This is a genomic window from Mycolicibacterium arcueilense, assembly GCF_058536225.1.
The window spans coordinates 1-56,063 of record NZ_JBZTYL010000025.1 but is presented as its reverse complement, the minus strand read 5'-3'; the positions used below and the strand labels follow the sequence as shown (position 1 = coordinate 56,063).

At 66.9% G+C, this 56,063-nt stretch carries 57 protein-coding genes, 1 tRNA gene and 1 pseudogene (1 of these 59 running past the window's edge); 17 read left to right on the top strand and 42 right to left on the bottom strand.

Annotation, left to right across the window (positions count from 1 at the left end):
- Positions 1-691: the 5' portion of a DUF7159 family protein gene (locus AC4LGL_RS23330; RefSeq protein ID WP_491840841.1), read on the bottom strand. It extends 239 nt beyond the left edge of the window; only the first 691 of its 930 coding nucleotides appear in the window; its start codon is at positions 689-691; its stop codon lies off the left edge, out of view.
- Positions 692-865: 174 nt separating this feature from the next.
- Between AC4LGL_RS23330 and AC4LGL_RS23325 the strand changes: the two genes are divergently transcribed.
- On the top strand, positions 866-1,720 hold the full coding sequence (locus AC4LGL_RS23325; protein ID WP_491840979.1) for an SDR family oxidoreductase: 855 nt from the start codon (positions 866-868) through the stop codon (positions 1,718-1,720).
- A pseudogene (locus AC4LGL_RS23320) lies at positions 1,713-2,977 on the top strand (spinster family MFS transporter). The gene AC4LGL_RS23325 and the pseudogene AC4LGL_RS23320 overlap by 8 nt, the downstream one beginning before the upstream one ends.
- On the opposite strand, the gene AC4LGL_RS23315 reads toward AC4LGL_RS23320, so the two are convergent.
- Positions 2,974-3,369: a DUF4267 domain-containing protein gene (locus tag AC4LGL_RS23315; RefSeq protein WP_463793772.1), complete on the bottom strand. Its 396-nt coding sequence runs from the start codon at positions 3,367-3,369 to the stop codon at positions 2,974-2,976. The pseudogene AC4LGL_RS23320 and the gene AC4LGL_RS23315 sit on opposite strands and share 4 nt — an antisense overlap.
- A complete protein-coding gene (locus AC4LGL_RS23310) occupies positions 3,366-3,521 on the bottom strand; it encodes a hypothetical protein (RefSeq protein ID WP_463793627.1) in 156 nt (51 codons plus the stop codon). Before AC4LGL_RS23310 ends, AC4LGL_RS23315 begins: the two co-directional genes overlap by 4 nt.
- A gap of 207 nt (positions 3,522-3,728) precedes the next feature.
- Here AC4LGL_RS23310 and aceA point away from each other — a divergent pair, with 207 nt between their 5' ends.
- The gene (gene aceA / locus AC4LGL_RS23305; protein WP_491840840.1) at positions 3,729-6,008 is read left to right on the top strand and encodes an isocitrate lyase ICL2; all 2,280 of its coding nucleotides are present in this window, start codon (positions 3,729-3,731) and stop codon (positions 6,006-6,008) included.
- A 17-nt stretch (positions 6,009-6,025) separates the two neighbouring features.
- On the opposite strand, the gene AC4LGL_RS23300 is transcribed toward aceA, so the two are convergent.
- From AC4LGL_RS23300 to AC4LGL_RS23285, 4 genes are read right to left on the bottom strand one after another with little or no spacing between them, the layout of a single operon-like run.
- On the bottom strand, positions 6,026-6,796 hold the full coding sequence (locus tag AC4LGL_RS23300; RefSeq protein WP_491840839.1) for an SDR family NAD(P)-dependent oxidoreductase: 771 nt from the start codon (positions 6,794-6,796) through the stop codon (positions 6,026-6,028).
- A complete protein-coding gene (locus AC4LGL_RS23295; RefSeq protein ID WP_491840838.1) occupies positions 6,783-7,856 on the bottom strand; it encodes a DUF7064 domain-containing protein in 1,074 nt (357 codons plus the stop codon). Before AC4LGL_RS23295 ends, AC4LGL_RS23300 begins: the two co-directional genes overlap by 14 nt.
- A complete protein-coding gene (locus AC4LGL_RS23290; RefSeq protein ID WP_491840837.1) occupies positions 7,846-8,997 on the bottom strand; it encodes a sulfotransferase family protein in 1,152 nt (383 codons plus the stop codon). The genes AC4LGL_RS23295 and AC4LGL_RS23290 overlap by 11 nt, the downstream gene beginning before the upstream one ends.
- A 1-nt stretch (position 8,998) precedes the next feature.
- Positions 8,999-9,874 carry an SDR family NAD(P)-dependent oxidoreductase gene (locus AC4LGL_RS23285; protein WP_491840836.1) on the bottom strand — a complete coding sequence of 292 codons (876 nt, stop codon included), beginning with the start codon at positions 9,872-9,874 and terminating at the stop codon, positions 8,999-9,001.
- Positions 9,875-9,996: 122 nt separating this feature from the next.
- Here AC4LGL_RS23285 and AC4LGL_RS23280 point away from each other — a divergent pair, with 122 nt between their 5' ends.
- Positions 9,997-10,950, top strand: a complete 954-nt coding sequence (locus AC4LGL_RS23280) for a LysR family transcriptional regulator (protein ID WP_491840978.1) — start codon at positions 9,997-9,999, stop codon at positions 10,948-10,950.
- A gap of 23 nt (positions 10,951-10,973) precedes the next feature.
- Here the strand turns inward: AC4LGL_RS23280 and AC4LGL_RS23275 are convergent, their stop codons facing one another.
- The 3 genes from AC4LGL_RS23275 to AC4LGL_RS23265 all read right to left on the bottom strand — a co-directional run bounded on the left by AC4LGL_RS23275 (position 10,974) and on the right by AC4LGL_RS23265 (position 15,007).
- The gene (locus AC4LGL_RS23275; protein ID WP_491840835.1) at positions 10,974-12,371 is read right to left on the bottom strand and encodes an HNH endonuclease signature motif containing protein; all 1,398 of its coding nucleotides are present in this window, start codon (positions 12,369-12,371) and stop codon (positions 10,974-10,976) included.
- A gap of 85 nt (positions 12,372-12,456) precedes the next feature.
- On the bottom strand, positions 12,457-13,758 hold the full coding sequence (locus AC4LGL_RS23270; protein WP_491840834.1) for an acyltransferase family protein: 1,302 nt from the start codon (positions 13,756-13,758) through the stop codon (positions 12,457-12,459).
- 64 nt (positions 13,759-13,822) lie between these two features.
- On the bottom strand, positions 13,823-15,007 hold the full coding sequence (locus AC4LGL_RS23265) for a hypothetical protein (protein ID WP_491840833.1): 1,185 nt from the start codon (positions 15,005-15,007) through the stop codon (positions 13,823-13,825).
- Between the two features lie 169 nt (positions 15,008-15,176).
- Between AC4LGL_RS23265 and AC4LGL_RS23260 the strand changes: the two genes are divergently transcribed.
- Positions 15,177-15,824: a VldE C-terminal domain-containing protein gene (locus AC4LGL_RS23260; protein ID WP_463793770.1), complete on the top strand. Its 648-nt coding sequence runs from the start codon at positions 15,177-15,179 to the stop codon at positions 15,822-15,824.
- Positions 15,825-15,888: 64 nt separating this feature from the next.
- Complete coding sequence (locus tag AC4LGL_RS23255) at positions 15,889-16,527, top strand: TetR/AcrR family transcriptional regulator (protein WP_463793618.1); 639 nt, start codon at positions 15,889-15,891, stop codon at positions 16,525-16,527.
- Between the two features lies 1 nt (position 16,528).
- Here the strand turns inward: AC4LGL_RS23255 and AC4LGL_RS23250 are convergent, their stop codons facing one another.
- The 5 genes from AC4LGL_RS23250 to AC4LGL_RS23230 form a co-directional block, all read right to left on the bottom strand.
- Positions 16,529-16,849, bottom strand: a complete 321-nt coding sequence (locus AC4LGL_RS23250) for a DUF732 domain-containing protein (RefSeq protein ID WP_491840832.1) — start codon at positions 16,847-16,849, stop codon at positions 16,529-16,531.
- Between the two features lie 65 nt (positions 16,850-16,914).
- Positions 16,915-18,915 (bottom strand): serine/threonine-protein kinase, encoded by a 2,001-nt coding sequence (locus AC4LGL_RS23245; RefSeq protein ID WP_491840831.1) that lies wholly within the window; start codon positions 18,913-18,915, stop codon positions 16,915-16,917.
- A gap of 1 nt (position 18,916) precedes the next feature.
- Positions 18,917-19,858, bottom strand: coding sequence for a glutamate ABC transporter substrate-binding protein (locus tag AC4LGL_RS23240; RefSeq protein WP_491840830.1), 942 nt, complete (start codon positions 19,856-19,858; stop codon positions 18,917-18,919).
- Entirely contained in the window at positions 19,858-21,165 is a 1,308-nt protein-coding gene (locus AC4LGL_RS23235) for a GlnX family signal transduction membrane protein (RefSeq protein WP_491840829.1), read from the bottom strand. The genes AC4LGL_RS23240 and AC4LGL_RS23235 overlap by 1 nt, the downstream gene beginning before the upstream one ends.
- A gap of 69 nt (positions 21,166-21,234) precedes the next feature.
- A complete protein-coding gene (locus tag AC4LGL_RS23230; protein WP_491840828.1) occupies positions 21,235-22,599 on the bottom strand; it encodes a flavin monoamine oxidase family protein in 1,365 nt (454 codons plus the stop codon).
- 429 nt (positions 22,600-23,028) lie between these two features.
- Between AC4LGL_RS23230 and AC4LGL_RS23225 the strand changes: the two genes are divergently transcribed.
- From AC4LGL_RS23225 to AC4LGL_RS23215, 3 genes are all read left to right on the top strand, one after another.
- Positions 23,029-23,601 carry a VldE C-terminal domain-containing protein gene (locus AC4LGL_RS23225; RefSeq protein WP_491840827.1) on the top strand — a complete coding sequence of 191 codons (573 nt, stop codon included), beginning with the start codon at positions 23,029-23,031 and terminating at the stop codon, positions 23,599-23,601.
- 167 nt (positions 23,602-23,768) lie between these two features.
- Entirely contained in the window at positions 23,769-24,215 is a 447-nt protein-coding gene (locus tag AC4LGL_RS23220) for an MmpS family transport accessory protein (RefSeq protein ID WP_491840826.1), read from the top strand.
- Positions 24,212-27,091: an MMPL/RND family transporter gene (locus AC4LGL_RS23215; protein ID WP_491840825.1), complete on the top strand. Its 2,880-nt coding sequence runs from the start codon at positions 24,212-24,214 to the stop codon at positions 27,089-27,091. Before AC4LGL_RS23220 ends, AC4LGL_RS23215 begins: the two co-directional genes overlap by 4 nt.
- Positions 27,092-27,097: 6 nt before the next feature.
- Here AC4LGL_RS23215 and AC4LGL_RS23210 read toward each other — a convergent pair whose 3' ends face one another.
- On the bottom strand, positions 27,098-27,574 hold the full coding sequence (locus AC4LGL_RS23210) for a hypothetical protein (RefSeq protein ID WP_491840824.1): 477 nt from the start codon (positions 27,572-27,574) through the stop codon (positions 27,098-27,100).
- Positions 27,575-27,696: 122 nt separating this feature from the next.
- On the bottom strand, positions 27,697-27,999 hold the full coding sequence (locus AC4LGL_RS23205) for a hypothetical protein (protein WP_491840823.1): 303 nt from the start codon (positions 27,997-27,999) through the stop codon (positions 27,697-27,699).
- Between the two features lie 57 nt (positions 28,000-28,056).
- On the opposite strand from AC4LGL_RS23205, the gene AC4LGL_RS23200 reads away from it, so the two are divergent.
- Entirely contained in the window at positions 28,057-28,920 is an 864-nt protein-coding gene (locus AC4LGL_RS23200; protein ID WP_491840822.1) for a hypothetical protein, read from the top strand.
- The gene (locus tag AC4LGL_RS23195; RefSeq protein WP_491840821.1) at positions 28,917-29,273 is read left to right on the top strand and encodes a hypothetical protein; all 357 of its coding nucleotides are present in this window, start codon (positions 28,917-28,919) and stop codon (positions 29,271-29,273) included. Before AC4LGL_RS23200 ends, AC4LGL_RS23195 begins: the two co-directional genes overlap by 4 nt.
- 10 nt (positions 29,274-29,283) lie before the next feature.
- On the opposite strand, the gene AC4LGL_RS23190 is transcribed toward AC4LGL_RS23195, so the two are convergent.
- Both AC4LGL_RS23190 and AC4LGL_RS23185 read right to left on the bottom strand, forming a co-directional pair.
- A complete protein-coding gene (locus AC4LGL_RS23190) occupies positions 29,284-29,796 on the bottom strand; it encodes a UCP032817 domain-containing protein (protein ID WP_491840820.1) in 513 nt (170 codons plus the stop codon).
- Entirely contained in the window at positions 29,796-30,107 is a 312-nt protein-coding gene (locus AC4LGL_RS23185; protein ID WP_491840819.1) for a hypothetical protein, read from the bottom strand. The genes AC4LGL_RS23190 and AC4LGL_RS23185 overlap by 1 nt, the downstream gene beginning before the upstream one ends.
- 122 nt (positions 30,108-30,229) lie before the next feature.
- Here AC4LGL_RS23185 and AC4LGL_RS23180 point away from each other — a divergent pair, with 122 nt between their 5' ends.
- Together AC4LGL_RS23180 and AC4LGL_RS23175 are read left to right on the top strand one after the other, a co-directional pair.
- Entirely contained in the window at positions 30,230-30,631 is a 402-nt protein-coding gene (locus tag AC4LGL_RS23180; protein WP_491840818.1) for an ester cyclase, read from the top strand.
- A 6-nt stretch (positions 30,632-30,637) separates the two neighbouring features.
- Positions 30,638-30,865 carry a hypothetical protein gene (locus tag AC4LGL_RS23175; protein WP_491840817.1) on the top strand — a complete coding sequence of 76 codons (228 nt, stop codon included), beginning with the start codon at positions 30,638-30,640 and terminating at the stop codon, positions 30,863-30,865.
- 107 nt (positions 30,866-30,972) lie between these two features.
- Here AC4LGL_RS23175 and AC4LGL_RS23170 read toward each other — a convergent pair.
- The 3 genes from AC4LGL_RS23170 to AC4LGL_RS23160 all read right to left on the bottom strand — a co-directional run bounded on the left by AC4LGL_RS23170 (position 30,973) and on the right by AC4LGL_RS23160 (position 33,416).
- A tRNA-Pro gene (locus AC4LGL_RS23170) sits at positions 30,973-31,046 on the bottom strand.
- A 91-nt stretch (positions 31,047-31,137) separates the two neighbouring features.
- Positions 31,138-32,514 carry an APC family permease gene (locus AC4LGL_RS23165; RefSeq protein ID WP_491840816.1) on the bottom strand — a complete coding sequence of 459 codons (1,377 nt, stop codon included), beginning with the start codon at positions 32,512-32,514 and terminating at the stop codon, positions 31,138-31,140.
- An 11-nt stretch (positions 32,515-32,525) separates the two neighbouring features.
- Entirely contained in the window at positions 32,526-33,416 is an 891-nt protein-coding gene (locus AC4LGL_RS23160) for a carbon-nitrogen hydrolase family protein (RefSeq protein WP_491840815.1), read from the bottom strand.
- Between the two features lie 99 nt (positions 33,417-33,515).
- On the opposite strand from AC4LGL_RS23160, the gene AC4LGL_RS23155 reads away from it, so the two are divergent.
- The gene (locus AC4LGL_RS23155) at positions 33,516-34,277 is read left to right on the top strand and encodes a FadR/GntR family transcriptional regulator (RefSeq protein WP_491840814.1); all 762 of its coding nucleotides are present in this window, start codon (positions 33,516-33,518) and stop codon (positions 34,275-34,277) included.
- Here the strand turns inward: AC4LGL_RS23155 and AC4LGL_RS23150 are convergent.
- From AC4LGL_RS23150 to AC4LGL_RS23115, 8 genes are all read right to left on the bottom strand, one after another.
- On the bottom strand, positions 34,274-35,191 hold the full coding sequence (locus AC4LGL_RS23150) for a sulfite exporter TauE/SafE family protein (protein ID WP_491840813.1): 918 nt from the start codon (positions 35,189-35,191) through the stop codon (positions 34,274-34,276). The genes AC4LGL_RS23155 and AC4LGL_RS23150 overlap by 4 nt on opposite strands.
- Before the next feature lie 245 nt (positions 35,192-35,436).
- Complete coding sequence (locus AC4LGL_RS23145; RefSeq protein WP_491840977.1) at positions 35,437-36,204, bottom strand: sulfite exporter TauE/SafE family protein; 768 nt, start codon at positions 36,202-36,204, stop codon at positions 35,437-35,439.
- A gap of 38 nt (positions 36,205-36,242) precedes the next feature.
- The gene (gene der, locus AC4LGL_RS23140; RefSeq protein WP_491840812.1) at positions 36,243-37,664 is read right to left on the bottom strand and encodes a ribosome biogenesis GTPase Der; all 1,422 of its coding nucleotides are present in this window, start codon (positions 37,662-37,664) and stop codon (positions 36,243-36,245) included.
- Positions 37,661-38,347, bottom strand: coding sequence for a (d)CMP kinase (gene cmk, locus AC4LGL_RS23135; RefSeq protein WP_491840811.1), 687 nt, complete (start codon positions 38,345-38,347; stop codon positions 37,661-37,663). The genes der and cmk overlap by 4 nt, the downstream gene beginning before the upstream one ends.
- Positions 38,344-39,084 (bottom strand): pseudouridine synthase, encoded by a 741-nt coding sequence (locus AC4LGL_RS23130; RefSeq protein WP_064957705.1) that lies wholly within the window; start codon positions 39,082-39,084, stop codon positions 38,344-38,346. The genes cmk and AC4LGL_RS23130 overlap by 4 nt, the downstream gene beginning before the upstream one ends.
- 1 nt (position 39,085) lies before the next feature.
- Positions 39,086-39,823: an SMC-Scp complex subunit ScpB gene (scpB, locus tag AC4LGL_RS23125; RefSeq protein WP_491840810.1), complete on the bottom strand. Its 738-nt coding sequence runs from the start codon at positions 39,821-39,823 to the stop codon at positions 39,086-39,088.
- 8 nt (positions 39,824-39,831) lie between these two features.
- Positions 39,832-40,710 (bottom strand): segregation/condensation protein A, encoded by an 879-nt coding sequence (locus AC4LGL_RS23120; protein ID WP_491840809.1) that lies wholly within the window; start codon positions 40,708-40,710, stop codon positions 39,832-39,834.
- Positions 40,707-41,591 (bottom strand): AAA family ATPase, encoded by an 885-nt coding sequence (locus AC4LGL_RS23115; RefSeq protein ID WP_448446997.1) that lies wholly within the window; start codon positions 41,589-41,591, stop codon positions 40,707-40,709. Before AC4LGL_RS23115 ends, AC4LGL_RS23120 begins: the two co-directional genes overlap by 4 nt.
- 120 nt (positions 41,592-41,711) lie before the next feature.
- Here AC4LGL_RS23115 and AC4LGL_RS23110 point away from each other — a divergent pair, with 120 nt between their 5' ends.
- Positions 41,712-42,464: an O-methyltransferase gene (locus tag AC4LGL_RS23110; RefSeq protein ID WP_491840808.1), complete on the top strand. Its 753-nt coding sequence runs from the start codon at positions 41,712-41,714 to the stop codon at positions 42,462-42,464.
- Here the strand turns inward: AC4LGL_RS23110 and xerD are convergent.
- The 6 genes from xerD to AC4LGL_RS23080 all read right to left on the bottom strand — a co-directional run bounded on the left by xerD (position 42,461) and on the right by AC4LGL_RS23080 (position 48,694).
- On the bottom strand, positions 42,461-43,417 hold the full coding sequence (gene xerD / locus AC4LGL_RS23105; RefSeq protein ID WP_491840807.1) for a site-specific tyrosine recombinase XerD: 957 nt from the start codon (positions 43,415-43,417) through the stop codon (positions 42,461-42,463). The genes AC4LGL_RS23110 and xerD overlap by 4 nt on opposite strands.
- On the bottom strand, positions 43,414-44,034 hold the full coding sequence (locus AC4LGL_RS23100; protein WP_491840806.1) for an NUDIX domain-containing protein: 621 nt from the start codon (positions 44,032-44,034) through the stop codon (positions 43,414-43,416). Before AC4LGL_RS23100 ends, xerD begins: the two co-directional genes overlap by 4 nt.
- On the bottom strand, positions 44,027-45,790 hold the full coding sequence (gene pyrG, locus AC4LGL_RS23095; protein ID WP_491840805.1) for a CTP synthase: 1,764 nt from the start codon (positions 45,788-45,790) through the stop codon (positions 44,027-44,029). Before pyrG ends, AC4LGL_RS23100 begins: the two co-directional genes overlap by 8 nt.
- 141 nt (positions 45,791-45,931) lie before the next feature.
- Positions 45,932-46,873, bottom strand: a complete 942-nt coding sequence (locus AC4LGL_RS23090) for a copper transporter (RefSeq protein ID WP_491840804.1) — start codon at positions 46,871-46,873, stop codon at positions 45,932-45,934.
- 14 nt (positions 46,874-46,887) lie between these two features.
- Complete coding sequence (gene steA / locus AC4LGL_RS23085) at positions 46,888-48,072, bottom strand: putative cytokinetic ring protein SteA (protein WP_491840803.1); 1,185 nt, start codon at positions 48,070-48,072, stop codon at positions 46,888-46,890.
- Between the two features lie 100 nt (positions 48,073-48,172).
- A complete protein-coding gene (locus AC4LGL_RS23080; protein WP_491840802.1) occupies positions 48,173-48,694 on the bottom strand; it encodes a CGNR zinc finger domain-containing protein in 522 nt (173 codons plus the stop codon).
- A gap of 139 nt (positions 48,695-48,833) precedes the next feature.
- On the opposite strand from AC4LGL_RS23080, the gene AC4LGL_RS23075 reads away from it, so the two are divergent.
- On the top strand, positions 48,834-49,295 hold the full coding sequence (locus AC4LGL_RS23075; RefSeq protein ID WP_491840801.1) for a VOC family protein: 462 nt from the start codon (positions 48,834-48,836) through the stop codon (positions 49,293-49,295).
- A 15-nt stretch (positions 49,296-49,310) separates the two neighbouring features.
- On the top strand, positions 49,311-50,213 hold the full coding sequence (locus tag AC4LGL_RS23070; protein ID WP_491840976.1) for a pyridoxamine 5'-phosphate oxidase family protein: 903 nt from the start codon (positions 49,311-49,313) through the stop codon (positions 50,211-50,213).
- Here AC4LGL_RS23070 and recN read toward each other — a convergent pair.
- The 6 genes from recN to AC4LGL_RS23040 are packed head-to-tail and all read right to left on the bottom strand — an operon-like array spanning position 50,210 to position 55,823.
- A complete protein-coding gene (recN, locus tag AC4LGL_RS23065; RefSeq protein ID WP_491840800.1) occupies positions 50,210-51,973 on the bottom strand; it encodes a DNA repair protein RecN in 1,764 nt (587 codons plus the stop codon). The two genes, AC4LGL_RS23070 and recN, sit on opposite strands and share 4 nt — an antisense overlap.
- A gap of 6 nt (positions 51,974-51,979) precedes the next feature.
- The gene (locus tag AC4LGL_RS23060) at positions 51,980-52,903 is read right to left on the bottom strand and encodes an NAD kinase (RefSeq protein WP_055114685.1); all 924 of its coding nucleotides are present in this window, start codon (positions 52,901-52,903) and stop codon (positions 51,980-51,982) included.
- On the bottom strand, positions 52,900-53,709 hold the full coding sequence (locus AC4LGL_RS23055) for a TlyA family RNA methyltransferase (protein ID WP_491840799.1): 810 nt from the start codon (positions 53,707-53,709) through the stop codon (positions 52,900-52,902). The genes AC4LGL_RS23060 and AC4LGL_RS23055 overlap by 4 nt, the downstream gene beginning before the upstream one ends.
- Before the next feature lie 6 nt (positions 53,710-53,715).
- On the bottom strand, positions 53,716-53,922 hold the full coding sequence (locus AC4LGL_RS23050) for a hypothetical protein (protein WP_491840798.1): 207 nt from the start codon (positions 53,920-53,922) through the stop codon (positions 53,716-53,718).
- Between the two features lie 28 nt (positions 53,923-53,950).
- The gene (locus AC4LGL_RS23045) at positions 53,951-54,967 is read right to left on the bottom strand and encodes an HAD-IIA family hydrolase (protein WP_491840797.1); all 1,017 of its coding nucleotides are present in this window, start codon (positions 54,965-54,967) and stop codon (positions 53,951-53,953) included.
- 1 nt (position 54,968) lies between these two features.
- Positions 54,969-55,823, bottom strand: a complete 855-nt coding sequence (locus AC4LGL_RS23040) for a tetratricopeptide repeat protein (RefSeq protein WP_491840796.1) — start codon at positions 55,821-55,823, stop codon at positions 54,969-54,971.
- Positions 55,824-56,063: the final 240 nt, after the last annotated feature.

Sequence of the window (56,063 nt, the reverse complement as noted above, 5' to 3'; positions counted from 1 at the left end):
TTTCGACCACTGAGACCGGTTCGGCGATCGGCGCCCGCTCGGCGCGTTCGGCCGCTTGGATCGAGACGTCCGGCTCGGCAGGCGACTCCGCCACCGACCGGGGAACGTCCCGCGGGGTGATGACGGTGACGAGTTGCGGCTCCGCAGCCGCGGTGACGCCGGAGTCAGCGGCGGCCGGATCCGGCACCGGTTCGACGAATTGCGAGCCGACGGTGAGTAGTCCCACCGCGACCGCCGCGGCAGTCGCGGCCATCGCCCGCACCGCGTTGTGCCTGCGTGGCGACACGGTCCGGGGCGCGGCGAGCCTCGGCGTCCTGGCGACCGCGTCGGTCACGACCGCCAGCGCGGCAGCCCGGGCGGCGGTGCCGGATTGTCCCGGGACCATCCGCACGTCGTCGAACCCGGCGGCGGCGAGCAGCTCGAAGAGCTCGGCCACCGGGTCGTCCTCGCCGTGATCGGAGACGACGCCGGCCGCACATACGCCGATCGCCACCACCTTCTGACCACTGGCAGCCGCGATGGCCTGTGCACTGCGGGCAGCGGCCGCCGCTCGGCCGGCCAGGTCACCGGCGACCTCGACGTCGAAGGCATCGGCATCGAGCGGGGTGAGGTCTGCGGTGGGGCTGTCGCCGTCGACGAGTGCCCAGGCGATGCCGTGTGAAGTCACCGACAGCCCCAGCACTGTCTTCACCCTGCGCCCTCGATTCTTCTCGTATGACCGGCACCCGGCCGCGACGAGCGTATGACGGGTCGCAGGCATCGGCATCCGGGAGAAGGGGTCGGTAACCGGCTGGGCACCGAGAATTCACCCGGATGCTATTTTGGCCGCCGAACCAGCCCGAATCCGGGCGGCAAGGAGGCGATCATCGGCACATACGCGGTCACCGGATCCGCATCCGGCATGGGCTTGCAGGCGGCCCGACGGCTCCAGGATCTCGGGCACACCGTGATCGGTGTGGACCTCAAAGAAGGCGATGTGGTTGCCGACCTGTCCACGCCGCAGGGACGGCGGGCGGCTGCCGACGGCGTCCTGGCGGCGTGCGGCGGAGTGCTCGACGGGGCGGTGCTGGCCGCCGGGCTCGGCCCGGGCCCAGGCGCTGACCGCAACCGGTTGATCGCCGAGGTCAACTTCCTGGGCGTGGTCGAACTCCTCGAGGGCTGGCAGCCCGCGCTGGCCAATGCGGACCGCGCCAAAGTCGTGGTGATTTCCAGCAATTCGACGACAACGGTGCCGGTGGTTCCCCGCCGGACCATCCGGGCATTGTCGGCGCGCGACACCGACCGGGCGGTCCGCTCGCTGCGTCTGCTGGGCCGCAACGGGTCGGCCATCATGTACGCGGCGTCCAAGATCGCGGTGAGTCGCTGGCTGCGGGTCAATGCGGTCTCCGCGGAATGGGCCGGTGCGGGTATCCGCCTGAACGCGTTGGCCCCCGGCGCCATCCTGACTCCACTTCTGCAGGCCCAACTCGCCGATCCGCGCGAGGGTGCCGCCGTGCGGAAGTTCCCGGTACCGATCGGCGGATACGGCGACGCAGGCCATCTCGCTGACTGGATGTGTTTCATGCTGTCAGACTCGGCCGATTTCCTCTGCGGCAGTGTGATTTTCGTCGACGGCGGCTCCGACGCCTTCTTCCGCCCCCAGGAGTGGCCCACGGCGGTGCCGCTGCGCCGTCTGCCGCGATATCTGTGGCGGTTCGCCCGCGGCGTACGACATGGGTGATACGGGCCCTGCCCACGGGCGGCGGCGAGCGTGGGCCGCGGTCGCGCTGCTGACCCTGGTCGGAACCCTCAACTACGTCGACCGGTTCCTGCCCTCGGTGCTGGCCGAACCGATCAAACACGAACTTGCCCTGTCGGACACCGCGATCGGGGTGATCAACGGGTTCGGCTTCCTGATCGTGTACGCGGTCCTCGGCGTCGCGGTGGCCCGGGTTGCCGACCGCGGAGCGTTCGGCGCGGTGATCGCCGGGTGTCTGACACTGTGGGGCACCATGACCATGCTCGGCGGTGCCGTGCAGTCCGGCTTTCAGCTCGCGCTCACCCGGGTGGGCGTCGCGGTCGGCGAGGCAGGTAGCACCCCGGCCGCACATGCCTATGTGGCCCGCAACTTCCCCCGGAGCGTCGCGCGGCACCCCTGGCGGTCATCACGTTCTCGATTCCGCTGGCCAGCGGCGCCAGCCTGATCGGCGGCGGTCTGTTGGCCGAAAACCTGGGGTGGCGAACGGCTTTCGTGGCGATCGGCGCGTTCAGCGTGGTGTTCGCCCCACTGGTGTTGTTGATCGTCGGAGCCCGCCAGTCACTGCCGGTTGCGGAACACCAGGAGCAGGACGTGACCGACAGGTGGTGGGGGCTGCTGCGCAAGCGCAGCTTCCTGGCCGTCATCGGTGGGACCGCATTTGTCTCGGCCGCCGGTTACTCGCTGACCACGTTCTCGCCGGCCTTCCTGATGCGGACGCGTTCCATGTCACTCAGTGAGGTCGGGTGGGAGTACGGCCTGGCCACCGGGCTGGCCGGGGTGCTCGGGCTGCTGATCGTGGGCCGGCTGGCCGATCGGCTGGCGGTGCGCGACCCGCGCTGGCTGCTGTGGATCGTCGTGGCGACGACGGCGTTGCTCCTGCCGGCTTCTGTGTTGGCGTTCACCGTCGAAAGCCGCCTGGCGTGCGTGTGGTTCCTGGCACTCAGCTACGTCATCGGCACGGCATACCTGGCGCCGTCCATTGCCGCCATCCACCGCCTGGTACTGCCGGCGCAACGGGCCACCGCGTCGGCGATCTTCCTGTTCTTCAACGCCATTCTCGGGTCCATCGGCCCGTTCGTCACCGGACTGATCAGTGACGCCCTGACCGCCGATCTCGGCGTGCACGCGCTGGGCCGGGCGCTGCTGATCCTGGTTCCGGTGCTGCAGCTGCTGGCCATGGGCTGTTATCTCGTCGCCGCCCGCTGGTACCGCAGCGACCTCATCGAGACGAACAACTAGTCCGTCGGGGTGCCCTCGGCACGCGCCCGGCGTCGGGTGGCGCCCCACAGCCCGACGGCGATGCCGACGACCGCTCCCCCGAGCCCGATGATCTGCTGTGACCGGGGCAGCTGGTCGTGTACCGCCACCCCGCCGAGCAGGTCTGCGGCGTCAGCGCCGCCGGAGGCCAAAAACCAGCCGCGGGTGTCCCTGCCGCGCAGTCCCGCCGTCAACAGCAGTCCGCCGATCAGCGCGTCGCGATATCCCATCGACCGCCACATCAGCTGCGCAGTTGCATCTGGTGTCTCCCGGGCACCCCACCACCGGTCGGCCCGCTTGGGGTCGACGAGGAACGAGACTCCCGACGCGAATCGGATGGCACCGGCGGCCAGCGCGGCCCAGTCGGCCATCAGCGTTTCTTCTTCGGATCGATGACCGTCGGCGGTCCGTCGGGATGGAGCGCACCTCCCTCGTTGAGCCAGTCGGCGATCTCTGCGGCATCTTCACGCGTGACTGGTCGACGCCTACTGAACAGCGATTTCACCTTTTTGGTCAGCTTCGGCATACCCCGATGGTAGGGCGGAATCGAGACGACTACCGCGGCTTGGCGAAGCCTGCGAAACCGCTTGTCAAACTGGCTGGAATACAGAGCTTTTCGAAGCTGCCCGGACGTGGGGGCCGGCCGCCATGGCGACGATTTTTCCGCAACCGGTCCCTCGAATCGTCTCCACCGCGATAATCGAGGAAGCCGAGCTCGAAGAGGAGCAAACCCATGGCCACCATCGAAGCCAACGCAGAGACGTCACCGTTCCGGGAGGACGTCGAGGCCACGCAGGTCTACATCGACAGTCCTCGGTTCGCCGGTATCACCCGCCTGTATTCGGCGCGTCAGGTCGCCGAGCAGCGAGGCACGATCCCGTCGGACTATCCGGTGGCCCGTGAGGCCGCCACCGCGTTCTTTCCCTATCTTCGCGATCTGTTCGCCCAAAAGCTGAGCATCACCACCTTCGGGCCGTACTCGCCGGGTCAGGCGGTCGCGATGAAACGGATGGGGATCAGAGGGATCTACCTGGGTGGATGGGCCACCTCGGCCAAGGGATCCATCAGCGAGGACCCCGGACCCGACCTCGCCAGCTACCCGCTGAGCCAGGTGCCCGACGAGGCGGCCGGGCTGGTCCGGGCACTGCTGACCGCCGACCGCAATCAGCAGTACCTACGGCTGCGGATGACCCCGGAACAGCGCGCAGCCACCCCGGCCGTCGACTACCGGCCGTTCATCATCGCCGATGCCGACACCGGTCACGGCGGCGATCCGCATGTGCGCAACCTGATCCGCCGCTTCGTCGAGTCCGGGGTGCCGGGTTACCACATCGAAGATCAGCGTCCCGGTACCAAGAAGTGCGGCCACCAGGGCGGCAAGGTGCTGGTGCCCTCGGATGAGCAGATCAAACGGCTCAACACCGCCCGGTTCCAGCTGGACATCATGCGAGTGCCCGGCATCATCGTCGCCCGCACCGACGCCGAGGCCGCCAACCTGATCGACAGCCGCGCCGACGAGCGTGACCAGCCTTTCCTGCTGGGGGCGACGAACCTGACGGTGCCGACGTACAAGTCGTGTTTCCTGGCCATGGTGCGCCGGTTCTACGATCTCGGCGTCACCGAACTCAACGGGCATCTGCTCTATGCGCTGCCCGCCGGCGAATATGCGACCGCCGAGGCCTGGCTGGAACGCGAGGGCCTCACGAACACCATCGCCGAAGCCGTCAAGGCTCACGTTGCCGGTGATTCGGTGGACGCCATGTTCGACAAGGTCGAGTCGGCGTTCGTCGAGGCGTGGCAGGCCGATGCCGGGCTGAACACGTACGGCGAGGCGGTCGCCGAGCTGCTGGAGTTCCGGGAAGGTGAGGGTGAGCCGGCCGCGATGAGCGCCGCGGACTGGCGTGACTTCGCCGCGCGGGCGTCGTTGTACACGGCGCAGGAGAAGGCACGCGAGCTGGGCGCGGACGTGGCCTGGGACTGCGAGCGGGTCAAGACCCCCGAGGGCTACTACCAGGTGCGCGGCGGCATTCCGTACGCCATCGCGAAGTCGCTGGCGGCCGCGCCGTTCGCCGACATCCTGTGGATGGAGACCAAGACCGCCGACCTGGCCGACGCCAAGCAGTTCGCCGACGCCATCCACGCCGAGTTCCCCGATCAGATGCTGGCCTACAACCTGTCACCGTCGTTCAACTGGGACACCACCGGCATGACCGATGACGAGATGCGGGCGTTCCCTGCGGAACTCGGCAAGATGGGGTTCGTCTTCAACTTCATCACCTACGGTGGCCATCAGGTCGACGGCGTGGCATGTGAGGAGTTCGCGACCTCCCTGCAGCAGGAGGGCATGCTGGCGCTGGCGCGGCTGCAACGCAAGATGCGGCTGGTCGAATCCCCTTACCGCACACCGCAGACACTCGTCGGCGGTCCGCGCAGCGACGCGGCGCTGGCCGCCTCTTCGGGCCGTACTGCCACCACCAAGGCGATGGGCGCCGGCTCCACGCAGCACCAGCATCTGGTGCAGACCGAGGTGCCCAAGAAGCTCCTCGAGGAGTGGCTGGCGATGTGGGGCGATTACTACAAGATCGGCGAGAACCTGCGGGTGCAGCTGCGGCCCCGCCGCGCCGGATCGGATGTCCTCGACCTCGGCATCTACGGCGACGGTGACGAGCCGCTCGCCAACGTCGTCGTCGATCCCATCAAGGATCGGCATGGCCGCAACATCCTGACGGTGCGCGACCAGAACACCTTCGCCGAGAAGCTGCGCAAGAAGCGTCTGATGGACCTCATTCACGTGTGGCTGATCCACCGGTTCAAGCCGGAGATCGTCTACTACGTGACGCCGACGGAGGACAACGTCTATCAGACCGAGAAGATGAAGGCGCACGGTATCTTCAGCGATGTGTACCAGGAGGTCGGCGAGATCATCGTGGCCGACGTGAACCAGGCCCGTATCGATGAACTGCTGGCACCTGATCGTGAGGCGCTCGGACGGTTGATCCGCAAGGAGGACTAGGGCTTCGGCGGTTCAGCTCACTGCCGCATGTGTGATGCGCCGCCGATGTACCAGGTCTGTCCGTTGATCCATTCGGCCTCGTCGGACAGCAGGAACGCGGTGACAGCGGCCAGGTCGGCCGGCCTGCCCAGGCGGGTGACCTTGGCGGCCATCAGGAACATCTGCTGTATCTGTTGATCGTTCTGCCGTTCCTGGGTCTCCCCCATGACCAGGCCCGGCATCACGGCGTTGCTGCGAATCCCTTTGGCCCCGTAGTTGTTCGCCACGTGCCGGGTCAGCTGATTGACCGCGGCCTTGGAGGCGTTGTACGCCACGTGCATGGGGTCGGTGCCGAGCGATCCTCCCGATGAGGTGTTGACGATGCTGCCGCCACCGTGTTCGAGCAGATGCGGCAGCACCGCCCGGATGGTGCGGACGAAGCCGAGCAGGTTGACGTCGAGGGTGCGATGCCACACCTCGAGCGGGGTGTCCAGGATCGTGGTGTCACGCCCGAGATTGTGCTCCGACAGGTCGGCGCCGACGTTGTCCAATCCGTGGACCGCGCCGAACTCGGCGATCGCGGCGTCGACGAGGTGTCGTACGGATTCGTCGTCGGCCAGGTCGAATTCGACCGCGATCGCCGCGCCGCCCGACGCGGTGATGGTCTCGACGGTGGCTTTGGCGCCCTGCATGTTGACGTCGCCGACGACCACCGACGCGCCCTCTGCGGCCAGCCGTTTGGCGGTGCCGGCTCCGATGCCCGTTGCTCCCCCGGCGACGATGAACGTCTTGCCCTCAAGCCCGAGCATCGAGGTCGATCTTCTCGATCGGGTTGGACCGTTCGAGCATGCCGAAGGTCTCCTCACCGTCCCACCGGTAGCGCACTCCGGCCTGTTGCAGGGCCGGGAAGTTCGGGTTCTCCTTCTTCATCTCGCGCACCGAGAACGTGTTGTCGTTGTGGTGGATGTCGTGGGTCGAGAAGACCGTCTCCCCCTCGATGTGCACCCGGCCCTCTGCGGTTTCCAACACCACCGATACGTCCTCACCCAGCGCCTGCAGCTTCGTCAGCCACGGTGCCTCCACGGCACGTGCCGGCATCAGGCCACCGTCGCCGGTGAAGAGATACCCCTCGTTGAAGGTGGGCTGCCCGTCGTCGCGCGGCGGGTAGGCGATATAGCCGAATGCCTTGCCGCTGGGGAAAATCGCCGACTGCCAGGCATGCCCCCAGAAGCTGCCCAGCTTGCGCACGCCCTGCCTGCGGATCCGCAGACCGCTGCCGGTGAGGTCCTGACTGTCCCCGTTGATGGTCACCGATCCGCGCGCCCGGAACAGCTGCTCATAGCGGGGGCCGCCGATCAGGTCGCCCTCCACCGAGTTCTTGATCCGGTCCCCTGCTGCCTTCTGCAGTGAGCCCTGGATCCACGGAGGCACAGCCATGTTCGCCTCGACGTGGAACGCCACATCTACCAGGGGGCCATCGGAGGTGCCCGCCACCAGATCGGCCGACGACGTCTCGACGGCCTTACCTTCGTACGTCATCGTCCAGGTCTGGAACGGCTCGACGCAGCGGAAGGCCAGCCCACCCGCGCCGAGAACCGTCGGCCTGCCGTCGGGGCCCTCGGCCGGCAACGAGGGCGCCCCGTCGCGCAGGCGGTAGACCCGCCCGTCGGGGAACGCCAGATTGATCTGCATCTCATGGTTGTCCCAGTTCGCCGCGACCGCCTCGATGCCGATGCGGGGCAACCCGATCTTGCCGCGGTCGTCGACAGTCCAAAAGCTCACGGAATCCCGCATTTCCGGGTTGTCCGGACGCTGCGCGAAGACGAATTCGCGGGACGGGTCGATTCCGCCGGTGAGGTCAATTGCCATGCGGGTTCCTGTTCTCGTGAGTGGTCCAACGGGCGGCGTGTTCGGCGTACCGGGCGAAGCGGGGCCGCACCTGATCCAGGTCGAGGTCGAACATCGCCGGGTCGGCGTGGGAGCTGGGCTCGCGTTCGGCGGCGGCATCAGTCCACCAGCTGTCCATCCGCTCGGCGAATTCGTCGGTCACGTGCTGTCCGAGCCAGGAGTACAGGGCGGTGACCTCGCCGATCGGGTCGGCCTGCATGGCCCGAAAATCGATGTCGTAGAACCGGTCCCTGTTGCCTTCGGCACGAAACGCCAGCGCACGGTCCATGCCGAGCGACCAGTGCTCGACGTTGAGCCTACCGATGTAGGGCCGGTCGATCTCGTCGGTGAACGTGCCGATGATGTCGGCATACAGGTCAGCCACCGAGAGAATGACGTCGGTCGGATCCCGGTGCGTCATCACGAACCTGGCGTCCGGGAACGCCTGGCCCACCGCCTCCAGCCACAGCACGTGGGACGGACACTTCAGCCGCCAGGGCCGCTCGGGTTCGCCCCACTGCAACAGCTTCATCACCCGGCGCTGATACTGCAGAGTCGTTGCCAGATCGGCCTTTTCCACGAGCCAGGTGGAGTACGTGGGCACCTGGGCGAAGGATTGGAACAGGTGCGACTTGAAGTCCAGGGCCATCAACTCGTGGCATTCCATGGGACCGTGCGTCGCTGCCGGGACGTGATGCCGCGTACCGACCATCTCTCCCTTGTCGGGTGGAATTCGGGGGTCGTCGCCCCGCACCGTCGACGGCGGTGGGCAAGGCTGCGAGGATTCCCACCGGCGCAGGTAGCGCACGTCAGGGTCCTGGGCGAGCAACATCGACAGGGCTGTGGAACCCGTGCGCGGCAATCCTATTCCGACGACGGGAGCCACGATGGGCACCTCGTCGATCTCCGGGTGGCGGCGGTACCAGTCTTCGACCTGCAGTCGCTGGGCGAGATACCCGGCGATCCTCGGATAGAGAAACGCCTCCCCGCGCGCGTTGAGGCGAGCCTCGGTCTCCAGCGACGCCAACAGGATCGTCAGGCCCTCCTCGAAGGAGTCGTCACCGAAGTCCGTCAGCCCCGTCTGCTCGATCGCACTGGCCTTGAGGTCGGTGGTCGTCGGCATCTCAGTTCATCCACTGGCCGCCGGCGACGTCGATCGTCTGCCCGCACAGGTAATCGGCTGCTTCCGACGCCAGGAACGCCACCATGTTGGCCGCCTCCTCCGGCAGCGATGCCCGGCCGAGTTGCACCTGGGTGGTGATGGCCTCCAGGATCGCGCCGCGACCCGCGAAGTGGGCCGGGGTCTTCGGATCGAGCAGGTACTCCATCATCTCCGGTTTGATCATGATGCCCGGCGCCACCCCGAGCACATTCACTCCCCGTGGCGCGACTTCATGGGCGAGGTTTCGGGTGAACCCGACAACGCCCGACTTGCACGCGTTGTACACCACCAAACCACGCTGCTGGATGCGGCCGCCGACCGAGCCGATGTTGATGATCTTGCCCGACCCTTGTGGCAGTAGGAATTCCAACGCGGCATGAGCGCCGTACATCATCATGGTCAGACTGCCCAGCACCGTGTGGTCGATGTCGGCCTTCGTGTGTTTCTCGAACGGGCCACCGACCACCATCACCGGATTGTTGACCATGATGTCCAAGCCGCCCAGCTGCTCGTGTGCGATGTGAATCGCGTCGTGCACCTGATCCCAGTCGGACATGTCGGCCTTCACCGGGTACGCCTTGACTCCCCACCGCTGCTCGATCTCGTCTGCGCGGCGTTGAACCTTCTCGAAAGTGCGCCCGATCAATGCGACATCGGCCCCGAGCCCGGCCAGGCGGTTGGCGATCGCCTGGCCCAGCCCGTCACCGCCCGCGCCGGTGACAAACGCCTTCTTGCCCGAAAGGTCCATCAACTCGGTGACGCGCTTGTCGATGATGTGTCGGGGCAGGCTGTCGAGATTCAGGGCGGCGATGGCGTCGGCATCGTCTTGGACCGTCATGGGGTTGGCTCCTCTCACCATGGCTTCGAGAGAAACGCTAGGGCCGTGGCGGAGCGCAGAGGTAATACCGATTTCGGCATCCAGTCATGCCGATATTCGATGGCTGGTATATCTCGATGGGTATGGACACCCACCGGCTCAAGTACTTCCTGCGCATCGCCGAGGAGCGGTCGATCACGCGCGCGGCCGGACTGCTCGGTATCGCCCAACCGGCCTTGAGCCGCCAACTGCAACTGCTCGAGGAAGACCTCGGCGTCGCGCTGTTCACCCGCACCCGGCGCGGTGTCGAGCTGACCGAGGCAGGCGAGCGACTTCGCGCCTCGACCGCGGGGCCGCTGCGCCAATTGGAGTTGGCCGTCCAGTACGCCGGGACACCGTTGGCCCGACTCGACCGGACGCTGCGCCTCGGCCTGCCGGAGTCGACGGTCGATGTCTTGACCGCACCCCTGCTCGGAAGCCTGGCTGCGGTATTTCCCGAAGCCACCTTCTCGGTGACCGTCGGCAGTACGGACTATCTGGTCGAGGGCATGCTCAAGGGCGCGGTCGACATCGCACTCGTCAACCCAGTCCCCGATGACCGGGTTTTCTATCGAGAGTTGTTGTCAGAAGGACTGTTCCTGGTCGGCGGACCCGAATCGGACCTCGCCGCCGCGCGCGGCGTTGGGTTCGGCGATGTCGTCGGATTGCCGCTTGTGGTGCCGCGGTCGTCGTCGGGAGTCGGTATGGCACTGCAGAATGCGGCGTTGCGAGCCAAGGTCCAATTCAGTCACCGGATCACGACCGATTCGCTTCCGGTGATGAAGAATGTGATCGAGGCGGGTTTGGTCTACGGAGTCCTGCCGCTGTCAGCGTGCCGTCGCGAAATCGACGACGGGCGTTTGCGATTCGCACCGGTTGAGGACGCGACGCTCACTCAACGGCTCGGCGTCGCCGCGACGGCACAGCTCGATCTGCCACGCGAGCTCAGTGTGAAGATCGGTGACACCATCCGCGAGGAGGTCGCGGCCCTGGTCAGGTCCGGTACCTGGGCGGCAGACTTGATGGCCACCCGGCCGTGGAATCCGATGCACGGGTGACGGGTTGAACCCCGACCCCACGGTTAGGGGTCGGCCTCCCGATCTTCTTCCGGTGGATGGAACAGGTCTTCGGGGTGCCAGTAGTGGTTGGTGCGGTCTTGGCCGGTGTCCAGCAGCGGCGGTGGGATCCATTCGACGCGACCGTCATCGCGGATGCGGGTGTGCCAACCCTTGTCGTGGACGAGCCGATTGCTCTTGGGGCAAGCCAGGGTGAGGTCGGCAATATCAGTTAATCCACCTTGGCTGAAGTCCTTTCGGCCGTGGTGGACCTGGCAACGATCGGTGGAGCACGTACAGCCGGGCCGGGTGCAGCCGCGGTCACGGTTGTGCAGCACGATCCGCTGCCCGGGGGTGGCGACGCGCTTGGACCGGCCCAGATAGAGCGGGACCTGGCGGTGATTTTCGTAGATCACCAGGTAATGGTGGGCGTGGGCGGCCATCCGGATGACATCGCCGATCGGCAATTCGGTGCCGGTGGTGGCCAGTCCGATGCCGGTCCTGGTTTCCAGTTCCCGCAAAGTTGTGGATACCACGATGGATACCGGTAGCCCGTTGTGCTCGCCCAGTTCCCCCGAGGACAGCACGTTACGGCCCATGGCGACCAGCGCATCGTGATAGCGTTCGGCGGCGGTGCGGGTGTCGGATGCAATGGCCTCGGCGGTGGGAGTGCCGGTGGTGCAGGGGTATTCGTCGGCGGGATTGCACATGCCCGGGCCGCCGTAGCGCGACAGGATCGGGAGGATGGTGGCGCGGGCTTCGGGGGTGAGTCGGCCACGGATTTCGCTGGTGCCATCGGCTTGTTGAGCCCCGATGACGATCTCACCGTGGCGACGGCATTCGGCGTCGATAGGCTCGGTGCCGTCCTGGTTGAGCAGGAACGCGATCCGATCAGCGCACTGTTTCAGGATCTCCGGACTGTTGCCGCTGGCGATGCGGGCCAGATCAGCCTCGATCTGGGCGTGGGTAGCCGCATCGAGCGGCACAGGCGGTTTGGCGAAGAACTTCTTGATCACCGCCACGTGCTCGGCGTTGATCGCACCGGCAGCCTGGGCGTCGGAGGTGGCCGGCAGTGCCGGCGCCAGCGACTCCCCGGTGACAGTGGTGTGCGGGCCCAGGACAGCGGCTTCGGTGACGCGGCGTTTGGCTTCCTTGGTGCTGATGCGCAGCCGGATGGCCATCACATCGGCCCAGCTTTTCGCACCGATCTCGGCCGGGGTGGTGCGGGTTTGGATCTCGGCCAACAGGGCGTGGTCCACCGCGGGCAAGCACCTGAGATGGTGTTCACGGCGGGACTGTAGCTCCAGAAGCTCGGGCAGGCTCAGCCCCTGATAGTGGAGGGCAGCCAGTTTCGCGCAGGCGGTGTCGTACTCGTCGTAGGCAGCCATCACCGACTCTCGATCAGAGATGGCCTTCGCAAGCATGTTCGAATTCTATCGCTGTCAACCGACAGCCGAAGAAGTTATCCACAACGCTCGATTCATCCACAGATATTGCCCCACAGGAGAATTAGGCCTTGACAACCCACCCTGCACTGGCTCGCGCAGCGACGCATGCGAGGGCGAATCCGCCGAGCGCCGACCAGCCCAGCACACCGTCGAGCCCGTTCTTGGCCATCAGCGTCAACGCGGCGCCGGCCACGCACAGCAGCACACCGGTCAGCACCGACCGCGCGCCCCGAATCTGAACGCGGCTGTCCCACCACGGCAACGGGCGATGCTCCAGCGGCGACAGCAGCCGGAAGGCGACCGCCATAAGAACAGCGAAAACCACTGCGCGCAGCGCCAGGTGGGCCCAGAAGCCAGGAGCATACGGATTGAAAGCGTCGAGACCGACGGCGTGCAGGCTGAACGCGGCGATCGCGATCACTGGGATGTGCCACAGGTACAGCGTCATGGCACCGCCGTTCCCCGTCGCCACCACGCGCCAGACCCGGGGCCTGGCCGCCCAGCGCCGGATCGGATTCGCAGCGGCGATGAACAGGCACGACATCCAGATGCAGTGCAGTGCCAGCAGCAGCGTCGGCGGCGACACGTTCGACACCCGCTCCGTTCCAGTGACAACCAGGGAGACGTCGTAAATGCCCGTGAGAGCGACGATTACCTGCGCGCTGAAAGCGACGACCGCGATCACCAGCGCCCGCAGCGCACAGATCAGGTGCCGCGCGTAGGCCACCCCGATCACGACCGGGATCAGCCAGACGACGATCAGGTTGGCGGTGCCGGCCTCCGGCGTACCGACTGCGAACCGGATGGCATCCACCACCCCGGACGCCGCGAGCAGTCCGGCGACCACCCACGCCAGCGCCCGGCCGGTGGTCAAGCGCATCAGCGCCGGAACGAACGCAAGCGCCACCAGATAGACGCCCAGAAACCACAGCAGCGCCACGCATTCGCGCCCGAGGGCTGATGCGGATGCGGCACCCATCGTCGCGCGCACCACGAGGAGGACGACCGTCCACATGGCCAGGTACCACAACACCGGCCGGCACAGTCGCTGGGCGCGGGCGAGCAGCCATTCACCCCAGGGTCGTCCGTCGCGCCAGCTGTAAGCACCCGCGGCCCCACCAGCCATGAAGAACAGCGGCATCACCTGCAGCACCCAGGTGACCGGGGCCAGCGCGGGCAAGGCGCCGAGGATGTTGCCGACCCGCACACCACTGGAGTCGATGGTCGCCAGCAGCAGTGCGCAGTGCCCGAATATCACCACGAGCAGGGCGCCCAGACGTGCCACATCGACGGCGCGGTCGCGTTCTGGTTTGGTGTCGTGGGTTGCGGCGTCTACCGACGGCACCACATCAGGGCTTGCCATGGGTTCAGTCTGCCGGGCAAGAGGGCGGTGAGGGATGCGTAGTCCTACCTTGTTTTCCCGGCCGTCACCTTCGTGGCCACAGCATCAGGCCCGCCGCGAGCAGCAACGCCGGGGGCACGGCCCACACCACAAACCACGCCGACCGCCCCGAGCCCGCATTCAGTGTCACCTCATTCGGGGGTACCGTGCGCGCCCACGCGATGAACGCATCAGCCACGGGGAGAACACCGAACAGATAGCGCGTGGTGCGAATACCCACCGGCAGCCCGACCAGCTCGACCTGCCGAGTCAGCCGGCCGGCCAGGTCTCGGTCGCCGTTGGCTTGCGCCGCCGCCAATCCGACGGCCGAGGCACTCAGGCTCACTCCGAAGATCAATGGGCCACTGTCGACGTCTGCGTCGCCGTCGGTGCCGGACGGGTACTCCAGAATTCCGGCCAGGCCGGCCTTGCTCGTGACGAACCTGTCGGAAAACCGCTGCCACTGATCGTCTTTGATTCCGACCACGTCATCGACCGAGGGCCAGAAGGTCTGGACGATGGCTTGTGAAGACCCTCGTGGTCCGGTGAGCGCGTGGGCGCGGGCATCGACCTGGTGCGGCAGCAGGCCCGTGTCCGGATCGGCGGCGGCCAACGCCCGCTCGCGCCAGTCGGCCAGATCCTGGCGCCACGGCAGATCGAGCAGTGAGATCGCCTGGGCGAGCGCTCCCGCTGCCACGACCGAATCACACGGCCAGAATTGCCCCGGATAGCTGGCAGGGAATGGTGAATCCGTTTGCCCCAGAGCTGAATGCACGACACCGGCCCGGTCCCGCACTGCTGCACGGTCGGCATCGGAGCCCGAAGCCCGTGCGATGGCGGCAGCCAACGCAAGTGACCAGCCCGCTGCGAACATTCCGTGCTCCGGGACCATTCCGCTGCCGAATACCGCGACAGATTCCGGGGCTTCGATGGCTGCCAGCCGGGTCCTGGCCCGGGCCAGATAACCGGCGGATCGCGGGTCTGCGCCGAGCCGCGCGGCGACCTGAGCCTCCGCCAGACCGGTCAGCACCCTGGTGAAGTATTCGCCCTCCGGGAAGAGGCCCTGCATTTCGGTGTCACGGCCTGAATCCAGGGCTGAGTCGAGGAATCCGAGTTGACGTTCCGCCCGGTCAGGCAGGGGCCCGAACCCGATGTAGAGCACATGGACCAGGGACAGCAGTCCGAGCACCACCACCAGCGTCGCGGCCACCATCCGCGCCCGTGTGAGCATCCTGGCAGTGTAGGAGCCTGGATCGACGCTGCCACCGCGCAGCTACGTCGACATCAAGCTTCCCGACCGGCCCGGGTATCCCTATCCGACCGAGGGCGTGGGCTGAGAGCTGACGAACGGTAGGCGTACGGATGGCGAAGATTGCCCGCCGCGGCGCTGACAGCAGTAGATTGCTGCCGTGGGGAAACGACGGTTGGCCGGCGGCCGGGGACGCTTGCTGGCGCTTGCCGCCTCCGTCACCCTCGCTGCGGGCATGGTGTACGCGCAGAACGCCGCGCCGGAGTGTTGTGCAGAGGTCCCAGCTGCGGCACCGCCCACCAGCCAGCAACCGGCACCGGTCGCCGCGCAGGCCGAGTTGGTGGCGGCCAGTGCGCCCGTCGTAGCCCGCGATTTCCAGTTCTCCCTGCCGAAGGGCCCGGCGCCTGAGAGCGGGCTCCAGGTCAAGACGATCTGGGTGGCCCGTGCCATCGCCGTGATGTTCCCCGAGATCACCACCATCGGCGGATATCGCCAGGATGCGCTGAAGTGGCATCCCAACGGTCTCGCGATCGACGTGATGATCCCGAACTATCACTCCAAAGAAGGCATCGCCCTCGGCAATCAGATCGCCGGATTCGCATTGGCCAACGCCAAGCGCTGGGGGGTGCTGCACGTGATCTGGCGGCAGGGCCTCTATCCGGGAATCGGCGCGCCCCATTGGACCGCCGACTACGGCAACGAGACCCTCAACCACTTCGACCACGTCCACATCGCCACCGATGGTGGCGGCTATGCCACGGGCCACGAGACCTACTTCCTGGGTTCGATGTCGAAATAGCTGCGCCCCGAATCGGCCAACTAGATCCGTAGTCAAAAAGTCGGCGGCAGGTAGGGTGCTGTCGATGAAGCGCGTACAGGTGGTGCGCGGCTACGGCGGCGTCAGTGCGGCCGACCGCCGCACCGAACGGCGGGGCAAGCTGCTCGCCGCCGGACGACAGATCTGGGGCGAGTCGGGGATCACCGAGGTCACCGTACGTGCGGTCTGCAGCGCTGCCGGGCTCACGTCACGCTACTTCTACGAGCAATTCGAAACCCGAGACGCGTTGCTGTATGCCATTTCTGACGATGTGCGCGATCAGTTACTGACCGCACTGGTCAACGCCGGTGTCGGCGATCCGGGCACGCTGACCGACAAACTCCGCTCGGCCCTCACCGCATTCCTGAACATCATCGCGGCCGACCCGCACATCCACCGCATCGCCACCGGCGACGTCAGCAGCGTCGCCGGGCTGACAGAACATCGCACCCACATCCTGGAGATGATCACCGGCCTGATCGTCCAACTCGCCCCCGACGTACTGACCACGGCCGCTCCGGATCCGTCCGCGCTGCGCCGCGGGGCACAGTTCATGGTCGGCGGCGTGAACCAGATCATCGAAGCCTGGCTGGAGGATCCCACCGAAACGCCGGAGAAACTCGCGGCCGAATGCGCCGACCTCTGCGTCGCCGTGGTGCACGGGGTCACGCGGTCGGACGACTGATTCAGGTGCCCGGCGCCACCGCGACATCCGGACAGAAGTTGTGCAACGCCGCGGACACCACGAGCCTGGCCTTATCGAACGGATAGGCCGACCGGGCCTCGGCGATCTGCATCGCCAGATCATCGGGACGCATCGACGGATCTTCGTGTGCCGTCAGGCATGCCTGCTGTCCGAGCTGTAGCAGAACGTCACGGTTGGCATCGGAGACCGGCAGCCCGACCGCGGAGACCTCGGCGAGAAAGCCCTGATCATCGGCGAGTGCTGCCGGGGCCGAGACGAGCGCGGCCGCAACTGCCACCACGGGGATCATCAGCGTCTTCATGCCCGTCACTGTGGCAGATCCGGTTCGGGATCCAAGGGACCCGCGCCGCCAACAGGGCCGTGCGCTCACATCCAACTCGGCGGCCGGATCGAATTCGCCACGTCCACAAGGCGGTAGCGGTGACGCCGCCGCGGCGAGTGCCGGGCGAGTTCCCGCAGCACCTCCTCGACACCGACGCGTAGACCCCGGTTCTCGAAGGGATGGTCGAGAAGCGGTTCGTCGGAGGCCTTCACAGCGCCCGAGCGGAGCCAGTCGAGGGCGATACCGAGGACGAACGCACGGATCTGCAGTACGCGTGGCTCGGTCTCGGGCAGTCCGCCCACCCGCCGCGCGGCATCGCGCAAGTCCGCCTCGGTGATCTCCGCGCCGGGCCGCCCGTCGAGCCGCAGGACCACCGACGTGAGTTGGGCTTCACCGTAATGGCGTGAGGTCACCGGGACCTGGTCGAGCACTTCGATTGCGCCGGCGCGGTCACCGTGGCCGGCGAGCACCCGGGCCAGACCGAACGCCGCACTCACCATGGCATGGTCGGTACGCCACAAGGTTCGGTAGTCCCGTTCGGCCAACTGCCACAACCGTTCCGCATCCGGTACGTCATCTGTATCGATCAGTAGTTCGGCCGTCGCGGCGGCCGCCAACTTGGGTGCCGCTTCACCGGGAAGCAATGCGACGACACGCTCGAAGCAGGCCAGGGCCGCCTCCAGATCACCGGCCCGCAGGCCGTCGATCCCGTCGTCCCATTCGATTTGCCAGTCCTCGTCGGACTCCTCGACCGGCACCGGCCTCGGCAGGGCATCCGCGACGTCGCGGCCGCGCAGCGCAACGGTGCGCCGCCGGCCGTCGACGAACACGTCGGTGCCCCGCAACGCCAGGTCGGCGCCGAATGTGGCAGGCGGCGGGCCGAAGAGCGTCGATGTTCGCGGACACGGTGAACCCGTCTGCTCGGCGAGGATTTCGTGCAGCACGCCCCGGCACTGGTCGGCCATCTCGTCCACCGACGAGAACCGCTGCGCGGGCCGGGGGTTGGTGGCACGGACCAACAGCCGGTAGAAGGACTCGTACCGTTCGAACAGCGGTATCTCGTCGCGGCTGGGCAGTGCCTCGGCGTAGCGGTCGTTGGACAGGTCGACGGTCAGCTTGGCCAGCGTGCGGCCGACCGTGTAGACGTCGGTGGCGACAGTGGGCCCGGTCCGGACGATCTCAGGGGCCTGAAATCCTTTGGTGCCGTATATGTATCCGAACTCCTCGACGCCGGAGACCGCACCCATGTCGATCAACTCGATATTGTCCTCGGTGAGCATGATGTTCTCCGGCTTGAGATCGTTGTAGACCAGGCCGAGGGAGTGCAGGTAGGACAGCGACGGCATGACGTCGAGCAGATAGCCGAGCGCCTGCTCCACCGGCATCATCTGTCGGGCTTCTCCGCCCGAGGAAGGCTGCTGCTTCGCCAGGATGGCTTCAAGGGTCGTTCCGCCGATGTACTCCATCACGATGTAACCGACCGGCCGGCCGTCGAAGCCAGGATGTTCGACGAAGTTGTAGATCTTGACGATGCCGGGGTGATTCACCATCGCGAGGAATTGGCGTTCGGCGACAGCGATCTCCTGCGCCTGCTGCTCGCCGGGTTGGAGCAACCCCTTCAGCACCACCCAGCGGTCGCTGACATTGCGGTCGATCGCCAGATAGATCCAGCCGACACCCCCGTGCGCGATGCAGCCCTGGACGTCGTACTGACCTGCCACCAACTCGCCGGTCTCCAGCTGCGGTGAGAACGAGAACACCGTGCCGCACTGCGGACACACCCCATCGCTGGGGCCCGGGCGGCCGGCACTCCCCCGCCCCACCGGACGCCCGCAGCCCGGGCACACCCGTTTCGACTCGGCGACAACAGGATTGGTGAGAATGGCACCGGCAGGTTCGATGTCCTCCCGAACTGGGATCTCGACCAGGCCGTCGCCCACGCGCCGGCGGCCGGTGCGCAGCCGAGGACGGGTTGTCGCCCCCTCGGCCTTGACCGGTGCCGATTCGGTCACCAGGACGGCCCGCGTGCCCTCTTGCCCTGCCATGTCAGTCCCGATACCTCGGCTCCGGCGGATGTGGCGCAGCGCCGAGAACGTTGAGCCACTTGCGATACAGCGACAACCAGGTCCCGTCGCGCCTTATCCGTTCCAAGGTGCCGTTGACCGCCCGGACCAGATCCTCGCGGGACTTGTTCACCCCGATGCCGTAGGGCTCGGCCTCCAGGCTGGGGCCGGCCAGGTGCAGGTTGGGATCCTGGACCGCCATGCCGGCCAGTATCGAATCGTCGGTACTGACCGCGTCGGTCTGCCCCTGCTGCAGCGCCACCAGGCAATCGTCCCAATTCTGAACGGCGAGCAGGGTCGCTTCGGGTGCCACCCGCGCGACGGTGGCCAGCGAAGTGGTGTCCACCTGTGAACAAACCCGTTTCCCGGCCAGATCTCCCGGCCCCTCGATCGGCGAATCCTTCGGCACCAGCAACCGCTGATGCGCATCGAGATACACCGTCGAGAAGGCGATCTCCTCTGCACGAGCACACGTGATCGTCATCGCCTTCACGACGATGTCGACGGTGCCGTCCTGCACCGCGCTGATGCGCTCGGGCGAGGTCAGCAGGCGGAACTCCACCTTGCCTGGATCATCGAGCAGATCGCGGGCAACCTCGCGTGCGATGTCGACGTCGAAGCCCTGCAGCTCACCCGAAACCGGATCGCGAAAACTCATCAGGTTGGTGCTCTGGTCGATGCCGACCACCAGTCGGCCTCGCTGCCGGATCGCCTGAACCGCCGGGCCGGACACTGTCGATGGGCGCAAACTCGCTGTGGCATCGCAACTCTCGACCGGCACCCCGGGCACCTGTGACACCACGGCGGCACCGCTGGGCAGCGGTACCGTGGTGAGCGAAGCGGAGACCCGGACAAGTGGCTGAGCCGTGGCGCATCCCCCCACCACGGTCGCGGCGAGGAGGACAAGTCCGGCGACGGCCCGCATCAGTGGTACTCGCTCAGTCTCGGCGCGACACCGGTGGCAACCGCAAGTGCGGCCAGAACACTGATCGCTGCGGCGCCGGCGGGAAGCGCACTCAGCGCCGCGTAGGCGCGGGTGATCCCGTCGCGCTGCCGATCGCGCAAGCGGCCGATGTCGGCTCCCAGAGCCGCATCGAGCCTGCCGAACTGGGCCGTGGAGTGCTGCGGCCCGCCGTCCCGCGCGATCGCCACGGCCCCGGCGTAATCACCGCGGCCCAACAGTGTCCTGGCCTCGGCGTGCGATGCCTTCCAGCCCCGCAGTGCTTCTTGTGCCCCGTCGGCGGGGTGCTGGTCGAGAATCCGGCCGACATCGGTGGTGCGCTGTTCGAATCGGACGTCGGAGAGCGGGTCGGACCCGCGTTTGAGCAGTCCTAGGATCTCGTCGGCGCGGGCCTGCTGGACCAGAATCCGGGCAGTCACCGCCGATTCCAATGGCTCGCTGCCCTCGGTGCGAGCGCTGTTGACCGCATGCGTCACCACCAGCCCGGCTACTGCCAACCACACCGCGAGCACAATCATCAACACCGAGGCCACCACCAGACCCGGGTTGAGGCGGCGATGACTGCGCCTGGCGAGAAAAACCTGCGCCACCACCAACAACGCCACCACGAGCGCGGCTGCCGCGATCAACACCCACGGGGTGGCAGCCGACCGTCCCGATGCCGTGGCGGCCTCGGCCTGCGTCCGGTACAGCCGCTCGGCATCGGGCAGGATGGACTCCTGAAGCAGCGTGGACGATTCGCTGAGGTACCCGACGCCGATCGGGCGGCCCCCGCGGTTGGTCGCCCGGGCAGTCGCCATCATGCCGGTGTACACCGCCAGCTGGTTGGACAGGTCGGTGAGCAACGTCAGCGATCGGATGTCGTTGGGCGACACCCCATTCGATGCGGTGACCAGACCGGCCGACGCCTCCCCTACGGACGCGTCGTAACGCTCACGGATCTCGCGCGGTTCGACACCACCGGCCAGAAACGCGGTGGCCGCGGTGGTGTTGGCCGACGACAGCGCACTGTAGATCCGTTGCGCGGCATCGGCCAGCGGCTCGGTGTGCGACCGCAGGGTCTCCAGTTCGCGTTGCCGGCTGGACTCCATCACCGACGCCGCCACGCCCACAATCAGAATCGCCACCACCAGGACGACGGCCAGCACCGCTATCCGGCCCGGTGTGGCCCGCAGGAAATCGACGATCGGCCGATCTAGTTCCTCGGCGTCGGCAAGCACGGACTCGCCGAGTGTGAGTGTCTGCCGACTCTCCGGCTCACCGCTGTGCACTCGACATCACCTCGCCGCAGGCTGGTCCGAATTGCACGGTAACCCCCGCCAACGCGCTACGCGGGGTTATTACGCGGCCGCCACGCTCTCAGCGGCCATCACCTCCGCGGCCGCGCGCTCACCCGAGCGAACCGCGCCGTCGATCCACCCGCACATGATGGCCGAACTCTCCGTGCCGGCCCAGTGAATGCGCCCGCACGGCTCTCGGAGGGCATGGCCGAATTCGGTCAGCACACCCGGCGGCGCGTGGCTGATCATCCCGCCACCCGAGTAACGCTCCACGGTCCAGTTCTGTTCGTGGTAACTGATCGGAGAGGCGGCCTTCGGACCGAACCGGTCGATCAACTCGCCGATCACCACGGATTTGCGTTCCGCCGCATCGAGTAGCCCGAGCCGCCGGGCGGCAGGCCCTTCGGTGATGACGCACATGATCCCCGGGGTGCCGGTGTCGGTACACGCGTCGATGGTCAGCGTCGCCGGACTCCCGGGAGCCGCGGACTGCCCGCACAGTCCGTCGGCCCGCCAGAACGCCGTGTCGTAGACGACCGAGATCTTGAAGACCGCACCGCTGGGCATCCGTTGATGGAGAAACATCCGGTCGACGGGAAGCATTGGCTCATAGGTGATCTGGCTCGCCACGGCCAACGGGACAGCGACGATCGCCTGCCGCGCCCGGACTGTCATGCCGTCGGCATGGACCGTCACGCCGTCGTTCTCCTGCGTGATGAGGTGAACCGGTTGCGAAAGATGCAGCGCCTCACCCAGTTCGGTGGCCATCGGCCCGTAGACGGCCCCCATGCCACCACGCACCCGTGCATCCTGGGCCCCACCCCGATTGGAGATGACGAAGCCGGGCCCGCCGCCAGACCCCATCTGGTGCAGCGCCCACAACAACGACACCTCGGATCCCGCCGAGGTGTAGATGCCGGCCAGCGCCATGTCGAGCATCTCGCGCGCCTGCTTGGAGCGCATATGACGGTTGATCCACTCGCCCAGGCTGATCCGGTCCCACTCGACCGCCTTCTTCGCCTCCCACGGGGCGTCGAAGGGAATCGTCTTGCACATCAGCTCCACCTCGAGCAGTCCGGCTCCGAGGTTGGCGATCGCCCACGGACTCATCGCCCACGGAATCGTGCCGGAATAGCGGTGTTGCTTGCCGTCCATGACCATCATCGCGCTGCCGTCGACGTACTCCTTGTATTCCTCGACACCGAACTCGTCCATCAGCGCTTTGATGCGGTCCTGTCCCGGTCCGATCCAGGCACCACCCCGGTCGATCCAGGTGCCGTCGGGCAGCACCTCGGTGAAGGTGCGGCCGCCGACCCGGTCGCGTGCCTCGAGCAGCGCCACGGAGCGGCCCGACTGCTTCAGCCGCCGGGCCGCGGTCAGGCCCGCGAACCCCGCACCCACTACGCAACAGTCGACATCTGTCATGGGTCGCCCTCCCCGTTTTCGACGGGCCAGATTCGCTCAAATTACGCCGTCGTCAGCGGCTCCGGAGGCACTGTTGACCGACAGGTGTGGTAAATGCCATAAATTTTGCCGCTCTGGGCACAGGTCACTCCGATCGAGACGGGCTATCGCCAGTTCTAACGTCGAATCCACCCCCTGCGATCTGCACAGCAGGATGACTGTGCAATGATGCTTGACCTGCAAATTCACGGGGGTTGGCCCTATGTTCGCCTCCAGCTCACCCCACGCCGGGGCGCGTCAAGCAATAGTTGACGTCTGACCGCCGAACTTGTTGCCATCGACAGCACCAGAGAACTTCGCGATTCCGGCGATCATCGACCCCGCCGGTAGGGTCCGGTCCTCGTGGGTAGACACCAGTTGAAAAAGGATCGGCGTCGCCGGTCTGCAGCCATGGCTGCGGTCGTCGTGCCTGCCGCCGCACTCATCGTCGTCGGCGCAGACACCGCGCCGGCCACCAAGGGCGACACCGAGGTCGTGCCGGCCGCGGCCGTCCAGCCCGCCGCCGCGCCTGCCGCCCCGGCGGTACCGGCCGAGCGCGCCGTGCGCCGGAACATGAGATTCCCCCTGCCCGCCGGCCGGGCCTCCGAAAAAGGCCTCCAAGTGGAGACCATCTTGGCCGCCCGCGCGGTCAGCGCCCGGTTCCCCCAGATTCTGAACATCGGCGGGGTCAGGGCCGATTCGATGAAGTGGCATCCGAACGGGCAGGCGATCGACGTGATGATCCCGAACTACGCCACCCCGGAAGGTAAAGCACTCGGAGACAAGATCGTGGCGTACGCCCTCGACAACGCCGATCGGTTCGGCGTGAACCACGTGATCTTCCGGCAGCAGATCTACTCCCGCGGCCGGGCTCCCAGAATGATGTCGGATCGCGGCGGCGCCACCGCCAACCACTTCGACCACGTTCACATCGCCACCAACGGTGGTGGATTCCCCACCGGGCACGAAACGTACCTGACGTAATTCCCGCGGCCCCCGCCCGAATTCCCAGCTTTCACACAGGAAAAATCCGCAGCCGCAAGGTTGTGGTGTCCGGCTGCGTGCCATAACGTCAACCTAGTTGATTAGCCGTCCTAGAGGAGCTACCCCTTACCGTCCGCGCCTGGTCGACGCCTACGAAAGGGTCACGGATGCAACGGGTTTCGTTCATTCGTCGACTCGGTCAACGCTGGATGGTGCTGGTGGCGGTAGTTGTGCTGCTGGTCGCTGGGTTCGTGGTGAACCGACTGCACGGCATCTTCGCCTCCCACGACGTCACGTCCACACCCAGCGGCTCGGTGAACGACATCGTCCCGTTCAACCCCAAACATGTGGTCATCGAGGTCTTCGGTCCACCCGGCACGGTAGCCACCATCACCTACCTCGACGTCAACGCCCAACCTCAGCGTGCCGACGACGTCGCACTGCCGTGGGCCTATGACACAACCACCACGCAGCCCGCGGTGTTCGTCAACGTCCAGGCCCAGGGCGACAGCAGTTCGATCGGATGCCGGATCAAGATCGACGACGTGATCAAGGACGAGAGAACAGTGAACACCTTGAACGCCTACACCTCGTGCCTGGACAAGTCCGGATGAGCACCCACCGGGTTCCGGACCTCATCCGGCGGTTCTCAGTGGTCATCGCGCTGTTCTGGCTTGGCCTGGCGGTGGTGACCAACGTTTTCGTGCCGCAGCTCGAGACCGTCGCCGAATCGCACAACGTGTCGCTGAGCCCTCAGGACGCGCCGTCACTGCAAGCCGCCAAGCGCATCGGCAAGGTGTTCGACGAATTCGACTCCGACAGTTCGGCGATGATCGTGCTGGAGGGCGATCAACCGCTCGGTGCCGATGCGCACCACTACTACGACGGCTTGGTCCAGAAGCTCCGCCAGGACACCAAGCACGTCCAGCACATCCAGGATTTCTGGGGAGATCCGCTGACGGCGGCGGGCTCGCAAAGCACCGACGGCAAGGCGGCACTGGTGCAGGTGTACCTCGCCGGCAACCAGGGTGAGTCGCTCGCGAACGAGTCCGTCGACTCGGTGCGCAACATCGTCAACCAGACGACGCCGCCTCCGGGCGTCAAGGCCTACGTCACCGGCGCCGCTCCCCTGGTCACCGACCAGTTCGAGGTGGGTCGCCACGGAACCCTGAAAACCACGCTGATCACCATCGGGGTGATCGCCGTGATGCTGTTCTCGCTCTACCGCCGGCTCACCACGGTGTTCTTCGTGATCTTCACGGTGATGATCGAGCTGACCGCATCGCGTGGTGTCGTCGCGGTGCTGGCCAACGCCGGGATCATCGAGCTGTCAACGTATTCGACCAATCTGCTGACGCTGCTGGTCATCGCCGCCGGCACCGACTACGCGATCTTCATCCTCGGCCGGTTCCACGAAGCGCGTCATGATGGGCAGGACCGCGTCACCGCGTTCAACACGATGTACCACGGGACCGCACACATCATCCTGGGCTCGGGCCTGACGATCGCCGGGGCGGTGCTGTGCCTGACCTTCACCCGCCTCCCGTACTTCCAGAGCCTCGGAATTCCCGCCGGTACCGGCGTGCTGGTCGCCGTGGTGGCCGCTTTGACGCTGGCCCCGGCATTGCTGGTCATCGGCCGCCATTTCGGTCTGTTCGAGCCCGCCCGACCCATGCGCACCCGGGGTTGGCGACGCATCGGCACGGCGATCGTGCGGTGGCCCGGCCCCATCCTGGTAGTGACGATCGCCGTTGCCCTCATCGGACTCCTCGCCCTGCCTCGTTATCAGACGAGTTACGACGCCCGGCCCTACATGCCCGCCAGCGCGCCGGCCAACGTCGGTTATGCCGCCGCCGAACGCCACTTCTCGCAAGCCCGGCTCAATCCCGAGTTGTTGATGATCGAAGCGGATCACGATCTGCGCAATTCCACGGACATGATCCTGCTGGAACGCGTCGCCAAGGCGGTGTTCCATACCGACGGCATCGCCCAGGTGCAGTCGATCACCCGCCCGCTCGGCACCCCACTGGACCACACGTCGATCCCGTTCCAGATCAGCGCCGGCAGCGCACAGCAGATCAACAACCTGCCCTTCCAGCAGGCCCGCGGTGCCGATCTGCTCAAACAGGTTGACGTGATCAACAATTCGATCGACGTCCTGCGCCAGCAGTATTCCCTGCAGCAACAGTCGGCCGCCGTCACCGACGAGCAGGCCAAGGCGTTCCAGCAGACCGTCGCCACGGCGCAGAACCTGCGCGACAAGATCGCCGACTTCGACGACCAGTTCCGCCCGCTGCGCAACTACTTCTACTGGGAACCACACTGTTTCGACATCCCGATGTGCGCGGCGTTGAGGTCGGTCTTCGACGCGCTCGACGGTATTGACGCTCTCACGGATCAGCTGGCCAGCGTCTCCGGCAGCATCTCCAAACTGGATGCGCTGCAACCGAAACTGCTCGCGCTGATCCCTCCGCAGATCGCCAGTCAACAAACCAACCGCGACCTCACACTGACCAACTACGCCACCACCTCGGGCATCAACGCCCAGACGGAAGCCGCGCTGCAGAACGCCACCGCGCTGGGCCAGGCGTACGACGCCTCGAAAACCGATGACTCCTTCTATCTGCCGCCGGAGGCGTTCACCAACCCCGAGTTCCAGCGCGGCATGAAGCTGTTCATGTCACCGGACGGCAAGGCCGCCCGCATGATCATCACCCACGACGGGGATCCCGCTACGCCCGAAGGCATTTCGCACATCGATGCTATCCGGCACGCCGCACAGGGAGCCGTCAAGGGCACACCGCTGGCCGGATCCAAGATCTACCTCGCCGGCACTGCGGCGACCTACAAGGACATCCAGGACGGCGCCAAATACGATCTGATGATCGCCGCGATCGCCGCGCTCAGCCTCATTCTGCTGGTGATGATGTTTATCACCCGCAGCATCGTCGCCGCACTCGTCATCGTGGGGACCGTGGCACTGTCGCTGGGTGCCTCGTTCGGACTCTCGGTGCTGATCTGGCAGGACCTGTTCGGCATCGACCTGTTCTGGATCGTGTTGGCGCTGGCCGTCATCCTGCTGTTGGCGGTGGGGTCGGACTACAACCTGTTGCTGGTCTCGCGGTTCAAAGAGGAGATACATGCCGGGGTGAACACCGGCATCATCCGGTCGATGGCCGGTTCCGGCGCGGTGGTGACTTCGGCCGGTCTGGTCTTCGCCGCCACCATGGCGTCGTTCATCTTCGCCGACCTTCGAGTCCTCGGTCAGATCGGCACCACCATCGCCCTCGGCCTGCTGTTCGACACGCTGATCGTGCGGTCGTTCATGACGCCGTCCATCGCCACACTGCTCGGCCGGTGGTTCTGGTGGCCACTCCGGATCCGGCCGCGGCCGGCGAGCCAGATGCTGCAGCCGTACGGTTCGCGGGCCTCGGTTCGCCAGCTCCTGCTGTGGGAGGACGACGACGCGGCGGCTCCGTCCCAGAAGTGACGGAAGTCAGCCGCGTGCAGCAGGACTGAGCTCGTCCGCCGGTTCGTCCGTCACCTCGACGTCCCGCAGCTTCCCCTTCAGCCCCGCGACGCGGCGGAGCTGAGCGGCGATGTTCATGGAGGTCAACATCGGGATCCCCCCGATGAACGTCCGGAATGACGGGTTACCGCCGTCGCGATGCAACATGTACATGCAGCCGACGACGTAGAAGAAACCCATCGTGAAAAGAACGGCCGGCATCGCATAGGCAAGCGGTGATCGAGCGTCGTTCACCAGTTCGGTCGCGTAGTCGAACTCATCCCGCGACATCGGTTCACGCTTGCGCAGTTTGGCGAGCACCGCCTTGTGGGCGCCGACCTTCTCGCCCAGCGACGCCGGGGTTCTCTTCTCCAGGCGGCCGATGTACACGAACACGCATGCCGCGAACGTCACTGCCATGACGCCGGCAAGGATCGTCAGGTCGCCCCAGATGCCGAGATCCACTCGTCGCTCCCCTACCTGCCATCGCACAACGCCGGATTACCTAGAACCACTAACGACGCTACCGCAGGCTCGACCCGTCAAAGCAGTACCAACAGGACTTTCGCAGGAAAGTCGGCCGACCCCTATTCGGCGTCGCTGAGGGCCTCCAGTCGCTGGCCCACCCGGGCCAGCGCCTCGTCGAACACATCGACCTTTTCACCGCGTTTCTCGTTGGCCGGCTGAGCAGCGCCACGGCCACCTTCGGCCTCGACGCGGGCCGCCCCCTGGCGGCGCAACAAGCTGAAGTTCTTCTCACGCGCTTGCCTGAGCCGACTCTGCAGATCCTTCAGCGCCTTCTCGTCCATGCGGGCCAGAGCCTCGGGATGACTCTCGGCGATCAACGAATCTTCCTGCGGGGTCAGGTTCACATGATGGTTGCTCACCATTGATTCATAGCCCGCAGCGGCGCGGCTGAAAAGTGATTCGCCCCGCACCATCCGAACTTGTCGCCCGCCGTCCCCGTCGGGTTCATCTTTGCCACCGGTGAAATTGCAGATCTTCCGGCGCGCCGGAACCCTCATCGAGAGCAACGGCGCGATGATGCAGATGTGGTTGATGATGCGAATGTGACCAACGCTGTGCCGGTGCCCCCGACATCCGCCCCGGAGGCCGACGAGGTACGCACTGAACCTGAAACAGTTGCCAGTGCGCAGGCTCCGCAGCAGCGCGTCTGGACGATGCCCAAATCCCCCGTCACGCGCGAGCAAGCCGATGAGGTGGGACGGATCGCGCGCAAGGCTGTCACCGCCATCATGGGGTTCATCGCCGGCCTTGCTCGATATGTCGCCCGGACCGTTCGGCAGCTGGCACTGGCGATCGATGCCGTGCCACCGGCCGTGCGCGTGCTGGCCCTGACGGGCATCTTCACACTTCTTGGCATCGTCGGCGCGATCGCGCTGGAGGGCACTGTCGCCCTGGTGTGCATCGTCGTCGTGGTCCCGCTGTGCTCGATCACCCTCGGCGTGCTGGGACACCGCTGGTACAGCGGACTAAGTGCGCAGCCCGCGCCGAGCGCGGCGGTCCCCGCCGTGCCAGCCCCGGTGTCGGACCTGCAGCGGTCGATCGAATACGTCGACAAGAAACTCACACTCGCACTCAACGCTTTTGGCGCCGAGCGTCAACAACACGCGATGATCGCCCTCTTCCAGGCCAAGACCGCTGTCGAGCTCACGCTCGGCACGGAGCAGGACACGGCGAGCCACGTCGACGCGTTGCTGGCTGTGGACGACCATGACTCGCGGCCGCGCATCCGGGCCGGCTCGGCGGCAAAATCCCTGCGGGAAAACACTTCCCTGGCCGCATCATGACGGAGCCCACCCTCTCCGGCCAGGTCGCCCTCATCGAGGATGACTACACGTTGGTGATCAATCGTGGGGCTGAGGCGGGTGTAACGCCTGGCATGATTTTTGCCGTGCAGTCCGAGTCGGATCAGGTGATCACCGATCCCGAATCCGGCCGGGAATTGGGCAGACTCACGCGCGAGAAGCTTCGGGTGAAGGTGTTCGACGTGCAGCCCTTGTTCTCCCGGGCACACACGTTCGCCCGGACCGACGACTTCTACGGGCTGTTCCAGGCCACGGCCGTGGTGACGGTCTATGTCGGTGACAGCCTGGAATTGGTCGCTGGTGAGGCCGAGGTGCGTCGGGCGGCGTCCGGGTAGTTCGGGGTCGTCATCCCGACTCGGCGCCGCGCCGACCGCTCAGTGCCGCTTCGATTTCCGCGACCCGTCGCGGACTCACACCCCATGGCTCATCAAGCCCGAGACGAGAATCCAGATCCCATAGGACGCACCGCTCACCCGGCCCGGCGATCATGGACCAGGCGATGACGGTGCGGCGCAGCTGTTCATCCATACACTCGCCGGTCGCCGTGGCTCCGGGCGGCGCACCGCCGTCGGGGTGGTGGTGCAGGAACTGCCCGTAGGCGGCGTCACAGAATGCCGCGTAACGCGCGGTGCACAGAATCAGGCCGTGCCAGGCTTCGTCGACCGCGCGTGAGGGCATCCCGATGACCTGACCGTCGCGCAGCGCTACGGCGCAGCATCGAAACCACTGCCGCAGACCGGTTTCGACGAGCTCACGCGGCTGCCAAGGGCAGGTCTTGAACACGGCCTCCGGCAATTCCAGATCGGCGATCACCTGCCCGGCGGCACGTCGGGCGCCGCCCTTTCGCAGAGTGATCATCAGCAACCGCCGCCCCCGCAACCTCCGCCACCACCACAACTACTTCCACCACCGCATCCCCCGTGTCCTCCGTCGCTGAAACCGGAGTCCGCGCCGGCCGCCCAGAAGGCTGCGGCACCGCCGGCACCGGCGACAGACCCCAGCCCGCCGCGGCGGCGCGAGCCATCCCCGCTATGCCTCCGTTTGGCGATGACGAAGATCGCCAAAATCGCTACGTCGAACGCGATCACCACCAGCGGAATAATCCACCACACGATGTCCGTCCTCTCCTCGTCGACTTCCTTACCGGACAAGCGGACCACGCGTTGCATCGCTACCGATCCCAACTCCGGTGTCGTACCCGCCGCGTGGGCTGCGGGCTACGGACATCACACGGGCTGTACTCCCGACGAAATCCCTACGGCCACGGCAGAAGAGTGGGATCGTGGCAGACATGCGATCAACAGAGATCGTGCGGGCGTTCTGGGACGACGTCTGGAATGCCCACGACGCCGATGCCGTCGGCCGGTTCGCCGCGGCCGACGTCGTCGTCGAAGCCGGCGGTCAGAAAATCTCTGGACTGGACGAGGCCCAACACTGGGCGCAGCAATTCCTCGATCACGTCAACGACTTGCACGTCAACCCAGTCGAATCCTTCCAAAACGAGGATGGCACCCGCGTCACCTCCAGGTGGGTACTGACGGGGACCAACAACGGCATGCTCGGCACCGAACCCAACGGGAAACCGATCGCCATGACCGGCACAGCCGTCTGGTCTGTGGCCGACGGCAAGCTACAGCACGGATGGGTCGAACAGGCCTCATACGAGCTGTACCACTCGTTGCTCGAGAAGTAGCCCGCCGTGCAGACACGATTCGGGTGGCTGGCGAAAGCAGCGCTCGCCCTATCCGCCATCGTCGGCGCGCCGAACGCCTCGGCCGAACCGATCGCTACCTGCACCAGCGACGTCATCGATGGCGTCGAGGTCGATTACTGCGTCGGGAACCCGAACGCGAACCCGGACTCCGTCATCGGTGTGCCGGGCGTCAACGTGGATGTCGAATTCGGTGTGGGATTGGGCCTGGGCTGAGTATCAACCTGAAAGTACGTGACCGACTGCCAGCTATGCCGCCAACGAGTACGAGAAAGGCGGCCTCGGAATTCTCCGAAACCGCCTCTGACGTGCTACTACATCTGTCGGGCTGACAGGATTTGAACCTGCGACCACTTGACCCCCAGTCAAGTGCGCTACCAAGCTGCGCCACAGCCCGCGTGCTTCCGGCTTGCACCGGCAGCGAGTCGAAAGCTTACCGTAGCCGCCCGCCGTTCTCGTAATCCGCCCCACCCGTCACAGGACACCCCTCACTGGGCTGCGGTTTCGGCGGTCGCCGCCTCGGCTTCGTCGACGGCAATCTCAGGTGGCAGCGTCCTGAACCCGCGACTCGTCACGCCCAGCACGACAATGCCGACGGCCAGCCAGCACAGTCCGAGGACAATCGCCCGGGTGTCCAGCTGCAGCAGCAGATACGACGTGATGACCGCACCGATCGCCGGCGCCACGACGTAGAGCAGTGGGTTGCGCGGCTCACCGGCGGCCCGGTGGCGGAAGTAGTAGACGATGACCGACACGTTCACGAGGGTGAACGCGACGAACGCCCCGAAGTTGATGAATGACGTCGACGTCGCCACGTCGAGGAACATCGCCAGCAGGCCCACCGCGCCGACCATCACCAGGTTGGCCGCCGGGGTACGGAATTTGGCGCTCAGCGTGCCGAACACCGACCGGGGCAGGGTGCCGTCGCGGCCCATGGCGAACAGCAGTCGCGACGCGGAGGCCTGTGCGGCGATGCCGGACGCGAACTGGGCGAGGATCAGGCCCGCGAGGAACACTGCCCCGAACAAGTTGCCGCCGATCTGCTTGGCGATCTCCAGGGCCGCCGACGAGGAATCAGCGAATTCCCCACCAGGGTGCACTAATTGGGTGGTGTATGCGATGACCAGGAAGATGGCGCCGCCGATCAGTGCGATCAGCAAGATGGCGCGGGGCATGTTCTTGCGCGGTTCGATGGCTTCCTCGGTGAAGGTGGTGACGGCGTCGAATCCGAGGAAGGAGTAGGCCGCGATGGCCGCGCCGGCCGTCACACCCCCGATGCCGGCGCCCATCCCGGTGAACGGGCTCGCACTGACCAGCCCGCCGGCACCGCTGCTGTGGACGACGGAAGCGACCGACAGCGCCACGAACAACCCGATGACCAACAGCTGGAATGCCATCAGCAGATAGTTGGCCTTGTCGGCGACCTTGATGCCGATGACGTTGAGCGCGGTGGTGATGAGGATGAATCCCAGCACCCACAACCAGCCGGGTATGCCCGGGAATTGAGCGTCCAGATATGCCGCCCCGATCAGCCAGATGACCATGGGCAGGAAAAGATAGTCCAGCAATACCGCCCAGCCGGTGAGGAATCCGGCGCGTGGGTCGATGGTGCGGCGCACGTAGGTGTAGGCCGACCCCGACACCGGATACGCGGCCGCCATCCTGCCGTAGCTGGACGCGGTGAACAGCATGGCCGCCAGCGCGATCAGGTACGCCGACGCTGACGCTCCGGCGGTGGTGGACGCGATCACGCCGAAGATGCCGAGAACGATCAGCGGCGTCATGTAGGCCAGTCCGAACAGCACCAGCGAACGCAACCCGAGGGCGCGCACCAGGGTCGGTTGCCCGGCAGATGGCGGTGTCATGGCGGTGCCTTTCAGTTGGCGTGGCGGTTCGACGGTGACCAACGCTGTGGGTCGATTCGGCCCTGGTACAGCGGCAACCCGATCGGCCGGTCCGACGGTCCGAACTGGTCCCACATCCGGTTGGTACCGGCAGTTCCTCGCTCGCGTACCGCGGCGACGGCCCCGAAGTCGATGTGCTGGCAGAGCACATCCGGGGCTGCGCCCGAGGTCTCTTGGAGCACAGCGCCTTCGGGGTCGACGATGAGGCTGCGCCCCTTACCCACTGGTCCGGCACAGTTGACGCTCACTGTGAAGACTTGGTTCACAATCGAATTGGCACGAGCCAGCACCAGTTCCTGACTCCGGTCCTCGGTGGTGGTCTTGACGACGTTGACGATCACATCGGCACCCATCCAGGCCAGATGGCGGCTCACCTCGGGGAACCAGGCGTCATAGCAAATGGACAGTCCGAGTCGGCCGACGTCAGGGATGTCGACGGTGACGAACTGGTCGCCGGGCGTGTACTTCTCGAACGGTCGCCAGGGGAAGATCTTGCGGTAGGACGCCACGAGCCGGCCGTCCGGGGCGAAAACCGGTGCGGTGTTGAACAATTCACCGTTCTCCCCCAGCTCACACACCGACCCGGGAACCAGCCAGGCATCGGCGGCGCGGGCCACCTCGCCGAGGGCGGCGATCAATGGACCGTCCAGTGGTTCTGCCGCAGCGGCCAGCATGTCGGTGTCCTCGGTACCGAACAGATGGATCTCGGGATAGACGATCAGTGCCGGACCGGTCACCGCTGACCGCACCCGCAGCACATCGGCCATGAACTGCGTGACGGTGTCCTCCCGGCCGAACACGGGCAGGCCCGCGATGTCGAGCGGGGCTGCCTGGACGCCGGCCACCGTGATCGATCCGGACACAGGACCTCCGAAGCATTAATAACCCAGAATGAGCGAATTCAGCCCAGATATTAGTTCAGCATGAACAAATAGAGCAATAGCTGACGTACGCTGAGGCCCATGACGTTGCAGGTCGGTGACGCGCATCCGGCGCTCAACGCCCCCGCCGTCGCGGGCATCACCCGGCTCAGCGCCGCTGACACGGTGCGGGCCCGCCTCGGACTGGCCATCGAACTGGGGCTCATGACCAGGGGGGAACGGCTGCCCGCCGAACCCGACATCGCCGCCGCCCTCGACGTCAGCGTCGCCACGGTCCGCCGGGCCTTGCAGTCGATGGCCGACGAGGGCGTGGTGGTCCGCCGCCGTGGTCGGGTCGGCGGCACCTTTGTCGCCCGTAGCGGCGCCAGAGTGGACGGCGGAACAGATCACCCCTCGGCCACGTTCCGTGCCGATGCTGCCGAAGTGCGCCGCCTCATAGACCTACGCGCGTTGGCCGAGGATGCCCTCAGCGCGGCTGCGGCGCAGGCCGCCACCGATGAGCAGCTCGACGCGCTCGCGGCGATCGTCGCCGAGGCTGCCAGGACCACCGACTGGACAGGCTTCCACACCGCCGATCAGCGATTCCACGAATCGGTCGCGGCGGCAAGCGGTCTCGACTGGGCGATGCACAGCTACTGCGACGTGCTGCACGGGCTGTACCGCTACTTCATTCCCTACCCGATCAGCTACCTGCACGAGTCCAACCGAGAACATGCCCGATTGGTGGAAGCGCTGCGCCGACGCGACTGCCGGGCGGCCTCCGAGATTGCCCGCAATCACGTGCTGTCGTTGCACCAGACCATGTACGTGGGCCTGTCACGGCCCGCGAAGGAGTCCGGCTAGCTGCGTGCCGCCGGCTCTTCGACCGCGGTCACGACCGAATCGTCGACATCGCGCGGTGCCCGCGACGTCTTCCAGGCACGGACCACCAGAGCTGCCCACCCCGCCACGATGAGCGTGTAGATCCCGGTCGACCACGGCCAGTGCACGCCGAAGTAGTGCACCAGTTTCTGGCTGTTGGTCAGCAGGATGACCCCGCCGACAGCGGTACCGAGCAGCGCGGGATTGATCCGGCTGACCAGCCAGGCGGCGACCGGCGCAGCGATCACCCCGCCGACCATCAGCCCGAGCACCACAGGCCAGTTCTCCAGGAACTCCTGGCGCAGCCCGACCAGAAAGCCGATCGACGCCGACACCGCGACCAGAAACTCCGAGGCGCTCACCGAACCGATCACGGTCCGCGGCGCGGTCTTGCCCTGCGACAGCAGGGTGCTCGTCGTCACCGGCCCCCAGCCGCCGCCACCCGACGCGTCGATGAAACCGCCGAACAGACCGAGCGGGGCCAGGAACTTCGCACTGTGACTGGTGCCGTGCTGCCCGAGACTCAGCGGCGTGCCCAGCGAGAAACGCAACAGCACGTACAGTCCGATGCCCAGCAGGATCGCCGCCATGAGCGGTGCGGCGGACTCCGTCGACAGCGCCGACAGCACGGTCGCACCCGCGAATGCGCCTGCCGCCCCGGGGATCCCGAGCTTGGCGACCATCGGCCAGTCGATGTTCTTGAAGCGCCAGTGCGACACCGCCGACGCCAGCGTGGTTCCGACCTCAGCCAGGTGCACCGCGGCGCTGGCCTGTGCCGACGCCACCCCGCTGAGCACCAGCAGGGTCGAGGCGGTCACACCGAAGGCCATGCCGAGCGCACCGTCGACCAACTGGGCCCCGAGGCCGACGAGCGTGAAGATCAGAAGCGAACGCATAGGTTCGGCTGCTTTCGATTGTGGTCACCGCCCCGGGTGACCCGACGGAAGGTTGGGCGCGCGTGTCTACCGACCCGCGCGACACCACTCGTCGAAAGCCATCAACCGGCGCGACGGCCAGAAGGGCTCGAGGGCAGCCAGAGCAGACGGTGCGGTGCGGTAGGCAAGTTCAGCCACCGGTCACCCCTTCCTGCTCGACAGTTGATGTGACTTTACCCGAGGCTTCGCGCAGGCAAGCCTTGACCCTAGAGGCTCAACAACCGGTAGAGCCCGATCAGTCCCACCACCACGATCACGGCACGCAGCGCATTCGGCGACAGCCGGCGTCCGTAGTGAGCGCCGAGGAACCCACCGATCAGCGAACCGACCGCAATCAGGCCCGCCGCCACCCAGCTGATCCGGTCGAACGCGACGATCGTGTACGCCAGCGCCGCGACGATGTTGACCAACAGCGACAGCAGGTTCTTGGCGGCGTTCATCCGTTGGATGGATTCCGGCAGCAGCGCACCCATCACCGCGATCAGCAGGATGCCCTGGGCTGCCGTGAAGTAGCCGCCATAGATGCCGACGGCGAACGTGCCGATCACCAGCACCGCCATACGACGCGGGCCGACGTGGTCGGCGGACTGCCCGGACTCCTCGGCGCGGTTCCGTACCCACGCCTGGATCCGCGGGCCGACGACGACCAGTACCAGCGCCAGGATCAGCAACACCGGCACGACCGCGACGAACACCTTTTCCGGCAGGTGCAGCAGCAGCCAGGAGCCAAGGCCGGCGCCGATCAGCGATCCGGGAATCTGCCAGCGCAGCCGTTTCCACTGGCCACGCAGCTCCCGGCGATAGCCCCAGGTGCCGGAGACACCGCCGGCGACCAGACCGACGGCATTGGACATCGTCGAGGTGACCGGTGGGATTCCCAGCGCCACGAGCGTGGGGAAGGTGATCAGCGTGCCGGACCCGACGACGGCGTTGATCGCGCCCGCACCGACACCGGCCAGCGCGATCAGGATCATGTGGGTGACGGACACTCGGGCCAGCCTATCGGCCCGGTTCAGCGCCTCTTCTTGGGTGCTCCACGCTTCTCGCGGACCCGGACGTTGATCTGCACCGGGCTGCCCTCGAAACCGAACTGCTCACGCAGGCGGCGCTCCAGGAACCGGCGGTAACCGGCCTCCAGGAACCCGGAGGTGAACAGCACGAACGTCGGCGGCCGGGTGGCCGCCTGGGTGGCGAACAAGATCTTGGGCTGCTTACCGCCACGCACCGGCGGCGGGGTCGCGGCCACGATCTCCTTGAGAAAGTTGTTGAGCTGCCCGGTCGAGATCCGCTTGTCCCAGGACGCCAGCGACGTCTCCAGGGCCGGCACCAGCTTCTGCACCGCCCGGCCGGTCATGGCCGAGATGTTGACCCGCGGCGCCCACTGGACCTGCACCAGTTCCCGATCGATCTCTTTGTCCAGCAGGTACCGCCGGTCCTCGTCGACCAGGTCCCACTTGTTGAACGCGATGACCAGGGCACGCCCGGCCTCGATCACCATCGACAGCACCCGCAGGTCCTGCTCGGTCAGCGGCTGGGAGGCATCGATCAGCATGATCGCGACTTCGGCCGCATCGATCGCGCCGTGGGTGCGCACCGACGCATAGAACTCGTGTCCGCTGGCCTGTCCGACCTTGCGGCGCAGACCTGCTGTGTCGACGAATCGCCAAGTCTTGCCGCCCAATTCGATCAGCGAGTCGACGGGATCGACGGTGGTGCCTGCGACATCGTGCACCACCGAGCGCTCGTCACCGGCCAGGCGGTTCAGCAGTGAGCTCTTGCCGACGTTCGGCTTGCCCACCAGTGCCACGCGGCGCGGTCCGCCCACACCGCTGCCGCCCACCTCGGAGACCTCGGGCAGCTTCTCCATCACCGTGTCGAGCAGATCGGCCACGCCGCGGCCGTGCATGGCGCTGATCGCGTGCGGCTCGCCGATGCCCAGTGACCAGAGTGCGGCAGCGTCGGACTCACCGCGCTGCGTGTCAACCTTGTTGGCCGCCAGGAAAACCGGCTTGCCCGACTTGCGCAGCATCCGGGCCGCGGCCTCGTCGGCCGACGTGGCGCCGACGACCGCATCGACGACCAGGATGATCGCGTCAGCGGTGCGCATCGCCACCAGTGCCTGATCGGCCACCAGCTGCTGCAGACCCTTGGCGTCGGGTTCCCATCCGCCGGTGTCCTGCACCATGAACCGGCGGTTCAACCAGCTCGCGTCATAGGACACCCGGTCACGGGTCACCCCGGGAATGTCCTGCACGACGGCTTCACGCCGCCCCAGGATCCGGTTCACCAGAGTCGATTTCCCGACATTGGGACGACCGACGACGGCCACCACCGGAGGCGGCGCGGCGGCCTCCTCGAGAACTTCGGCAACCTCGTCGCTGAACTCCCAGTCGCTCTCGTCCGACCAGGTGCCGTCACCATCAGAGTCGCTCATCGGCGCACCCCCGCATGCTGGGTCACCAGGTCGAGAAGGTGTGTCACGACCTGTGTTTGGTCCATATCACTGGTGTCGACCACCAGCGCGTCCTCGGCTGCCCGCAACGGGGAAACGGCCCGCGTGGAATCGAGGTGATCGCGCCGCTGCACGTCGGCGAGCACCGTCGCATAGTTGTCCGGCAGACCGCTCGCGATGTTCTGGGCGTTGCGGCGCCGGGCGCGCTCCTCGGCAGAAGCGGTGAGGAAGATCTTGACGTCGGCCTTGGGCAGCACGACCGTGCCGATGTCGCGCCCCTCGACCACCACGCGTCCACCCGCAGCAGCCAGCTCGCGCTGCAGATCGACGAGGCGGGCACGCACGCCGGGCACCGCCGACACCGCCGACACCGCGCGGGTCACCTCGTCACCACGGATCTCGTCCGAGACGTCTTCACCGGCCAGGAACGCGCGGTCCTGACCAGGATCCGAGCCCACGCCTATCACCGCGCCCGAGGCCACCGCGTCGATGGCCTCGGCATCGTCCAGGTCGACGCCGGCACGCAACACCGCCAACGTGACGATGCGGTACATCGCGCCGGTATCCAGGTAGCTCGCACCGAGGGCTTGCGCCAAACCTCTTGAAACCGAAGACTTCCCGGTTCCCGCCGGCCCGTCGACCGCCACCACCAGAGACCCGCTCACATTCCCACCGCCTGATAAAGCTCGCCGATTTCCTTGCGGCTGAGCGCCCTGATACTGCCCGGCCGCTGGTCCCCCAGCGCCACCGAACCGATGTCGGTGCGGACCAACTCCTGCACCGGGAAATCCACCGCGGCCAACATGCGCCGCACGATGCGGTTGCGGCCCTCGTGCAGCGTGACCTTCACCAACGTCTTGCCCGGAACCGTGTCCACCACCGCGAAGTCGTCGACATGCGCCGGACCGTCATCGAGCTCGACACCGGCGCGCAACTTCTTGCCGAGGCCGCGCGGCACCGTGCCGATGACCGTCGCCACATAGGTCTTGGGGATCTCATACGACGGGTGCATCAGCCGGTGGGCAAGCTCCCCGTCGTTGGTGAGCAGCAGCAGCCCCTCGGTGTCGGCGTCGAGCCGGCCGACGTGGAACAGCTTCTTGTTGCCCCGAACCCGGTGCTCCACGAGATCTCCCACGCAGGGGCGGCCCCGCTCGTCGGACATCGTCGACAGCATGCCGATCGGCTTGTTGATCGCCAGGTAGACCAGCGTGTCATCGATGACCACCCGGGAGCCGTCCACCCGGATCTCGGCCGTATCCGGGTCGACCCGGGTACCGAGCTCGGTCACCAGCCGTCCGTCGACCTCGACGCGGCCGTCGGTGATCATCCGCTCGGCCACCCGCCGGGACGCAATCCCGGCCTGGGACAACACTTTCTGCAGCCGTACGCCTTCTTCAGCCATGTCAGTCCTTGTCCACATCGAAGGCCATCGGCTGGTTGCCACCGGGCGCGCCGCCGTTGAGTTTGGCGAAACGCGGCTCGTCACCGAGAGATTCGCTCAGATCGTCGATCACGTCGACATCGGGCAGCAGCGGCGCGATGTCGGGCAGATCGGAGAGGGATGTCAGGCCGAGCCGCTCCAGGAACAACTCGGTGGTGGCGAACGCGGCCGCACCCGAATCGGGATCGGTGCCTGCCTCGGTGATCAGACCGCGCGCCACGAGAGTCCTCATCACCGCATCCACGTTCACGCCGCGCACCGCGCTCACCCGCGCCCGGGTCACCGGTTGCCGGTAGGCCACCACCGCCAGGGTCTCGAGGGCGGCACGGGTCAGCTTGGACCGCGCGCCGTCGAGCAGGAGCCGCTCGACATACGGGGCGTAGCGCGCCCGGGTGTACATCCGCCAGCCACCGGCGGCCTCGCGCAGGTCGATGCCGCTGTCACGGGCGGCGAAGTCATCGGCCATCAGCCGCAGCTTGGCCATCACCCGGTAGGCGGGCTGTTCGGTCGCCGAGGCCAGCGCATCCAGTGTCACCGGCGTGTCCACCACCAGCAACAACGCCTCCAGGACAGCACCAAGTTCACCGTCTTCGAGCTCGGGAACCGTCGCCACGTCGATGCCCAGGTCATCTCCGACCGGGATCGCTTCACCCGGGGCATCATCGGACCGCTCTCCGGAATCGGAGATCTCGTCAGTCATTGTTCTCGCTATTCTTCCGCATCAGCGGTTGCCAGATGTTCGCTGGTCGGCCGATCTCCGGTCCACGAAACCTGGAGCACTCCAAGCGGTTCTGGTTGCTCGAATGCTACCGCCTTGGCTCGGAACAGTTCGAGCAGCGCCAGGAAGCGGCCGACGATCTGCAGTCCGTCGGTGCACTCTGCCACGAGTTCGGAGAAAGTTGCCCATTCGCCGATCCCGCGCTGCTCAAGCAGGGCGATGATCCGGTGCGCCTGTTCGGGCACCGACACCTTGGGCGCGTGGATGTGGTCGATGCCCACCGTGGGCACCGGGCGCGGGGTGAAGGCGGCGGCCGCGATCTCGGCGAATTTGCCGGCGTCGACGCCGAGCATCACCTCGGGCAGCAGCTCCGAGAAGCGATCCTCCAGCGACACCACGCGCGGGTAGCTGCGCAGCGCCGCGGCCTCCAGTTCGGCGAACATCAACGCGACGTGCTTGAACGCCCGGTACTGGAGCAGTCGCGCGAACAACAGGTCGCGGACCTCGAGCAGGGCGAGATCCTCCTCGTCGTGCACCTCGCCCGACGGCAGCAACCGGGCCGCCTTCAAGTCCAGCAGCGTCGCCGCGATCACCAGGAACGTCGTGGTCTCGTCGAGTTCGAGCCGGGCGCCGATCTCTTTGGTGTAGGCGATGAAATCGTCGGTGACCTGGTGCAATGCCACCTCGGTGACATCGAGGCGGTGCGCGAAGATCAGCTGCAACAGAAGGTCGAACGGTCCCTCGAAGTTGGTGAGCCGAACCTGGAATCGGTTCTGCTGATCACCGGTGGTCGGCTCATCCCCGACGGCGGCCGCTGGTTCGGCAGGATCGCCGGTCGGAGTGGCCGGGGTGTTCAAGACATCGTTCACGCGCCGAACCGGTCGATGACTTCGCGGGCCAGCGAGCGGTAGGCGACGGCACCGCCCGATTTGGGCGCCCAGGTGGTGATCGGCTCGCCCGCCACGCTGGTCTCCGGGAAGCGCACGGTCCGGGTGATCACGGTGTCGAACACCAGGTCGCCGAACCGCTCCACCACGCGGGCCATGACCTCACGCGCGTTGACCGTGCGCGGGTCGTACCGGGTCACCAGGATGCCGCTGATGGACAGCTTCGGGTTGAGCCTGTCGTGCACCTTGTCCACGGTGTCGGTCAGCAGCGCCAACCCGCGCAGCGAGAAGTATTCACATTCGGTGGGAATGATCACACCGTCGGCGCAGGCCAGTCCGTTGACCGTGAGCAGCCCCAGCGACGGCTGGCAGTCGATCAGCACGTAGTCATAGCGGTCCAGCACCGGATACAGGGCCCGGGCCAGCGACTGCTCGCGGCCCACCTCGTTGACCAGCTGGATCTCGGCAGCCGAGAGGTCGATATTGCTGGGGACCAGGTCCATGCCGCTGACCCGGGTCTTGATCACCACGTCGTCGATCGACACCCGCGGCTCGACCAGCAGGTTGTGCACCGTGTGCGCAAGTTCGTAGTGCGGCACCCCGAGACCCGCCGACAATGCGCCCTGCGGGTCCAGGTCCACCAGCAACACCCGGCGGCCGTACTCGGCCAGGCTGGCACCCAGATTGATGGTCGAGGTGGTCTTGCCGACCCCGCCCTTCTGATTGCACATCGCGATCACCTTGGCCGGACCATGTGTCGAACGCGGCCGCGGTTCGGGAATGTCACGCGGTGGCCGCCCGGTCAGACCGAGCTCGGGTGAGCTGTGCTCGAAGAGGCCGTCGTGTGCGCTGTCGTCGTTCATACCCCACCACTACTGGTCAGGTTTCCCGCAGTCTCGGCGCACATATCCCGGCAAGTTTAACGTCGTCATGCAGCCAGAACGGGCAGACCCGCGGGCAAACAGGCGCATATGGTGTGCGTCATGAGTCTCAAACAGCGGCTGCCGCTGTTGCGATGGTCGTTCATCCGGATGGGAATCGGCGCCAGGCACTTCTCGAAAACCGGGCAGTGGGGCGACGGGCGCGAGGCCGCGGCCGCCGATTATGTGGTGGCCAACGCCCGCGCCGGCGACCTCGACGACGTCATCACCACCATCGACAAGTTCGCCTACGAGAAGTCGTTCCTGATCAACGTCGGCGACGAGAAGGGTGCGCTGCTCGACGCCGCGGTCGTGCGGGCCGACCCACGTCTGGCGCTCGAGCTGGGTACCTACTGCGGTTACGGGGCGATGCGGATCGCCCGGGCCGCGCCGGCCGCTCGGGTGTTCTCGGTCGAGTTCTCCCCCACCAACGCCGACATCGCCCGACGCATCTGGGCCCACGCCGGGGTGGCCGACCGGATCACCTGTGTGGTCGGCACCATCGGCGATGGCGGCCGCACGCTCGATGCGCTCGCGGCGGCCGGGTTCGACGCAGGCGGACTGGATTTCGTGTTCCTCGATCACGAGAAGAACGCCTATCTGACGGACCTGCAGAGCCTGCTGGACCGTGGCTGGCTGCACCGGGGCTCGATCGTGGTGGCCGACAACGTGAAGCTGCCGGGAGCGCCGAAGTACCTGGCATACATGAGCGCGCATCAGGGCTCGCAGTGGGACACCAAGCACCACAAGACCCATGCCGAGTACCAGACGCTGCTGCCGGATCTGGTGCTGGAGTCGGCGTACCTGGGCGGCTAGCGCGCCCGCGGGTGGGCCCCTGCCCAGACCTCGCGCAGCGTATGCACCGTAACCATGGTGTAGATCTGCGTGGTGGTCACCGAGGCATGGCCCAGCAGTTCCTGGACCACGCGCACGTCGGCACCGCCGTCGAGCAGGTGGGTCGCGAACGAGTGCCGCAACGTGTGCGGTGAGACCGCCGACGCGATGCCGGCCCGCGCCGCGGCATCCTGCAGCACCTGCCAGGCACTTTGGCGGGACAGTCGGCCACCGCGGGCGTTCAGGAAGATTCCGGGGGTGCCCCGGCCCCGGCGGGCCAGGTCCGGACGCCCCCGCACCAGGTACGCGTCGAGCGCGGCGACAGCCGGGCGCCCGATGGGCACGAGCCGCTGCTTACCGCCCTTGCCGCGCAGCAGCACCGAACGCGCGTGCGTGTCGATGTCGTCGATGTCGAGTCCGACGGCCTCGGAGATGCGGGCGCCGGTGGAGTACAGCAGTTCCAGCAGCGCCCGGTTTCGCAGCGTCAGCGGACCGTCCGCCTCGCTCTCCCCACCGGCGGCCTCGAGCAGCGCGAGCACCTCGTCGAGGCTGAGGCTCTTGGGCAGCCGACGACTCGGCGTGGGCGGTTTGACCCCGCGGGCGACGTCGAGTGCGGTGATGCCCTCGGCCGTGGCGAACCGGTGAAGTCCGCGGACCGCGACCACTGCCCGCGCGGCCGAAACCGCCGACAGCGCGGTCACTCCCGATTCCGGGTCCCCCCGACGCAGCGCGATCAGGAAGTCGCTGACATCGGCCTCGGCCACCTCCGCTAGATCCGCGATTCCCCGCTGGGTCAGGTGTTCGGCATAGCGACGCAGGTCGCGCCGGTAGGAGCTCAACGTGTTGGCCGCCACGCCCCGCTCGATCGTCAGGTGATCGAGGTAGCCCTGCAGCTGGTCGTCGAGGGCCGATCGGAGGGGTGACGGTGTGGTCATAACAGACCTTTGCGCCGCCTGAACGCTGTCGGCCGGTCGGTCCACACCGCGTCGACCGGCCGTAACGCCTCCGCATCGGGCATCGCGTGTGCGGCCAGGATGCCTGCCACCGCAATGCCGTTCACGATGTCGCCGGAGAACACCCTCCGCACGGCGTCTGCCAGCGGCACCCGCTCGACCACCATGTCGGCTTCCTCGTGCTCGGCCTCGGGACGCCCGACGTCGGTCAACCCGGTGGCCAGGTAGATCCGCACACTCTCGTCGGAGAACCCCGGCGTCGAATCGAGATCCACCAGCACCCGCCAGTGCGCGGCGGCCAGCCCGACCTCTTCTTCGAGTTCGCGCGCGGCAGTCACCTCGGGAGGCTCCCCGCCGAGGTCGAGGAGGCCGGCGGGCAGTTCCCAGAGCCGACGTCCCAGCGGGTGACGGTACTGGTACACCAGTACCACATTGCCGTCCTCGTCCAGGGCCACGACCGCGACCGCACCGTAGTGCTCGACGACCTCACGCCGGGCCGACCCGCCGCCGGGCATGCTGACCTCGTCCGCGCGCAGCGCGAAAATGTTTCCGACGTAGACGGTTTCGCTGGCCAGCGTCTCGAAGTCGTGTTCAGCCAAGAGAGGCGGCTTCGTCCACCGGACTCGCGCCGTCCTCGACGTCCTCGGACTCCTCGGCGAAATGCTCGGGAAGGTCCATGCCGGGCAACCGCTCTGCAGCCTTGTAATCCAGCGCCGCGCCGATGAATGCCGCGAACAGCGGGTGCGGGCGCGTCGGCCGGCTCTTGAGCTCAGGGTGGGCCTGCGTCCCGACCAGGAACGGGTGGATGTTCGAGTCGTACTCGACGAACTCCACCAGGTGCCCGTCGGGCGAGGTGCCGCTGAACCGCAGCCCGCTCTCGGCGATCCGGTCGCGGTAAGCGTTGTTGACCTCGTAGCGATGCCGGTGCCGTTCGGACACCTCGGTGGCCTGATAGGCCTGCGCCACAATCGATCCCGATTCCAATACGGCGGGATAGGCACCGAGCCGCATGGTGCCGCCCAGGTCGGCCTCGCCTGCGACGGCGTCCTCCTGATCGGCCATCGTGGAGATCACCGGGTCCACTGTCTTCGGATCGAACTCGGCCGAGTTGGCTCCGGTGATCCCAACGGAGCGGGCCGCTTCGATCACGATGCACTGCAGCCCCAGACACAGTCCGAGCACCGGCAGGCCGCGCTTGCGGGCGAACCCGATGGCCCCCAGCTTGCCCTCGATACCCCGGATGCCGAACCCGCCGGGAATGAGGACTCCGTCGACATCGGACAGGGCCGCCGAGGCACCGGCGTCGGTCTCGCAGTCATCGGAGGCGACCCAGCGGATCTCCACCTTGGCGCGGTGTTTGAAGCCGCCGGCGCGCAGCGCCTCGGCCACCGACAGGTAGGCGTCGGACAGGTCGATGTACTTGCCCACCAAGGCGATCCGAACCGTCTCCTGTGGCTCGTGAACCCGGCGCAGCAGGTCGTCCCACTCCGACCAATCCACATCGCGGAACGGCAGGTTGAGCCGGCGCACCACATACGCGTCGAGCTCCTCGCGGTGCAGCACCTTGGGGATGTCGTAGATGGACGGTGCATCAGGGGTGGAGATGACGCCGTCGATGTCGACGTCGCACATGAGCGCGATCTTGTTCTTGAGCGGTTCGGGGACGTCACGGTCGCACCGCAGGATCAGGGCATCTGGGGTGATGCCGATGCTGCGCAGCGCGGCCACCGAGTGCTGCGTCGGCTTGGTCTTGAGCTCACCGGACGGGGCGAGGTAGGGCACCAGCGACACATGCAGGAAGAAGCAGTTGTCCCGGCCGACTTCATGGCGCACCTGGCGGGCGGCCTCCAGGAACGGCAAGGACTCGATATCGCCCACCGTGCCGCCGATTTCGGTGATCACCACGTCGGGGCGCTGCCCGGACGAATCGGGCTCGGCCATGGCCAGGATCCGGCTCTTGATCTCGTCGGTGATGTGGGGAATCACCTGAACGGTGTCGCCCAGGTACTCGCCGCGGCGTTCCTTGGCGATCACCGTGGAGTACACCTGACCGGTGGTCACGTTTGCCGACTGGGACAGGTTGCGGTCCAGGAACCGCTCGTAGTGGCCGACGTCGAGGTCGGTCTCGGCGCCGTCCTCGGTGACGAACACCTCACCGTGTTGGAACGGGTTCATGGTGCCCGGATCGACGTTCAGATAGGGGTCGAGCTTCTGCATGGTGACCTGCAACCCTCGCGCGGTCAGCAGCTGACCGAGGCTCGATGCGGTCAACCCCTTACCGAGCGATGACGCCACACCACCGGTGACGAAGAGGTGTTTGGTGGCGGTGTGCGGGTGCTTGCGTAAGGCGGGCAAAAGCATCCTCCGTGACGACTGGCAGGGAATCGAGAAACTGCTGTGGCCTGCCGACCCACGGAATCTCACCTTAACACCGACGCCGACAAGGCGTCGCTGACGCGCCGCATGCGCCGGGGCAAATCGGTGGCCGGAGCGCGCCTATTGCGGGACGGTCACCGACGTCGCGCCCTGCCCGGTGCCGTACCGGCCCGGCTTCCCGCCGCCCGCGAGGTCGCTCAACGCGAGGACGGCCGTGATCTGACCGGCGCTGGAATCGGCGTCGTCCACGGTGCTGACGGTGGCAGTCAGGCCGGCATCGGACCTGGTCACAGCCACGGGACCGGTTCCAGATGCCGATCCTGAACGGCCGACGAGCACAGTTCCGGTGCCGTGTGGGGCCAACCCGGCAGCGAAACGTGCCATGGTTGCGCCGCGGTTGCCGCCGTCTGCACCCAACCCGCCTCCGGTCACGATCAGCGCGGTGTTGGCCGCGCCGATGTGTGGATCGTCATAGGTCAGGAACCCGGTGTCGCGCAGTGCGGTGAGCACGGTCTGACGCTGCATGTCATCGACGGGCGCCGCCGCCGGGTTCCGGTCGATCAGCAGTGTGATCCCCAAGAGGTCACCGGCCTGGGACCCCTGGTCCACCGCCGCGGTGCTCAACTGCTTGCCGGCCGGCACGATCGGCGAATTGACCACCGACAACAGTTTGTCGGCCGAATTCGCTTCGACGAACTCGCTCGTGAGTGAGATTTTCCCGGTGACCGTGCCGCCGGCGTCGCGGACGAACCGCGACACCGCGTCGACATCACCGTCGGCGGCGTCCGGCGTGCGGAACACCACCACCGACTTGTCCTTCAATGCGTCGCGCACCATCCGGGGCGCCATCTGAGCATCGAATTCTCCTGCGGCATTGAGCTTTTCGTTCAGTGCATTCTTGCCGTCATTGAGAGCCTCGATCTGGTGCTGCAGGTCCTTCTTGTCGTCCCGAAGGCCCGACAGCACCGTGTTGGACAGCAGCCCCGAACCCAGGGCCACCCCGATTGCCAGCGCCAGGAAAACTGCCGCCAGCGAAATGGCGTGCGCGCGTAGCGTGATCACAACTCACCGCCCTGCTAGCTGACCAGGCCCTGCACCCACAGGGTGAAGCGGTTCCAGTAGTCGACGACCCAGTCGAGCACGGCCCCGTCGGCGCGCGACACCCACAGCGCGACCACCACGGCCACCAGCATCGCCAGCACCAGAAGCGCGATCGCCCCGCCGGACACCCGGCTGCGGTACAGGGTCGCGACCGCCTTGGCGTCGACGAGCTTCTCCCCGACCTTCAGCCGGGTCAGGAACGTCGACGGGTTGCTGCGCTGGCGCGAGCGGTCGAAGAACTCCTCGATCGAGGCGGTGTGACCGGCGGTGACGATGAGCGACGCACCATGGTGGTCGCACAGCAGCAGCGCGAGGTCCGCCGCCGATCCGGCGGCGGGGAAGGTCATCGCACCGACCCCGAGGTCCTGAATGCGTTCCAGCCCGGCGGCGTGGCCGTCGGCGTCGGCGGGCAGCACCACCTGAGCGCCGCACCGCAGCACCTCGACGCTCATCTTGTCCGGGTCGCCGACGATCAGCGCCGGGCGGTAGCCGGCCTTGCGCAGCACGTCCGCGCCGGCCCCGACACCGACCAGCACCGGTTGGTACTCCTTGATGAAGGGCTTGAGCGCCTTGAGGTCCTCGGCCGCGTCGGGTTCCTCGGCGACGATCACGACGTGGCGGCGGTGCAGGTCCACGTCGACGTTCGGGATCCCGATGCCGTCGATGAGCAGCGGGCTCTCGCTGCGGATGAACTCGATGGTGTTGCCCGCGAAGGCTTCCAGGTGCGCCACGAGACCACTCTTGGCGTCGTGCATCAGCTCGTGGATCTCTTGGTCGTTGCGCTCGGTGCCCACGGCGATCCGCCGGTCACCCGAGTAGACGCCGCCGTTGTTCAGGCGGATCCGCGCTCCGTCCTTGATCTTCTTGAAGACGTCCGACCCTGCCTCGTCGATCAGCACCACACCGTTGGCGACGAGCACCTCCGGACCAAGGTTCGGGTAACGCCCCGAGATGGACGGCGAGGCGTTGACGACACCGGCGATCTGGGCCTCGACAAGCGCATCGGCGGTGATCCGGTCCAGATCCTGAGCGTCGAGGACGACGATGTCGCCAGGGCCGACGCGGCGCAGCAGCCGATCGATGTCGCGGTCCACACGGGCAGTGCCGGTCACTCCCGGACGCGTACTGGCATTGCGAGTGAGCAGCGTGGACATCTTCATGCGCCGATTCTGTCGGGCTTCGCCGGTCGGGCGGCGGAGGCGCGCCGTAACACCAGCCCCACAAGTTGGCTTTTGTCACATCAGTAACAGCACTGCGGTCTCAATCCCGCTTCGCTGCATAGTGCCGTGCGGCCTTCGCGCGGTTCCCACACGTGGCCATCGAGTGCCACCGTCGTGCGCCGTTCTTGGAACTGTCGTGGAACCAGAGAATGCAGTGCGGGTGGGCGCACTGCTTGATCCGGTCGGGTGCCTCGCCCAGCAACCGCAGCAGGTCCCCCGCGGCCAGCCAGCCGGCCAGCCACTCCGGTTGCGACACCTCGACAGCCTCGGCAGGGCCCGATGCCGTGAGCATGCGCCGGATCCGGCCTCGTTCCAGCACGTCATTGATCTCGTCGACGGAACCCGCCTGCACTGCCCGCAGGATCGCCTCCCGAGCCGCGATCAAGGCGACCCGCGACTTCTCGTCAGCCTCGCAGCGGTCGTCCAGCCCATTGGCCAGCAACCAAATGTGGAGCCCGTCGACGTCGGCGAGAAGGTCCTGCGGCCCATCCGCTGACATCCATCGGGTGTTCAGCAGATCCAGCGCAAGGGGTTCGCCGACATGCGGGCGCGGATCACGCATACCTGAGGGTAACCACGCGCCCACGACGGCAGGAGCCACCCGCCGAACTAACCATCGAAATATAAATAGATGGTTGACGGCGGAGCTTCTTCAGCTCTAACCTACGTAAGTCGTTTCACCAGTTACCCAGGAGGACTGCATGCCCGTAACCACCCCGCCACAGCTCGCCGCCGGACACGTCGGCATCAACGTCACCGACCTGGACCGCTCCGTCGCCTTCTACCGAAACGCATTGGGTTTCGAACCGCTCGCCGTCAACAGCGAGGGCGAGCACCGGTACGCCTTCCTCGGCACGGACGGGACGCTCCGGCTGACCCTGTGGCAGCAGAGCAACGGCCGGTTCTCCACGGAAACACCAGGCCTGCATCATCTTTCGTTCGAGGCAGCCAGCATCGACGAGGTGCGGACCGTCGAGGCGGCGCTGAAGGCGCTGGGCACCGAGTTCGCGCACGACGGTGTCGTCGCGCACGGCGAGGGAACGTCTTCCGGCGGCATCTTCTTCACCGACCCGGACGGAACCCGGCTCGAGGTGTACGCGCCCAACGGGGCGCAGAGCGCTCCCGCACCCGGCGGGGCGGCCCCCACCTGCGGATTCTTCTGAGCCGGGCCGGTGAACATGTATCACTCGGGTGAGTTGGCGGTGCAGCGGCGGATGGGGCAGGAGGCGATCGCCACCCGCGTCGGCCGCATGATCCGTACCGAAGTTCCCGCGGCCGCCGCCGCGTTCCTCGCCGAACAGCCGATGATCGTGATCGCCGGTGCCGATGACGATGGCCGGGTGTGGACCAGCTTGTTCGCTGGTCCGCCCGGCTTCGTCCATGCCGACGATCCGCGCACGGTCCTGGTCGACGCACTACCCGCGCCGGGCGATCCGGTCCGTGATGTGCTGCGCGGCAGACGGCAGATCGGGATGATCGCCATCGAACCGCAGACCCGGCGGCGGATGCGCGTCAACGGCTCCGCCGAGCCCGCTGGGACGGGACTGCGGATCCACCCCGATCAGGTGTATTCGAACTGCCCGAAGTACATTTCGCGCCGGGACGTCGCCGAGGTGCGGTCCTCGACGAAACTGCCCGACGTCCACCGTGGGCATGCACTGACCGCTCAACAGCAAGCGGTCATCACCCAGGCCGACGCCTTCTTCATCGGGTCGGCGGACGCCGCGGGCAATACCGACGCATCACACCGGGGCGGCAATCCCGGATTCCTGCAGGTGCTCTCGCCCCGCCGGCTACGGTGGCCGGACTACCGCGGGAACTCGATGTTCATGACGCTGGGCAACATCGACGCGAACCCGAGGTGCGGGATATTGGTGATCGACTGGTTCTCCGGATCGACGCTCCAGCTCACCGGAACCGCCGAAATCAACTGGGTTGAAGCCGATCCCGATGCCGGTGCACAGTGCGCGGTGGACTTCACGATCGACGAGGTGGTGGAACTCACCCACGTCAGTCCTCTGCGATGGAGCTCGGCCGAGCTGTCGCCGGCCAACCCGGGCGCGATCGTCGATCAGGACTAGGGTGCGCCGCGCTCCTGCTGCGCAGCCTCGAGCAGTTCCCTGGCATGAGCCCGCCCGCTGTCGGACTCCCCCAGTCCGGCCAGCATCCGGGCCAATTCGGCGACCCGGTCCTCGTCGTCGATGCGGCGCACGCCGCTGGACTTGGCCCGACCGTTACCACTGTCGACCAGGAGGTGCGCATCGGCGAACGCCGCGACCTGAGGCAGGTGGGTCACCACGATGACCTGGTGGGTACGCGCCAGCCGGGCCAGCCGGCGGCCGATCTGCACTGCGGCCCGGCCACCGACCCCGGCGTCGACCTCGTCGAACACCATCGTGGTGCCCGCGGTCGACGCCGAAAGGACCACCTCGAGGGCCAGCATCACGCGGGACAGCTCACCGCCGGAGGCACTCTTGGCCAGCGGCAGCACATCCGCGCCGCGGTGTGCGGTGAACCCGAACTCGACCGCGTCTACGCCGTCGTGGCCGGCATGCAGCATCTCGCCGTCGGGCATGGTCACCGGCGCAGAGTCGTCGGCCCGGGCCGGCATCGGAGCCACACCGATGGTGAATACTGCGTTGGCCATGGCCAGTCCGGCCAGTTCCGCGGTCACCGCCTTGGCCAGCCCCTTGGCCGCCTTGGACCGGGCTTTGGTGAGTTCGCCTGCCGCCGCGACCAGTTGCCCCTCGAGCTCGGCAACCTTGCTGTCCAGCGCAGCCAGGCTCTCCTCGGACACGTCGAGCTGCGCCAACCGCTCAGCGGCGTCGCGTGACCACTCCAGGACCCCGTCGACATCGGCGGCGTACTTGCGGGTGAGTGTGCGCAGCTCTGCCTGCCGCGCCAGCTTGGTCTCCAAAGTGCTGGCATCACTCGGCAATTCGGACAGGTAGTCACCGAGCTCGCCGGAGACGTCGCCGATCACCGCCATCGCCTCGGCCAAGCGGACGGCCAGTGCCTGCAACGCCGAGTCATCGGTGGACTCCAGCGCCGCCTGCGCGCGGCCCACCCCGTCGGCGGCCGAGGTCGACTCCGTCGTGGGCTCATCGAGCTCGCCCGCCAACGCGAAGCGGGCGGAGTGCGCGGCTTCCCGCAGCGCATCGAGTTCCGACAGCCGCCGGATGTCGGCGATGATCGCCTCATCCTCGCCGGGTTGCGGTGCGACCGCGTCGATCTCGTGGATGCCGAAGCTGAGCCGGTCGGCTTCCTGGGCCAGTTCCCGGGCCCGCCGCCGACGGTCGGTGAGGTCACGACGCGCCGCCAGCCACTCGTCGCGGATACGTCGATAGCGGGTCAGAGGCTTGTCCACCTCCGCGAACCGGTCGAGTGCCGCCCGTTGCTCATCGGGCCGCATCAATCGCAACTGGTCGTTCTGGCCGTGCAACGTCAACACCTGGGCGGTGAAGCTGCTCAAGGATTTCGCCGGCACACTGCGCCCACCCAGATACGCCCGAGACGGCCCGGCCCGGCTGACCGAGCGGGCCGCGATCACGCTGCCATCGTCGTCACGCTCGGCGCCCGAGGAGTCCAGGATCTCCTCGACCCGGCCGGAGACGTCCTCGCCGAGTTCCATTGTGCTGAAACGGCCTTCCACCACCGCGCGGTCAGATCCCGAACGCACCCTGGTCGCGTCAGCCCGTGCCCCGCCGAGCAGATGCAGGCTCGTCACCACCATCGTCTTGCCGGTACCGGTCTCCCCGGTCAGCACGGTCAACCCGCGGTCGAACTCCGCGGTGGCGGCGCTGATCGCGCCCAACGACTCGATCCGAATCTCCGACAGCACAGGTATCTACTGCCCCCGCCATCCGGTGACCGGCAGCCGGAACTTGCGCACCAGGCGATCGGTGAACGGCGCCGAATCCAGCCGCACCCATTTCAGCGGGGTGCCGCAGCGCGTCACCTCCAAGCGGCCACCGGCAGGCACGATCATTTCGCGGCGACCGTCACAGAACACCAGCGCATCGTTGCCGCTCGCCTCGATCTCGATCGCGATGCTGGCCAGCGGGCTCGTCACCATCGGACGGGCGAACAGTGCGTGAGCATTGTTGGGTACCACCAGAATCGCCTCCAGGTCCGGCCACAGCACCGGGCCGCCTGCCGAGAACGCGTAGGCGGTGGATCCCGTCGGGGTTGCCACCAGCACTCCGTCGCAGCCGAAGGACGAGACCGGGCGACCGTCCACCTCCAACACCACACCGAGCACCCCGAGTCGCGGCCCCTTCTCCAGGCTGGCCTCGTTCAGCGCCCACCCGCGGTTCACCACATCGGTGCCCACCCGCACCGCGATGTCGAGCGTCATGCGTTCCTCGATGCGGTAATCGCGCTCGATGACGCGATCGAGCACGTGGTCGATGGCCTCCGCCTCGGCCTCGGCCAGGAACCCGATCCGGCCGAGATTGACTCCCAGCACCGGGATCTCGACATTGCGCGCGAGCTCGGCGGCCCGCAGGAACGTACCGTCGCCGCCGAGGACCAGCACCAGCTCGCAACCTTCGGCCGCGCGTTCCTCGGCGTCGACCACCTCGATGTCGACCCCGAGCGCGCGCATGTCATCGGGCGCCAGATGCAGAGGTCCGCGGTCCACGGCCTCCGCCGAGAGCACCTTCAAACCAATGCCGTTGTCGCCGAGCACCTTTTCCACCCGGCGGGCGACTTCGGTCGCCTCGTCGCGGCCGGTGTGCACCACCAGCAGGATCGTGCGTTCAGACGTCATTGCGGTCCCTCCTCGACCGCCTGCCGAACTGCATGTTCGAGCGCCTCGCCGGCCAGCGGACGCTCGGTCTGGGCACGCAGGTGCAGGAAATACTCGACATTGCCCGATGGCCCCGGGAGCGGGCTAGCCGTCACATCGACAGCATGCCACTGCAATGCGGCCGCCTTGCGGGCGACCGTGCACACGGCATCGATGCGCAACTCTGGATCGGATACGACGCCGCCGGCGCCCACCCGATCCTTGCCCACCTCGAACTGCGGTTTCACCATCGGAACGATATCGGCGTCGGCGTCCGCACAGGCCGTCAGCGCCGGAAGGACAGTGGCCAGCGAGATGAAGGACAAGTCGGCGACGACCAGCTGAACCGGCCCGCCGATCGCCTCCGGAGTCAACTCCCGCACATTCGTGCGCTCCAGCACGTGCACGCGCTCATCCGACCGCAGCGGCCAGGCCAGTTGCCCGTAGCCCACATCGGCGGCCACCACCTCGGCGGCGCCGCGGTCGAGCAGCACCTCGGTGAAGCCCCCGGTCGAGGCCCCGGCATCGAGGCAGCGCCGGCCGTCGACGGCGACGTCGAACGCGTCCAGCGCACCGATCAGCTTGTGTGCACCTCGCGAGACCCAGCTCCGTTCCGCTGTGGCGATCACAGTGATGTTGGTGTCCGGGGCAACCGCGGTAGCCGGTTTGGCCGCGGGCATACCGTCGATCCGGACGCGCCCGGCCTCGATCATCTCGGCCGCCTGCTGGCGGGACCGGGCCAGACCCCGTCGCACCAGCTCGGCATCAACGCGAGCGCGCCGCGCCACCGACGCTCACCTTCCGGTCGCCTGCGGTCCGCCCGGTTGCCCCCTGTCGACGGATTCGAGGGCCTGCACGAGCAGATCGTGGGCCTGCTCGAGCCGGGCAGCCACCACGTCGATGTCCATGGCCTCGAGTGCGGACGGATCCACCGCGGGATCCGGCACGCCGGCCAGCACCGCAGCGACCTGGGCGCGCAGTTCGTCGGGATCGGTACTCATATCGACACTCACGCTAGTCGATGACGCACTAATCGACCGGCACCGACAGCAACGACCAACGTTGCAGCGCCTGGCACGCTGTGTCGTCGCCGGCTGCCACTGTGACCGCAGCCGGGTCCAGGTCCGTACCCCACACCGCGTGTGCCGTGGCCCGCACGACCGACAGGTCATCGACCGGTTCCTGACCGGTGGAGTGCACCGTGACCGTGTCGGTGTCGACGTCGATCCGCCAGGCCGCGTCAGGACCGATGCGCAGCGCGTCGGCGGCGGTGTGCAGGCCCCGCAGGTCGGCCGCCAGGTAGCCCGGGCGCTCCGCGGGTACGGCATGGACTGCCTCACGCGCGGTACTGACGCCGGTGAGCACCATGAGACTCGGCAACCTGGCTGCGACGGCTCCGGCGATATCAGTGTCGAGCCGATCCCCCACCACCAGCGGCGCGGCGAACGTCCCCCGACTCAAGGCGTCGTTCATCAGGGTCGGTTGGGGCTTTCCGGCCACCAGCGGATCCTGACCGGTCGCCACGCGCAGTGCCGCCACCATCGAGCCGTTGCCCGGCAACAGCCCTCGTTCCGACGGCAACGTCAGGTCCACGTTGGCCGCCACCCACAACGCGCCGGCCCGAATAGCCAATGCCGCCTCGGCCAGATCCGGCCAGGCGGTAGTCGGCGAGTGTCCCTGCACCACGGCGACCGGGCCCTCGTCGAACGTCCGAACCGGCCGCAGCCCGACCTTGCCGACCTGGTCGACAAGGGCATCGGTCCCGACGACGAGAACCGTCGAGCCCGCCGGCAGCTGGGCGGCCAGAAGGTGCGCCGCACTTTGAGCACTGGTCACCACATCATCGGCGTCGGCGACGAAGCCGAGTTCACGCAGATGCTCGGCAACCTGCTCAGGCGCGCGCGACGCGTTGTTGGTGACATACAGCAGCCGTGCATCCAGCCCGGCCAAGCTCTCCAGCGCGCCCTCAGTGGGCGCATGGCCGCGAAACACCGTGCCATCGAGGTCGAGCAGCAGGCAATCATGTTGCCGTGCAAGCGTGGTCACGTCAGGACAGCTCCGTGATCCGGTCTTCCGCGTCGGTGATTCCCTCGATGTCGGCCTGCTCGGCATGGACGAACCACTGAAGCGCCTCGTCGTTGCGCCCGAGCGCCAGCAGGGTGTCGGCATATACGTAGAACAGCCGGGCCGCAGTCGGTCCCACACTGGTCGGGTCCAGCGGCGGAGAAGACAGGATCGCCAACGCCTGCTCGAACTGTCCGAGGTCTGACCGGGCGCCGGCCGTGACGATGCGCAATTCGTCGGCGTCCTCTCCGGTGAGCGCGGTGGCCTCGTCACTGCGAGCGAGCTCCAGTGCCCGCTCGGGTCGTCCGACACCGCGCTCGCAATCCGCGATCATCGCGAGCAGGGCCGACTTGCTGCCCATTCGCCGGGCCGCACGCAACTCGGCGAGCGCCTGGGCCCAGTCTCCGCTGTGATACGCCGCAATACCGACCGCCTCACGCACCACCGCGATCCGGCCGGCCCGGTTGCGGGCGGCACGCGCGTGGGCCAGTGCCGTCTCGGGATCCTCGTCCAGCAGCTTGCCGGCCATCACGAGGTGGCGGGCGACGAAGTCCGCGGTCGTCTTGTCCAGGGTCACCAGTTCCCGACGGACATCGGGCGCCAGTTCTTTGGCCTCGACGTCGGCCGGCAATCGCGGGCCCTCGGTCCTGGGTTCACCATCAGCTGTCGGCTGCGCCGCCCGGGCCCGACCCGGTCCGGAAGTCCGGGGCGCGCCGGAGCGCTGATCCCGCCCCCGCTGGTCGTAGTGCCGCCGAGGACCCGAATTGTTGCTGGATGTGCGGTCGTTGGATGCACGCCGCGGGCGCCGCTCTGCGTCGCCTTGTCTGTCTCCGACCACGTGTGCCTTTCTACCCGCCCTTCCCGCAAAGGATACTGGCAGCAGCCACGGCCGACATAATTATGTGAGCGCCGACGCAGCGAGTAATCGCTCGAATATCGACTGAATTCGATATCGAGAATTGGTGAATAAAAGCGAATCGCCCCCCACGTAAAACGTGGGGGGCGATTCTTAATTTGTGTTCGGCGGTGTCCTACTTTTCCACCCGGGAGGGTAGTATCATCGGCGCTGGCAGGCTTA

What these genes read in the sequence shown, in the direction of transcription:
- AC4LGL_RS23110 (WP_491840808.1), top strand. Translation starts at nt 41,712, where the DNA reads ATGAGTCTCAAACAGCGGCTGCCGCTGTTGCGATGGTCGTTCATCCGG.
- AC4LGL_RS23285 (WP_491840836.1), bottom strand. Translation starts at nt 9,874, where the DNA reads ATGACGGTCCAAGACGATGCCGACGCCATCGCCGCCCTGAATCTCGAC.
- AC4LGL_RS23275 (WP_491840835.1), bottom strand. Translation starts at nt 12,371, where the DNA reads ATGCTTGCGAAGGCCATCTCTGATCGAGAGTCGGTGATGGCTGCCTAC.
- AC4LGL_RS23270 (WP_491840834.1), bottom strand. Translation starts at nt 13,758, where the DNA reads ATGGCAAGCCCTGATGTGGTGCCGTCGGTAGACGCCGCAACCCACGAC.
- AC4LGL_RS23130 (WP_064957705.1), bottom strand. Translation starts at nt 39,084, where the DNA reads ATGGCTGAAGAAGGCGTACGGCTGCAGAAAGTGTTGTCCCAGGCCGGG.
- AC4LGL_RS23300 (WP_491840839.1), bottom strand. Translation starts at nt 6,796, where the DNA reads ATGCTCGGGCTTGAGGGCAAGACGTTCATCGTCGCCGGGGGAGCAACG.
- AC4LGL_RS23145 (WP_491840977.1), bottom strand. Translation starts at nt 36,204, where the DNA reads ATGATCCTGATCGCGCTGGCCGGTGTCGGTGCGGGCGCGATCAACGCC.
- AC4LGL_RS23295 (WP_491840838.1), bottom strand. Translation starts at nt 7,856, where the DNA reads ATGGCAATTGACCTCACCGGCGGAATCGACCCGTCCCGCGAATTCGTC.
- AC4LGL_RS23265 (WP_491840833.1), bottom strand. Translation starts at nt 15,007, where the DNA reads ATGCTCACACGGGCGCGGATGGTGGCCGCGACGCTGGTGGTGGTGCTC.
- AC4LGL_RS23240 (WP_491840830.1), bottom strand. Translation starts at nt 19,858, where the DNA reads ATGCGGGCCGTCGCCGGACTTGTCCTCCTCGCCGCGACCGTGGTGGGG.
- AC4LGL_RS23075 (WP_491840801.1), top strand. Translation starts at nt 48,834, where the DNA reads ATGCCCGTAACCACCCCGCCACAGCTCGCCGCCGGACACGTCGGCATC.
- AC4LGL_RS23185 (WP_491840819.1), bottom strand. Translation starts at nt 30,107, where the DNA reads ATGCAACGCGTGGTCCGCTTGTCCGGTAAGGAAGTCGACGAGGAGAGG.
- aceA (WP_491840840.1), top strand. Translation starts at nt 3,729, where the DNA reads ATGGCCACCATCGAAGCCAACGCAGAGACGTCACCGTTCCGGGAGGAC.
- AC4LGL_RS23310 (WP_463793627.1), bottom strand. Translation starts at nt 3,521, where the DNA reads ATGCCGAAGCTGACCAAAAAGGTGAAATCGCTGTTCAGTAGGCGTCGA.
- AC4LGL_RS23215 (WP_491840825.1), top strand. Translation starts at nt 24,212, where the DNA reads ATGAGCACCCACCGGGTTCCGGACCTCATCCGGCGGTTCTCAGTGGTC.
- AC4LGL_RS23050 (WP_491840798.1), bottom strand. Translation starts at nt 53,922, where the DNA reads ATGAGTACCGATCCCGACGAACTGCGCGCCCAGGTCGCTGCGGTGCTG.
- AC4LGL_RS23220 (WP_491840826.1), top strand. Translation starts at nt 23,769, where the DNA reads ATGCAACGGGTTTCGTTCATTCGTCGACTCGGTCAACGCTGGATGGTG.
- AC4LGL_RS23230 (WP_491840828.1), bottom strand. Translation starts at nt 22,599, where the DNA reads ATGACAGATGTCGACTGTTGCGTAGTGGGTGCGGGGTTCGCGGGCCTG.
- xerD (WP_491840807.1), bottom strand. Translation starts at nt 43,417, where the DNA reads ATGACCACACCGTCACCCCTCCGATCGGCCCTCGACGACCAGCTGCAG.
- AC4LGL_RS23205 (WP_491840823.1), bottom strand. Translation starts at nt 27,999, where the DNA reads ATGGTGAGCAACCATCATGTGAACCTGACCCCGCAGGAAGATTCGTTG.
- AC4LGL_RS23255 (WP_463793618.1), top strand. Translation starts at nt 15,889, where the DNA reads ATGAAGCGCGTACAGGTGGTGCGCGGCTACGGCGGCGTCAGTGCGGCC.
- AC4LGL_RS23155 (WP_491840814.1), top strand. Translation starts at nt 33,516, where the DNA reads ATGACGTTGCAGGTCGGTGACGCGCATCCGGCGCTCAACGCCCCCGCC.
- AC4LGL_RS23080 (WP_491840802.1), bottom strand. Translation starts at nt 48,694, where the DNA reads ATGCGTGATCCGCGCCCGCATGTCGGCGAACCCCTTGCGCTGGATCTG.
- AC4LGL_RS23060 (WP_055114685.1), bottom strand. Translation starts at nt 52,903, where the DNA reads ATGACGTCTGAACGCACGATCCTGCTGGTGGTGCACACCGGCCGCGAC.
- AC4LGL_RS23225 (WP_491840827.1), top strand. Translation starts at nt 23,029, where the DNA reads ATGGCTGCGGTCGTCGTGCCTGCCGCCGCACTCATCGTCGTCGGCGCA.
- AC4LGL_RS23070 (WP_491840976.1), top strand. Translation starts at nt 49,311, where the DNA reads ATGTATCACTCGGGTGAGTTGGCGGTGCAGCGGCGGATGGGGCAGGAG.
- AC4LGL_RS23250 (WP_491840832.1), bottom strand. Translation starts at nt 16,849, where the DNA reads ATGAAGACGCTGATGATCCCCGTGGTGGCAGTTGCGGCCGCGCTCGTC.
- AC4LGL_RS23190 (WP_491840820.1), bottom strand. Translation starts at nt 29,796, where the DNA reads ATGATCACTCTGCGAAAGGGCGGCGCCCGACGTGCCGCCGGGCAGGTG.
- scpB (WP_491840810.1), bottom strand. Translation starts at nt 39,823, where the DNA reads ATGACTGACGAGATCTCCGATTCCGGAGAGCGGTCCGATGATGCCCCG.
- AC4LGL_RS23195 (WP_491840821.1), top strand. Translation starts at nt 28,917, where the DNA reads ATGACGGAGCCCACCCTCTCCGGCCAGGTCGCCCTCATCGAGGATGAC.
- AC4LGL_RS23180 (WP_491840818.1), top strand. Translation starts at nt 30,230, where the DNA reads ATGCGATCAACAGAGATCGTGCGGGCGTTCTGGGACGACGTCTGGAAT.
- AC4LGL_RS23115 (WP_448446997.1), bottom strand. Translation starts at nt 41,591, where the DNA reads ATGAACGACGACAGCGCACACGACGGCCTCTTCGAGCACAGCTCACCC.
- der (WP_491840812.1), bottom strand. Translation starts at nt 37,664, where the DNA reads ATGAGCGACTCTGATGGTGACGGCACCTGGTCGGACGAGAGCGACTGG.
- AC4LGL_RS23280 (WP_491840978.1), top strand. Translation starts at nt 9,997, where the DNA reads ATGGACACCCACCGGCTCAAGTACTTCCTGCGCATCGCCGAGGAGCGG.
- steA (WP_491840803.1), bottom strand. Translation starts at nt 48,072, where the DNA reads ATGAAGATGTCCACGCTGCTCACTCGCAATGCCAGTACGCGTCCGGGA.
- AC4LGL_RS23290 (WP_491840837.1), bottom strand. Translation starts at nt 8,997, where the DNA reads ATGCCGACGACCACCGACCTCAAGGCCAGTGCGATCGAGCAGACGGGG.
- AC4LGL_RS23245 (WP_491840831.1), bottom strand. Translation starts at nt 18,915, where the DNA reads ATGGCAGGGCAAGAGGGCACGCGGGCCGTCCTGGTGACCGAATCGGCA.
- AC4LGL_RS23165 (WP_491840816.1), bottom strand. Translation starts at nt 32,514, where the DNA reads ATGACACCGCCATCTGCCGGGCAACCGACCCTGGTGCGCGCCCTCGGG.
- AC4LGL_RS23150 (WP_491840813.1), bottom strand. Translation starts at nt 35,191, where the DNA reads ATGCGTTCGCTTCTGATCTTCACGCTCGTCGGCCTCGGGGCCCAGTTG.